At 63.8% G+C, this 56797-nt stretch carries 50 protein-coding genes and 1 pseudogene (2 of these 51 only partly in view); 18 read left to right on the top strand and 33 right to left on the bottom strand.

The features are described from left to right. From ACFMBG_RS11575 to ACFMBG_RS11545, 7 genes are all read left to right on the top strand, one after another. Nucleotides 1-360 carry the 3' portion of a 2-hydroxyacid dehydrogenase gene (locus tag ACFMBG_RS11575; protein ID WP_421054850.1) on the top strand. Its footprint begins 627 nt before the window's first position, so only the last 360 of its 987 coding nucleotides appear in the window; the start codon falls outside the window, past its left edge; the stop codon is at nucleotides 358-360. 40 nt (nucleotides 361-400) lie between these two features. After that, nucleotides 401-2179 carry a gamma-glutamyltransferase gene (gene ggt, locus ACFMBG_RS11570; RefSeq protein WP_421054849.1) on the top strand — a complete coding sequence of 593 codons (1779 nt, stop codon included), beginning with the start codon at nucleotides 401-403 and terminating at the stop codon, nucleotides 2177-2179. Between the two features lie 135 nt (nucleotides 2180-2314). Next, a complete protein-coding gene (locus ACFMBG_RS11565; protein ID WP_421054848.1) occupies nucleotides 2315-3718 on the top strand; it encodes an FAD-binding oxidoreductase in 1404 nt (467 codons plus the stop codon). 137 nt (nucleotides 3719-3855) lie between these two features. Then, nucleotides 3856-4866 carry a VOC family protein gene (locus ACFMBG_RS11560; protein WP_421054847.1) on the top strand — a complete coding sequence of 337 codons (1011 nt, stop codon included), beginning with the start codon at nucleotides 3856-3858 and terminating at the stop codon, nucleotides 4864-4866. Nucleotides 4867-5385: 519 nt separating this feature from the next. Then, nucleotides 5386-5715, top strand: a complete 330-nt coding sequence (locus ACFMBG_RS11555; RefSeq protein WP_421054846.1) for a hypothetical protein — start codon at nucleotides 5386-5388, stop codon at nucleotides 5713-5715. 219 nt (nucleotides 5716-5934) lie between these two features. Continuing rightward, nucleotides 5935-8442: a GcvT family protein gene (locus tag ACFMBG_RS11550; RefSeq protein WP_421054845.1), complete on the top strand. Its 2508-nt coding sequence runs from the start codon at nucleotides 5935-5937 to the stop codon at nucleotides 8440-8442. A gap of 833 nt (nucleotides 8443-9275) precedes the next feature. Then, nucleotides 9276-9878 (top strand): class I SAM-dependent DNA methyltransferase, encoded by a 603-nt coding sequence (locus tag ACFMBG_RS11545; protein WP_421054844.1) that lies wholly within the window; start codon nucleotides 9276-9278, stop codon nucleotides 9876-9878. Nucleotides 9879-10287: 409 nt separating this feature from the next. Here ACFMBG_RS11545 and ACFMBG_RS11540 read toward each other — a convergent pair whose 3' ends face one another. The 6 genes and pseudogenes from ACFMBG_RS11540 to ACFMBG_RS11515 all read right to left on the bottom strand — a co-directional run bounded on the left by ACFMBG_RS11540 (nucleotide 10288) and on the right by ACFMBG_RS11515 (nucleotide 14601). Next, the gene (locus ACFMBG_RS11540) at nucleotides 10288-10878 is read right to left on the bottom strand and encodes an HD domain-containing protein (protein ID WP_421054843.1); all 591 of its coding nucleotides are present in this window, start codon (nucleotides 10876-10878) and stop codon (nucleotides 10288-10290) included. 238 nt (nucleotides 10879-11116) lie between these two features. Next, the gene (locus ACFMBG_RS11535) at nucleotides 11117-11416 is read right to left on the bottom strand and encodes a hypothetical protein (RefSeq protein ID WP_421054842.1); all 300 of its coding nucleotides are present in this window, start codon (nucleotides 11414-11416) and stop codon (nucleotides 11117-11119) included. A 107-nt stretch (nucleotides 11417-11523) separates the two neighbouring features. Beyond that, nucleotides 11524-11857: pseudogene (locus tag ACFMBG_RS11530) on the bottom strand (carboxymuconolactone decarboxylase family protein). Between the two features lie 74 nt (nucleotides 11858-11931). Continuing rightward, nucleotides 11932-12588 (bottom strand): DUF938 domain-containing protein, encoded by a 657-nt coding sequence (locus ACFMBG_RS11525; RefSeq protein WP_421054841.1) that lies wholly within the window; start codon nucleotides 12586-12588, stop codon nucleotides 11932-11934. Continuing rightward, entirely contained in the window at nucleotides 12588-13658 is a 1071-nt protein-coding gene (locus ACFMBG_RS11520) for an NAD(P)/FAD-dependent oxidoreductase (RefSeq protein WP_421054840.1), read from the bottom strand. The genes ACFMBG_RS11525 and ACFMBG_RS11520 overlap by 1 nt, the downstream gene beginning before the upstream one ends. Nucleotides 13659-13662: 4 nt before the next feature. Continuing rightward, nucleotides 13663-14601: an aldo/keto reductase gene (locus tag ACFMBG_RS11515; protein ID WP_421054839.1), complete on the bottom strand. Its 939-nt coding sequence runs from the start codon at nucleotides 14599-14601 to the stop codon at nucleotides 13663-13665. A gap of 138 nt (nucleotides 14602-14739) precedes the next feature. On the opposite strand from ACFMBG_RS11515, the gene ACFMBG_RS11510 reads away from it, so the two are divergent. The 3 genes from ACFMBG_RS11510 to ACFMBG_RS11500 all read left to right on the top strand — a co-directional run bounded on the left by ACFMBG_RS11510 (nucleotide 14740) and on the right by ACFMBG_RS11500 (nucleotide 17014). Continuing rightward, nucleotides 14740-15099 (top strand): hypothetical protein, encoded by a 360-nt coding sequence (locus ACFMBG_RS11510; protein WP_421054838.1) that lies wholly within the window; start codon nucleotides 14740-14742, stop codon nucleotides 15097-15099. A 3-nt stretch (nucleotides 15100-15102) separates the two neighbouring features. After that, entirely contained in the window at nucleotides 15103-16341 is a 1239-nt protein-coding gene (locus ACFMBG_RS11505; RefSeq protein WP_421054837.1) for an HlyD family secretion protein, read from the top strand. Nucleotides 16342-16432: 91 nt separating this feature from the next. Then, nucleotides 16433-17014: a hypothetical protein gene (locus ACFMBG_RS11500; RefSeq protein ID WP_421054836.1), complete on the top strand. Its 582-nt coding sequence runs from the start codon at nucleotides 16433-16435 to the stop codon at nucleotides 17012-17014. 2 nt (nucleotides 17015-17016) lie between these two features. Here ACFMBG_RS11500 and ACFMBG_RS11495 read toward each other — a convergent pair whose 3' ends face one another. From ACFMBG_RS11495 to xdhA, 9 genes are all read right to left on the bottom strand, one after another. Beyond that, nucleotides 17017-17367, bottom strand: coding sequence for a VOC family protein (locus ACFMBG_RS11495; protein WP_421054835.1), 351 nt, complete (start codon nucleotides 17365-17367; stop codon nucleotides 17017-17019). A gap of 232 nt (nucleotides 17368-17599) precedes the next feature. Continuing rightward, the gene (locus ACFMBG_RS11490; RefSeq protein WP_421054834.1) at nucleotides 17600-18676 is read right to left on the bottom strand and encodes a BMP family ABC transporter substrate-binding protein; all 1077 of its coding nucleotides are present in this window, start codon (nucleotides 18674-18676) and stop codon (nucleotides 17600-17602) included. Nucleotides 18677-18741: 65 nt separating this feature from the next. Continuing rightward, the gene (locus ACFMBG_RS11485; RefSeq protein WP_421054833.1) at nucleotides 18742-19662 is read right to left on the bottom strand and encodes an ABC transporter permease; all 921 of its coding nucleotides are present in this window, start codon (nucleotides 19660-19662) and stop codon (nucleotides 18742-18744) included. After that, complete coding sequence (locus tag ACFMBG_RS11480) at nucleotides 19663-19983, bottom strand: hypothetical protein (RefSeq protein ID WP_421054832.1); 321 nt, start codon at nucleotides 19981-19983, stop codon at nucleotides 19663-19665. Further along, nucleotides 19983-21065 (bottom strand): ABC transporter permease, encoded by a 1083-nt coding sequence (locus tag ACFMBG_RS11475; protein WP_421054831.1) that lies wholly within the window; start codon nucleotides 21063-21065, stop codon nucleotides 19983-19985. The genes ACFMBG_RS11480 and ACFMBG_RS11475 overlap by 1 nt, the downstream gene beginning before the upstream one ends. A gap of 67 nt (nucleotides 21066-21132) precedes the next feature. Continuing rightward, nucleotides 21133-22650: an ABC transporter ATP-binding protein gene (locus ACFMBG_RS11470; protein WP_421054830.1), complete on the bottom strand. Its 1518-nt coding sequence runs from the start codon at nucleotides 22648-22650 to the stop codon at nucleotides 21133-21135. Then, nucleotides 22647-23582 (bottom strand): xanthine dehydrogenase accessory protein XdhC, encoded by a 936-nt coding sequence (gene xdhC, locus ACFMBG_RS11465; RefSeq protein WP_421054829.1) that lies wholly within the window; start codon nucleotides 23580-23582, stop codon nucleotides 22647-22649. The genes ACFMBG_RS11470 and xdhC overlap by 4 nt, the downstream gene beginning before the upstream one ends. Next, nucleotides 23572-25866 (bottom strand): xanthine dehydrogenase molybdopterin binding subunit, encoded by a 2295-nt coding sequence (xdhB, locus tag ACFMBG_RS11460; protein ID WP_421054828.1) that lies wholly within the window; start codon nucleotides 25864-25866, stop codon nucleotides 23572-23574. Before xdhB ends, xdhC begins: the two co-directional genes overlap by 11 nt. Further along, a complete protein-coding gene (xdhA, locus tag ACFMBG_RS11455) occupies nucleotides 25863-27287 on the bottom strand; it encodes a xanthine dehydrogenase small subunit (RefSeq protein WP_421054827.1) in 1425 nt (474 codons plus the stop codon). Before xdhA ends, xdhB begins: the two co-directional genes overlap by 4 nt. Before the next feature lie 356 nt (nucleotides 27288-27643). On the opposite strand from xdhA, the gene dnaE reads away from it, so the two are divergent. Continuing rightward, on the top strand, nucleotides 27644-31156 hold the full coding sequence (gene dnaE, locus ACFMBG_RS11450; RefSeq protein ID WP_421054826.1) for a DNA polymerase III subunit alpha: 3513 nt from the start codon (nucleotides 27644-27646) through the stop codon (nucleotides 31154-31156). A gap of 150 nt (nucleotides 31157-31306) precedes the next feature. Further along, nucleotides 31307-32494, top strand: a complete 1188-nt coding sequence (locus tag ACFMBG_RS11445; protein WP_421054825.1) for a sensor histidine kinase — start codon at nucleotides 31307-31309, stop codon at nucleotides 32492-32494. 100 nt (nucleotides 32495-32594) lie between these two features. Here ACFMBG_RS11445 and ACFMBG_RS11440 read toward each other — a convergent pair whose 3' ends face one another. Then, the gene (locus ACFMBG_RS11440; RefSeq protein WP_421054824.1) at nucleotides 32595-32789 is read right to left on the bottom strand and encodes a SlyX family protein; all 195 of its coding nucleotides are present in this window, start codon (nucleotides 32787-32789) and stop codon (nucleotides 32595-32597) included. 239 nt (nucleotides 32790-33028) lie between these two features. Between ACFMBG_RS11440 and hisS the strand changes: the two genes are divergently transcribed. From hisS to hisG, 3 genes are read left to right on the top strand one after another with little or no spacing between them, the layout of a single operon-like run. After that, nucleotides 33029-34516, top strand: a complete 1488-nt coding sequence (gene hisS / locus ACFMBG_RS11435; RefSeq protein WP_421054823.1) for a histidine--tRNA ligase — start codon at nucleotides 33029-33031, stop codon at nucleotides 34514-34516. 2 nt (nucleotides 34517-34518) lie between these two features. Beyond that, complete coding sequence (locus ACFMBG_RS11430) at nucleotides 34519-35607, top strand: ATP phosphoribosyltransferase regulatory subunit (RefSeq protein ID WP_421054822.1); 1089 nt, start codon at nucleotides 34519-34521, stop codon at nucleotides 35605-35607. Next, a complete protein-coding gene (hisG, locus tag ACFMBG_RS11425; protein ID WP_421054821.1) occupies nucleotides 35604-36302 on the top strand; it encodes an ATP phosphoribosyltransferase in 699 nt (232 codons plus the stop codon). The genes ACFMBG_RS11430 and hisG overlap by 4 nt, the downstream gene beginning before the upstream one ends. Nucleotides 36303-36528: 226 nt before the next feature. Here hisG and ACFMBG_RS11420 read toward each other — a convergent pair whose 3' ends face one another. Further along, the gene (locus ACFMBG_RS11420) at nucleotides 36529-36960 is read right to left on the bottom strand and encodes a DUF1489 family protein (RefSeq protein ID WP_421054820.1); all 432 of its coding nucleotides are present in this window, start codon (nucleotides 36958-36960) and stop codon (nucleotides 36529-36531) included. Nucleotides 36961-37156: 196 nt separating this feature from the next. On the opposite strand from ACFMBG_RS11420, the gene ACFMBG_RS11415 reads away from it, so the two are divergent. Next, on the top strand, nucleotides 37157-39454 hold the full coding sequence (locus tag ACFMBG_RS11415) for an adenosylcobalamin-dependent ribonucleoside-diphosphate reductase (protein WP_421054819.1): 2298 nt from the start codon (nucleotides 37157-37159) through the stop codon (nucleotides 39452-39454). A 264-nt stretch (nucleotides 39455-39718) separates the two neighbouring features. Here ACFMBG_RS11415 and ACFMBG_RS11410 read toward each other — a convergent pair whose 3' ends face one another. The 4 genes from ACFMBG_RS11410 to ACFMBG_RS11395 are packed head-to-tail and all read right to left on the bottom strand — an operon-like array spanning nucleotide 39719 to nucleotide 43935. Continuing rightward, a complete protein-coding gene (locus tag ACFMBG_RS11410; protein WP_421054818.1) occupies nucleotides 39719-40987 on the bottom strand; it encodes an epoxide hydrolase family protein in 1269 nt (422 codons plus the stop codon). A gap of 19 nt (nucleotides 40988-41006) precedes the next feature. Next, nucleotides 41007-41894, bottom strand: coding sequence for an SDR family oxidoreductase (locus ACFMBG_RS11405; RefSeq protein ID WP_421054817.1), 888 nt, complete (start codon nucleotides 41892-41894; stop codon nucleotides 41007-41009). 23 nt (nucleotides 41895-41917) lie between these two features. Next, entirely contained in the window at nucleotides 41918-43282 is a 1365-nt protein-coding gene (locus ACFMBG_RS11400) for an MFS transporter (protein ID WP_421054816.1), read from the bottom strand. After that, complete coding sequence (locus ACFMBG_RS11395) at nucleotides 43279-43935, bottom strand: NADPH-dependent F420 reductase (RefSeq protein ID WP_421054815.1); 657 nt, start codon at nucleotides 43933-43935, stop codon at nucleotides 43279-43281. The genes ACFMBG_RS11400 and ACFMBG_RS11395 overlap by 4 nt, the downstream gene beginning before the upstream one ends. Before the next feature lie 103 nt (nucleotides 43936-44038). Between ACFMBG_RS11395 and ACFMBG_RS11390 the strand changes: the two genes are divergently transcribed. After that, entirely contained in the window at nucleotides 44039-44941 is a 903-nt protein-coding gene (locus ACFMBG_RS11390) for a LysR family transcriptional regulator (protein ID WP_421054814.1), read from the top strand. Between the two features lie 297 nt (nucleotides 44942-45238). Here ACFMBG_RS11390 and ACFMBG_RS11385 read toward each other — a convergent pair whose 3' ends face one another. The 4 genes from ACFMBG_RS11385 to ACFMBG_RS11370 all read right to left on the bottom strand — a co-directional run bounded on the left by ACFMBG_RS11385 (nucleotide 45239) and on the right by ACFMBG_RS11370 (nucleotide 49388). Next, a complete protein-coding gene (locus ACFMBG_RS11385) occupies nucleotides 45239-46405 on the bottom strand; it encodes an HlyD family secretion protein (protein WP_421054813.1) in 1167 nt (388 codons plus the stop codon). A 13-nt stretch (nucleotides 46406-46418) separates the two neighbouring features. After that, nucleotides 46419-47960 (bottom strand): MFS transporter, encoded by a 1542-nt coding sequence (locus ACFMBG_RS11380; RefSeq protein WP_421054812.1) that lies wholly within the window; start codon nucleotides 47958-47960, stop codon nucleotides 46419-46421. Nucleotides 47961-48256: 296 nt separating this feature from the next. Next, nucleotides 48257-48898, bottom strand: a complete 642-nt coding sequence (locus ACFMBG_RS11375) for a hydrolase (RefSeq protein ID WP_421054811.1) — start codon at nucleotides 48896-48898, stop codon at nucleotides 48257-48259. A 10-nt stretch (nucleotides 48899-48908) separates the two neighbouring features. Beyond that, nucleotides 48909-49388 carry a luciferase domain-containing protein gene (locus ACFMBG_RS11370; RefSeq protein WP_421054810.1) on the bottom strand — a complete coding sequence of 160 codons (480 nt, stop codon included), beginning with the start codon at nucleotides 49386-49388 and terminating at the stop codon, nucleotides 48909-48911. An 84-nt stretch (nucleotides 49389-49472) separates the two neighbouring features. Here ACFMBG_RS11370 and ACFMBG_RS11365 point away from each other — a divergent pair, with 84 nt between their 5' ends. After that, complete coding sequence (locus ACFMBG_RS11365) at nucleotides 49473-50357, top strand: LysR family transcriptional regulator (protein ID WP_421054809.1); 885 nt, start codon at nucleotides 49473-49475, stop codon at nucleotides 50355-50357. 119 nt (nucleotides 50358-50476) lie between these two features. Here ACFMBG_RS11365 and wrbA read toward each other — a convergent pair whose 3' ends face one another. From wrbA to ACFMBG_RS11325, 8 genes are all read right to left on the bottom strand, one after another. Next, entirely contained in the window at nucleotides 50477-51076 is a 600-nt protein-coding gene (wrbA, locus tag ACFMBG_RS11360) for an NAD(P)H:quinone oxidoreductase (RefSeq protein WP_421054808.1), read from the bottom strand. Further along, complete coding sequence (locus ACFMBG_RS11355) at nucleotides 51076-51540, bottom strand: globin domain-containing protein (RefSeq protein WP_421054807.1); 465 nt, start codon at nucleotides 51538-51540, stop codon at nucleotides 51076-51078. Before ACFMBG_RS11355 ends, wrbA begins: the two co-directional genes overlap by 1 nt. A 42-nt stretch (nucleotides 51541-51582) precedes the next feature. After that, nucleotides 51583-52179 (bottom strand): isochorismatase family protein, encoded by a 597-nt coding sequence (locus ACFMBG_RS11350; RefSeq protein ID WP_421054806.1) that lies wholly within the window; start codon nucleotides 52177-52179, stop codon nucleotides 51583-51585. Nucleotides 52180-52367: 188 nt separating this feature from the next. Then, on the bottom strand, nucleotides 52368-53264 hold the full coding sequence (locus ACFMBG_RS11345; protein WP_421054805.1) for an AraC family transcriptional regulator: 897 nt from the start codon (nucleotides 53262-53264) through the stop codon (nucleotides 52368-52370). Nucleotides 53265-53377: 113 nt separating this feature from the next. Then, nucleotides 53378-54259, bottom strand: coding sequence for an NAD-dependent epimerase/dehydratase family protein (locus tag ACFMBG_RS11340; protein ID WP_421054804.1), 882 nt, complete (start codon nucleotides 54257-54259; stop codon nucleotides 53378-53380). 112 nt (nucleotides 54260-54371) lie between these two features. Continuing rightward, on the bottom strand, nucleotides 54372-55319 hold the full coding sequence (locus tag ACFMBG_RS11335; protein ID WP_421054803.1) for a flavodoxin family protein: 948 nt from the start codon (nucleotides 55317-55319) through the stop codon (nucleotides 54372-54374). A 107-nt stretch (nucleotides 55320-55426) separates the two neighbouring features. Then, nucleotides 55427-55744 (bottom strand): antibiotic biosynthesis monooxygenase family protein, encoded by a 318-nt coding sequence (locus ACFMBG_RS11330; RefSeq protein ID WP_421054802.1) that lies wholly within the window; start codon nucleotides 55742-55744, stop codon nucleotides 55427-55429. Nucleotides 55745-55932: 188 nt separating this feature from the next. Next, nucleotides 55933-56797 carry the 3' portion of an FAD-dependent oxidoreductase gene (locus ACFMBG_RS11325; protein ID WP_421054801.1) on the bottom strand. Its footprint extends 746 nt past the window's final position, so only the last 865 of its 1611 coding nucleotides appear in the window; the start codon falls outside the window, past its right edge; it ends in the stop codon at nucleotides 55933-55935.

Here is a 56797-nt window from a genome sequence, read left to right as displayed (position 1 = left end):
ATCTCCGTGAACTGTCCCTCGACGCCCTCCACCTTCCACCTGATGAACGCGCGGCGGCTGAAGCTGATGAAACCCTCGGCGGTGATCATCAACACCTCGCGCGGCGAGGTGATTGACGAAATGGCGCTGACCCGGATGCTGCGCGCCGGGGAGATCGCGGGCGCGGGCCTCGACGTTTATGAGCACGGCACCGACATCAACCCGCGCCTGCGCGAGCTGCCGAATGTTGTGCTCTTGCCGCATATGGGCTCGGCCACCATCGAGGGCCGGATCGAGATGGGCGAGAAGGTGCTTTTGAACATCAAGACATTCGCGGACGGCCACCGCCCGCCGGATCAGGTGGTGCCGTCGATGCTGTAAGCGCACCGCAGCGTGGCTGGACATTTTAGGGAGGACTTTCATGAAGTATCTGATTCTGGCCACTGCCGCGTTTGCCGCGGGCTCCGCCGCCGCACAGGAGGCCTCGGACGCCGTTGCGCCCGAAGGGGCAACCGCTGGCACCTTTGAGGCGATTTCCCCTGAAGTGGCCGCGGCGCTGGAGGCCAAGGCCGCCGGGCAGCCTGTGGAAGCGGAAAACTGGATGGTTGCCGCCGCCAACCCGCATGCGGTGGAGGCCGGGGCCAAGGTCCTGCGCGCAGGCGGCACCGCGGCGGATGCGATGGTGGCGGTGCAGACCGTGCTGGGGCTGGTGGAGCCGCAATCCTCGGGCCTTGGCGGCGGCGCGTTTCTGGTCTGGTACGATGCTGCCACCGGCGAGGTGACAACGCTGGACGGGCGGGAGACCGCACCGCTGGCCGCGATGCCGACGCTGTTCCAGGATGAAAGCGGCGAGCCGTTGCAGTTCTTTGACGCGGTGGTCGGCGGCCGCTCTGTCGGCACCCCGGGCACACCGGCGCTGCTGGAGGCGGCGCACCGCCGCTGGGGGCAGGCCAACTGGCCGTCGCTGTTTGAACCGGCGATCCGGCTGGCAGAGGACGGCTTTGCCGTCTCGCCGCGCCTGGCCGGTCTGGTGGCAAGCGATGCCGAGCGGCTGGCACGGTTCCAGGCCACCGCCGCCTACTTCCTGCCGCAGGGAGAACCGGTCCAGGAAGGCGCGGTGCTGCTGAACCCGGACTATGCCGAAACCCTGCGGGCATTGGCCAAGGACGGGGCCGGGGCGTTTTACTCAGGGTCCATCGCCGCAGAGATCGTTCACGCCGTCAGCACTGCCGAGGGCAATCCCGGCGTGCTCTCGGCCACCGACCTTGCGCTGTATCAGGTCAAGGAACGCCCGGCGGTCTGTGTCGCCTACCGCGATTTCGAGGCCTGCGGCATGGGCCCGCCGTCCTCCGGTGCGCTCACAGTGGGGCAGATCCTGGGCATGCTGAATTCTTATGATCTGGCTGAGCTCGGGGCGGAAAGCGCCGAGGCCTGGCGGCTGATCGGCGATGCCTCGCGCCTCGCCTTTGCCGACCGCAGCCGCTACATGGCGGACAGCGACTATGTGCCGGTGCCCACCCATGGGCTGGTGGCGGCGGATTACCTGGCCAGCCGGGCGGAGCTGTTGCAGGGCGATGATGCGCTGCCCGAGGTGGCGCCGGGGTCGCCGGAGTTCGACCATGCGCTGCTGGCGGATGACGAGTCGATCGAGCTGCCCTCGACCTCGCATATCTCGATCGTGGACCGGTACGGCAATGTGCTGTCAATGACCACGACGATTGAAAACGCCTTTGGCTCGCGGCTGATGGCGGGAGGCTTCCTGTTGAACAACGAGCTGACGGACTTCTCTTTCCGTACCCACGCCAATGGCGTGCCGATTGCCAACCGGCTGGAGCCGGGCAAGCGGCCGCGCTCCTCGATGGCGCCGGCGATCGTGCTGCGCGAGGGCAAGCCGGTGCTGGCCATCGGCTCCCCCGGCGGCAGCCGCATCATCGGCTATGTGGCGAAATCCATCATCGCCTGGGCCGACTGGGGGCTGAACATCCAGGAGGCACTGGCGCTGCCGCATCTGGTCAACCGGTTCGGCACCTATGACCTGGAGGCAGGCACCAGCGCCGAAGGGCTGGGGGATGCACTGACCGGGATGGGATTTGAGGTGGAGGTCCGCGACCTGAACTCCGGCCTGCACGCGATCGAGATCGGCGAGGGGCTGAAGGGCGCCGCTGATCCGCGCCGCGAGGGGATCGCGCTGGGCGGGTAACACTCTCTTGCCTGGCGGCCACGCCGGGCTGCGGCGCCTCTACCCGCTACTGGGTATTGCCGCCCCGTAACTGCGGGGCGTAGGTTAACAGGTGAATGTTCCGGGCGTCATGCCCATCTTCCGGGGAGACCGATCATGGTGCAAGCCACCTCACTGCCGCGCAACGAGGCCGGGATCGCGGCCGCCATCGAGACCCTGAAACAGCGTTTCGGCGACCAGCTGCAAACCGGCCAGGCGATCTGCGAACAGCACGGCCACACCACCACCTGGATTACCAACCAGGCGCCCGATGCGGTGGTCTTCCCGACGTCCACCCAAGAGGTCTCGGAGATCGTCAAGGTCTGCGCGGAATACGGCGTTCCGGTCATTGCCTTCGGCACCGGCACCTCGCTGGAGGGCCATGTGAACGCCCCCGCAGGCGGCATCTGCATCGACATGATGCGGATGGACAAGATCATTGCGGTGCATGCCGAGGATCTGGACGTGGTGGTCCAGCCCGGCGTCACCCGGGAGCAGCTCAACACCTACCTGCGCGACCAGGGCCTGTTCTTCCCGATCGATCCCGGCGCCAATGCCTCGCTGGGCGGCATGGCGGCCACCCGCGCCTCCGGCACAAATGCGGTGCGCTATGGCACCATGAAGGACAATGTGTTCAGCTTAGAGGCGGTGATGGCCGACGGCGGTGTGATCCGCACCGCGCAGCGGGCCAAGAAATCCTCGGCCGGCTATGACCTGACCCGCCTTCTGGTGGGGTCCGAAGGCACCCTTGGCCTGATCACCGAGCTGACCCTGAAGCTGCAGGGCATCCCCGAGGCGATCCGCTCCGCCCGCTGCTCCTTCCGCTCCGTCGATGACGCCTGCCGCGCGGTGATGATGACCATCCAGTACGGCATTCCCGTCGCCCGGATCGAGCTGCTGGATGCGCTCAGCGTACGCGCCGCCAACGCCTATTCCGGCCTCGACCTGCCGGAGACGCCCTTGCTGCTGCTGGAATTCCATGGCTCGGACGCGGGCGTGGTGGAGCAGTCGGACATGTTCGCCTCCATCGCCGAGGAATTCGGCGGCTTCGATACCGCCGCGACCTCGACGCCGGAGGAACGCAGCAAGCTGTGGCAGGCGCGCCATGACATGTACTGGGCCTGCTTGCAGCTGCGCCCCTCTGCCAAGGGGATTTCCACCGACGTCTGCGTGCCGATCTCCAAGCTGGCGGAATGCGTTTCTGCTGCACGGGAAAAGGCCGAAAACATGGGGCTGCTGGCGCCGATGGTCGGCCATGTGGGCGACGGCAACTTCCACGCGCTGCTGCTCATCGACATGGACAGCGACGCGGAGCGGCAGAAGGCGGACGAATACATCGGCTGGCTCAACGAGATGGCGATCGCGATGGACGGCACCTGCACCGGCGAGCACGGCATCGGCCAGGGCAAGCGCCCCTATCTGCAGCAGGAGCTGGGCGCGGCGACCCGCTACATGGCCGCGGTCAAGGCCGCGCTGGACCCGGAGAACATCATGAACCCGGGCAAGATCCTGGAAATGTGACCCCGGCCCGGCACAAGCCGCAGGCGCTGGCCCGGCGCGGCTGGCCGCACGCTAATGGAAAACAGCAAGAATTGTGCATTCCGCTTCCGCTCCGCGATGCCTAGATCACTGGCAGGCAACACGAAGGGACGGCTTTCATGACCATCGGGCACTTTATCTGGACGGACCTCTCCACTTTCGACATGGCACTGGCGCGCAAGACTTATGCGGGCCTGTTCGGCTGGTCTTTCGGCGGGGATGCGGCGTATGACTTTGCCCGGGACGGTGCGGACACCGCCGCCGCGGTGTTTCCGATGCCGGAGTTTCTGGCGAAGATAAATATGCCCTCTTTCTGGATGTCCTATGTCCATGTCGAGGATCTGGACGCCAGGGTCGAAGCCGCCCGCCGCCACGAGGGCGCCATCATCGAGATCGAGCCGCAACCCTTTGATGAACACAGCCGCATCGCCCTGGTGCGCGATCCCTCCGGCGCCGGTTTCACCCTGGTGGAGGGCAGCAGCCTCACCCCGCCCGCCGGGCCGCCGCATCCCGGCCATGTGCTGCGCCGCTATCACCATGTGCCGGACATTTCCCTGATTGAAGGGTTCTACAAGGACCTGTTCGGCTGGACCTTTCACAAGGCCGCGGAGGCCCCCTGGCCGGTCTTTGATATCCGCCACCCGGACGGCAGCCTGGTGGCGGTTGCCGAGGAGGTGCCGGAAGAGATCCGCGGCAAGTTCCGCTACTGGATGCCTTGCTTTGCGGTGCGCTCCCTGGCGCAGGCCAGGGACGAACTGGCGGCGCTGGGCGGCGAGGTGACGGTGGACCTGCAGGATGGCCGCCTGATGGCCGCCGACCCGCAAGGCGCCGCCTTCATGATGCAGGCGCTGGGGCCGGAAGAGGCGGCACAGGCGGCAAACGGCGGCAGCGGCCTGCCGTGGAAAGCCGCGCTGGGCCTGATCTGCATCTGGCTGGCGGTGGTGCTGGACCTTGCGCTGTTCTGGGGCGTGCTGTTCCTGCTGTGGAGCTGGCCCGCGCTGCGCACGGGGCGCGCCGATTTCATCGAACCGGTCCGCCGCAGCACCCATCCGCTGCTGTTCTGGGGGCTGACCGGCACCTGGATCGGGCTGAGCCTCTGGGTGATCGCCGGGGCGCTGGCGGCGTTGTAGCCCATGCCCGTAGCAGGCTGCCGCAGAGGGCAGGATATTGAGTATTTGGGCAAAGAAGAAGCGCAGCCCTCTCTTCTTCTTTGTAAAAATACTCATTGTGCAACCAGCGCGCCAAGGCTCTGCAGGGGTGTTGCACACCTCGCGCACGCCTGTCTCACTGCATCTTAAGCCCGGTCTGCCATGATGGCTCCTGATCGCGGTCACCGCTGGGCCTGACACCCCCGGCATCCAGGAACAGGGCCCTGTGGCAAGGGTACGCAGAGACAACGTTCAGCGTGCGGGAGGAACCTCCCGTCCCGCCTCCGCCTCTTGGCGGCGCCGCCAATCCTTACCGCTGGCAATCAGCTCTCAAGGAACAGCACAGGCAGAACGCAACAGCAGCCGGCCGGGCAGGAGCCCGGGCCGGATAGGCGCAATTGCACGGAACTCTTCCCCGAAAAACCGGAAAGCTGCCGCAATTCTGCGCCAGGTCCTGATTTGGGATGAACACGGAGCATTCCCGCGGAACCGGAGGGCAGCATGGGACTGAGAAAAGCGATGGGCATCCTGGTGTTCAGCACTCAGGCGGTGATCGGATATGACTACTTTATCCAGACACGCGACGCGAACCTCAGCTGGGGCGATCTCAGCGCCACCGACTATGGCACCATCGTCCAGGAACGGTTTGCCCGCGCCCGGGCCCGGGAGGCAACCCGCCTGGCTGACGGCGGCGGAACGTCGGTCTGGGGTGAGGCTGCCAGCTATGGCAAGCGCCTGTTCTCGGGCGGCGAGCAGGTCGCGGAAGCGCCGGGCGCAGAAGAGGCGCCGCCGCCGGTCTGCATCCGCCGCGGCAATGTGGCGGACTGCTGACAGGGGGCAGGACAGCCTGAAATGGGACCATCAGGGGGCGCGAGCCCCCTTTTTGCTGCGCAGAAAAACGCCATTGCCGTCAAATCCGCTGCCAGAATCCGGTATGCTGTGGCGCGCAAGGTCGGTTTTGGCTGTTTTTGCGTCGGCCTGATTTTGCGCGGATTTCAATGCGCGGGCATAACCACTGCCAAGAATCTCACAAAGCTGGAGAGCGGGAGAATGAAAACCCAAGTCAAAGCACTTGTTGTTGGCGGCGGCGCCGTCGGCACCTCGATTGCCTATCACCTGGCCAAGGCCGGCTGGGAGGACGTCATGCTGATCGAGCGTGACGAGCTGACCTCCGGCTCGACCTGGCACGCAGCCGGCCTGCTGCCGCTGTTCAACATGTCCTATGCGACCACCCACATCCACAAGTACTCGGTCGATTTCTACAAGACCCTGGAAGAGGAAACCGGCCTGAACGCAGGTTTCGCCGTGGTCGGCAACCTGCGCATGGCGCAGACCCAGGAGCGCATGGACGAGTACATGCTCTATGCCTCCACCGCAGAAACCTGCGACGTGAAATACGAGTGGCTGACCCCGGAGCAGATCAAGGAGCGCTGGCCGCTGATCGAGACCTCCGATCTGAAGGGCGCGATCTACCACACCGAGGACGGCTACATTAACCCGGCCGACGTGACCCAGGCGATGGCCAAGGGCGCCCGTCAGCGCGGCGTCGAGATCGTCCGCAAGCTGCAGGCCGATGCCTTCCACTGGACCGGCACCCACTGGGAAGTCACCTGCACCAAGATGGTCGAAAAAGGCGGCAACCTGGTTCCCTCCGACGAGCAGGTGGTGATCACCGCCGAGCACGTCGTGACCGCGTCGGGCAACCACGCGCAGCGCACCGCCAAGATGCTGGGCATCAAGATGCCGGCAATCCCGGTCGAGCACACCTTCATCGTCATGGACAAGGACCCCGAGCTGGTCAAATGGCGCGAAGCAGGCAACCCCGAGCACCCCGTTGTGCGCGACGCCGACAACGAATCCTATGCCCGCGAAGAGCGCGGCGGCTGGATCCTGGGCATCTACGAGCGCGGCGCGCCCGCACAGTTCGAGCACGGCGTGCCGGACAGCTTCCGCGCCGACCTGTTCCCGCTGGATCTGGACCGGATCGCCGAGCAGTACATGGCGATGGCAGAGCGCGTTCCGTCCTGCGCCGAGAGCGGCCTCAAGGACGACTTCAACGGCCCGATCTGCTACACCCCCGACGGCAACCCGCTGGTCGGCCCGGCCCCGGGCCTGCGCAACATGTGGCTGGCAGAAGGTTTCTCCTTCGGCATCACCGCCGCAGGCGGCACCGGCTACTACCTGGCGCAGATGATGGTGGACGGCGAGGCCGAGATCGACATGGCGTCGCTCGACCCCAAGCGTTACTCCTCCAACTGGATGACCACCGAGTTCGCGGCCCGCAAGAACGAAGAGTGCTATGAGCACGTCTACATCCTGCACCACCCGGACGAAGAGCGCGAAGCCTGCCGTCCGCTGCGCACCGCACCGGCCTACGACCGCCAGAAGGCCCGCGGCGCACAGTTCGGCTGGGTCAACGGCTGGGAACGCCCGAACTACTACGGTCCGCTGGACGCGCCGGCAAACTTCGACCACGACGCCCGCTCCTTCCGCCGCGGCGGCTGGTGGCAGTATGCCGTGGAAGAGGCGAAGGCCGTTCGTGAAGGCGTTGGCCTGATCGACGCAACCGCCTTCACCAAGCATGTCGTCAAAGGCCCCGGTGCCACCCAGTTCCTGGACTGGTTCACCTGCAACAAACTGCCCAAGGTCGGCCGCATCAACCTGACCTACGCGCTGACCGTTGCCGGCACCACCCGCACCGAATACACCATCGTCCGCAACGGCGAGAACAACTACTATCTGGTCTCCGCCGGCGCTTGGTCCGAATATGACGCGGACTTCCTGCGCAAAGCGGCCGAAGACAAGATGGAAGAGTTCGGCTACATCGAGATCCAGGACGTGACCAGCCAGTGGGGCGTTTTCGCCATCGCAGGCCCCAAGTCCCGCGATGTGCTGAAAGAGGTGATCGTCGACGCCGATCCGGAAACCGCGCTGTCCAACAAGCGCTTCCCCTGGCTGTCGGCCAAGCAGATCGAACTGGGCATGTGCCCGGTCAATGCGATCCGCGTTGCCTACACCGGTGAACTGGGCTGGGAACTGCATCACCCGATCGAGATGCAGAACTACCTGTTCGACCTGCTGGAGAAAGCCGGCGAGAAGCACGGCATGAAGCTGGTCGGCGCCCGCGCCCAGAACTGGCTGCGCCAGGAGAAGTCCTACCGCGCCTTCGGCAACGAGCTGGGCCGCGACGCGACCCCGCTGGAAGCCGACCTGCCGCGCTTTGTCGACCTGTCGAAAGACTTCCACGGCAAGGCCAAGCTGGAAGAGACCGGCGTGCGCGTGAAGTGCTGCACCCTGCTGATCGACGGACCGAGCGACGCCGATCCCTGGGGCCGCGAGGCGCTCTATGCCGCAGACGGCACCCGTGTGGGCCGCCTGACCTCCGGCGGTTACTCGGTGGCCTTCGAGAAATCCATCGGCATGGGCTATGTAAAGCCTGAGTACGCGGTGGAAGGCACCAAGCTGCAGGTCAAGATCCAGGACAAGCTGTGGGATGCGGTCGTGACCTGCGACAGCCCCTACGATCCGAAGAACGAAGTCATCCGGAAAGACGGCTAAGGTCTGACGGAAGAAACAAGGAAGCCCCGGCCAAAGTGCCGGGGCTTTTTTTATTGGGGCAAGTCGTCGTTGGAGCGTGGACGCGCCGTTCCTTTCGCCGCGCGTTGCTTAAAAAGATGTTGCCTGTATTTATTTGGGGGATGGATCAAACGGCCTCATGGTATCAATCGTAAAAGCTTCTGCTTGCGCAATACGTGCCTATTGATCGTGACATACTGCACGTTGTTATCGGGCTCGTGCTGACCTTCGCGGCGATCCTTTTGTCGGGGAGACCGGTTCGCGTGAAGCCCTTTCTGGGAGCATTTGCAGTCGCCTGTCTACTGGGAGCGGCTATGGAAATACTCGACAGAATGGATGATTTGCAGACGCTAGGTGCTTAGCGTTGGAAGGCAAGCGTAGCGGATTTTGCACGCACAGCCGCTGTTCCGTTTGCGGGCTTGGTTGCAGTCCTCATACTGGTCGGATTGCGGGGCCGCAAAAGCTAAAGCCAAGACCGGCAGTGCGCCGCAATACAACGATTGCCCGAGCCGGGCGCACGCCTGACCGCGGGGTGGCGCTGCAACCGTGGTGCAGGCCGCTTTATCCCTGCCAGTGCCACTCCAGGCTCAAGCGGGGCCACTGCCCTCGCGGAAGCGCCAGCCCGTGCGGGCGGTCAGGCGCTCGCCCGGCGGCTTCGCCTTGATTCCGGGCTTTTTGGCGCTCATGTACCATCGCTCCCCCAGGCTTTCTCGCGTCTCATTGCAGCCTGACCGTTTGACTCGTCCTGTTGACGCCCGCCGCCCGCCGCTTCACTGTCCCGGGCCTGAGACACCAAAGCAGGAAAGGCAGGCAAGATGAGCGACGGCTGGAACGATTACGCCGACGGCTGGGACGGCAACAGCGATGTCCGGGATTATGCCGCCCGGGCCTTTACCGCGCTGGACGACTATGCCGGCATCACCGGCGGCGGCTGGCAGGACAAGCGGGTGCTTGATTTCGGCTGCGGCACCGGGCTGTTGAGCGAAAAGCTCGCGCCGCATGTGCAGGAGGTGGTGGCCGTTGACACCTCGGACCGGATGATCGCGGTGCTGCAGGACAAGGCGCTGCCCAATGTCAGGGCCCTCCACGCAGACATTCTGGACGGCAGCGCGGCGAAGGCCGGGGACGGTCTCACCGGCTTTGATCTGATATGCGCCTCCTCCGTGTGCGGTTTCCTGCCAGACTACCCGGGCGCGGTGGCGGCGCTGGCGGGCCTGCTGAACAGCGGCGGGATGTTTGTGCAGTGGGACTGGCTGGCCGCGGACGAAGGCGGCTCCGGGCTGACGCTCTCGCAAGTGAGAGAGGCTTTGCGGACTGCAGGCCTTGGGTCAATACGTGCTGAACCGGCGTTTGAGATGGACGCCGGCGGCCAGGCGATGCCGGTTCTGATGGGCGCTGGCATCCGCGCTGCGGGCTGAGATTGTAACCAGCGCGTTTGACGGCGCCAGGCAAGGCGGCCCGAACCCCTCCCGCCCGTCCCCGTTCGGATGTGAAATCCGAAGGGTCCCGTTGGGCCAGGCAGGCCGCGCCTCAGGCGCGGCCTGCCTGGCTCCGGTAGCGGCGCGCATCGCGCGGCGCAACTGCTCCTTTGAGGCTTGCCGGCTTCCTCCCCGGCACCCGGTGCGGCGGCTTCCCGGACGCAGGCGGCAGGCATGTGATGATCCCTGTGGACAGCAAGCGCTACGTGATCGCCACCCGCTTTGCCGGGGAGCAGTTGGACCAGATCCCCTCGGTCGATGAAGGCTGGCGGGACTGGCAAAAGCAGTTCTCATGAGAGGGGCCGTCCGGCCCCTCTCATATTTTGGCAGAAGCTGCCTGGCGGGCAGCTCAGTCCTCGGCTGTTTCCGCCAGCTCCATATGGCCCCAGCCGCGCGACAGAACCTTGCGCAGGATCGGCTCGAAGAACTCCAGCGGCTTGGTCGGATACTCCGGGTCAAAGGCGCATTGGTCGTAATTCTCGCAGAAATACCGGCAGTCCTCCCAATAGGGGCTGTCGCGGTACTTGTCCCGCGCGTTGCGGTCGCCGCCGAAGTGGTGGTTGTAGTAGAAGCCCTGGAACACGCAGTGGTGCTTGAGGATCCAGTAGGTCTTCTCGCTGACGTAGGGCTTCATCATCGCCGCCGACAGCTCGCCGTGGTTGTAGGGCGACAGGATGTCGCCGACGTCATGCACCAGGGCCGCCACGATGATCTCGTCATCGGCGCCGTCCTCCCAGGCGCGGGTCGCCGCCTGCAGGCAATGCTGGTAGCGGTTCACCGGGTAGGGGGTCCAGTCCTCGTCCAGCGAGCGGATGGCGTCGAGGATCCGCTCCGGCAGGGCGGCGTTGTATTCTTCCTCGTATTTCTCCACCGCGGCCCAGTCCTCGGGGGTGGCTTCGGTGAAACTGGTCCAGGTTGGCTTGTGGCTTTTGTCCAGCATCGGCGCGAGTCCTTTGGTTGATCTGCGGACAGCGTAGCGCCTCCGGGCCAGCTAGGGATAACGAATTGATTTGCTCGGACTGATCGGAAAAATAGATCGCTCTGCAGATCAGTGCCGATGAGAACTTTCTGACGGTTGAGGCCGCCGGCAGTTTTCACGGCGGGGCGCTGATTTTCCCCCAGGCCGCCGTCAGCGACCGGATCGGGGCGCGGCAGAGCTGCGCGCCGCAGCCGGTGATTCAGGCTGTCAGTTCATCAAACCGGTCCATCGCCCGGGCGGCCCCCATCATGGCAAGCGGCCCGGCGGCATCGATGGATTTCTGCAGCGCCTCGCAAAATGCGGCGCGGGGTATTCCTCCCTTCACCAGAACGTCTGTCTGGGTGCTGATGCAACCGGGGCAGCCCAGGGCGACGGCCAGCTCCAGCACCGCCAGCTCCGCCTTTCTGGACGCCGCGCTGCCATCCGGGATCAGGTCCGGCGCGGCGCCGGCCGGGAGGGGCGGGCTGGCAAGAGGCGCCTCGGATTCACCATGCATCATTACTTTCAGGTCCTGCTTTACGTTAGGTCAGCAAGAGCTGTAGCGGAGCCGGGCGCAGCTGCCTTGATCCAGGTCAGGCAGCCGGATTTTCTGCAACCGTAGGCTGATCAGCGGGTCAGCTGGTCGTAGCACTCCATCGCCTTGGCGGCATACATCATCGCCGGGCCGCCGCCCATCTGGATCGACATCGCCAGCACGTCGCCGACCTCGGCGCGGGTGGCGCCAGTCTTGACCAGCGCCTCCACATGCAGGCCGATGCAATCCTCACAGCGCAGTGCCACCGCGATGCCCAAGGCGACGAATTCCTTCTGCTTGAATTCCAGCACGCCGCCCTGCTTCACCGCCTTGCCAAGCGCCAAAGGCCTGGGCGGTTTCCGGGATCGCCCCGTTCAGATTGCGCAGGCCCTTGCGGGTTCCGTCCAGTTTCTCGTGCCAGTCCATCTGCTGTTCCCTCGATAATACATTCGGATTATTGAAGGTGTATGGGCGGCGCTCCTGCGCGGCTTTGATACAGGTCAGATGGCCGGTTTTTCCGCAACGAGGGTCAGGTTGTTGGCGGGCATCTCCACCGCCTGCAGCAGCTCCAGCCCGGCGCCGTGCAGCCAATCGATCACGTCGAAGTCATCCTTGTAGCCGATCTCGGGGTCGTGGGTGGAGAGCGCTGCGTGGAAGGCCCGATCGCCGTCGCTGGTCAGCTCGCCGCCGCGCATGAAGGGGCCGTAGATCACGAAGCATCCGCCGGGGGCGAGGGCGGCGGCGGCCTCGCGGATCAGGGTGCGGGCCTCGCCCTCGCTGATCAGGTGCAGGAGGTTTACCAGCACGATCAGGTCCTGGCCGGGATGCGCGGCGCCCCAGCCGGGGGCGGTGGCGTCGAGCTGAACCGGCGGAGAGATGTTGGCAAGGTCTGCCTCCTCCGCATAGGCCTGGATGCTGGCAAGCCGGTCGGCCTCCACCTCGCTGGGCTGCCACATCAGGCCGGGCAGGCGGGCGGCATAGGCCGCCACGTGCTGGCCGGTGCCGCTGGCCAGCTCCAGCGCGCGGCCCTTGGCGGGGGCCACCTCTGCCAGCAGGTCGCACAGCACCCCGCAGTTGCGGGCGGCGGCGGGGGCAAACAGCTTGCCGTCCTCAGGTGCCGCCACCGAGGCCGAGCCGGGAACGGAGCGCACCGGCATCAGCGCAGCCGGGCGGGGGACAGCGCCGCCACCGTTTCCGAGTCCAATACGGGCGTGCGGCCCGCCACCAGGTCGGCGATCAGCTGCGAGGCCGCGGGCGCGGTCATGATGCCATAGCCGCCCTGGCCCGCGCACCAGATGAAATCCGGCTGGTCCGGATCCGGGCCCAGCACCAGGGTGCCGTCGCGGACAAAGCTGCGCAGGCCGGCAAAGTTGCTTTCGACCCGGGTGACCGGCTCCGTCACCATTTCCTCGTAACGCGCCAGCCCCTCGGCCAGCACCATGTCGTCGGCATAGGCGTCATGCGGCTCCACCGGGTCGGTATCGGCCGGGGAGACCAGCAGCTTGCCGGCATCGGGCTTGGCGTACCAGGTCTCGCCAACACCCAGCAGCATCGGCCAGCCGCTGACATCATGGCCGCCCGGCGCAGGCAGCCGCGCCATCGAACGGCGTTTGGGCTGAAGGCCGATCGCCGCCACCCCGGCCAGCGCCGCGACTTGGTCCGCCCAGGCGCCCGCGGCATTGACCAGCTGGCGCGCCTGATAGGTCTGGCCGCCCGCGGTGACCTCCCAGCCGGAGGCGGTGCGGGTGATCGCGGTGACCGGCGCCTTGGTCACAATCTGCCCGCCCGCGGCACGCAAGGTTTTCGCGAAGTCCTGCAGCATCCGGTCGGTGTCGATATCCTCCGCCGCGCCGCTGATGGCGGTATAGCCCACTGTCTCCGGGTTCAGGATCGGCACCATGGCGCGGGCCTCGTCCAGCTCCAGCGTGGCCATGCCCAGCTCATCCACGTCGCGGGCAAAGCCATCGGCGTCCCCCTTGGCCCCCACCAGCATCAGCCCGCGCGGCGACAGGTAGCCGTTCCCGCGCAAATAGGCGGCACTGGCGCGGTTCAGGGTGACGGTGGGGCCGTGGCCGTAGTTCTCCTCGAACAGCGCGGCGGAGCGGCCCGAGGAATGGTAGCCAAGCGCGTCCTCCATCTCCAGCAGGGTGACGCTGCCCAGGTCCGCAAGCCGGGCGGCGGCGCTGATGCCGGCCATGCCGCCGCCGATGACGATGAAATCCTGCATAGGCCTAGTCCTGTTCTTCCAGCCGGTCAGTCGCGGGTGCAGGCCGCGGGCTGAAGGCTTCGATTGTGCTGTAAAGCTCTGCGTCCATTTCAAAATCCAGCGCCGCCAGCGAGGGCTGCAGCTGCTCTGCGTTGCGGGCGGAGATGATCGGCACCGGCGCGGTTGGGTGGGCGGCAGCCCAGGCCACGGCGAGGGTGGCGGGATGGGTGCCGCGCTGGGCGGCAAGCTCTGTCAGCGCCGCGGCTGTCTGGTGCATGGCGGCCGGGCTGTAGCGGATGCTGTAGCCCTTGTCCTCGGTGATGCGGCCGCTGCCGCCAGTGGCGTATTTGCCGGTGAGCAGGCCGCCGCCCAGAGGCGAGTAGGGCACTGCGGTGATGCCCTGGTCGGCGCACATCGGCAGGATCTCCACCTCTGCCTGGCGTTTCACCAGCGAATACATCGGCTGCAGCACGTCCACGGAAATGCCGGAGGCAAGGCCGGCCATCTGCGCCTTCATCACCTGCCAGGCGGCAAAGTTCGACAGCGCCGCATAGCGGATGACGCCTTCCGCCTTCAGTGCCGCGAAACAGTCCATGGTTTCGCGCAGGTCGGTGTCCGGATCGAAGCGGTGCAGGTAGAAGACATCGACCATGTCCAGATCCAGCCGGCGGCGGCTTTCGTCAAGCTGGGCGCGCAGGTTGGCAGCGCCGGCGCCGCCCTCGTAGCCCGCCTTTGTGGCGATCAGCAGCTGGCCGCGCTCATCCTTGATGAGGCGGCCCAGGATCTGTTCCGAGTTGCCGCCGGTATAGAGCCAGGCGGTGTCGAAGTGGTTGATCCCGGCGGCGCGGCAGGCGGCGTACATCTGGGCCGATTGCGTCTCATCGGCGCGGCCGCCGAACTGCATGGTGCCAAAAGCAAAGCGGCTGGCGGGGCTTCCATCGGGGGAGGTCAGTGTCCTGGTCATGGCCGGAGAGTGGCACGCAGGTGGCCGAAGGCAAAGGGAAATCCACGCTGCGCGGGGTTAAAAAACCCTTGGTCGCAGCGGCGGCGGGTGCAACTATGGGCCGCAGTTAAATAGTTTATTGATGACGGGGGACGACCGATGACAACGCCAGATGCACACCCCATGGCGGCAGGGCACGTGCCGGCCTATCTGCCGGGGCCCGACGGCAGCGACCCGCTGTTCACCTTCATGGCAGTTACCACAATTCTGCTGATCCTTGGGATCGGTGCACTGTACCTGACGCTGCACGCCATTCCCGAGAAGATGGCGCATACCGACAACCACACGCAGTTCCAGGTGATCGGCATCCTGGCCCTGCTGGCGCTGTTCACCCACAACAACCTGTTCTGGGTCGCGGCGCTGTTGCTGGCGGCCTTCCGGATGCCGGATTTCCTGACGCCGATACAGTCGATCGCGGCATCGCTGGAAGAGCTGAAGCAGCGCAGCCGGGAGGAGTGATCCATGCTGGAACTGATGATCTGCTCTTTGCTGACGGTGCTGCCGGATTTCCTGTTCCGCCGGTATGTCCAGGGCAAGCGCCTTGGCAGGGAAATCAATTTCTTCTCGGTCTGGTATGAATTGCGCTGGGGCATCACCGCCTGCGCGGTGCTGACCATCTCGCTGATCACGGCAATTTTCTATTACCATCCCGCCACCACCAGCGTGGCCTCTTACTTCCGCACCGTGACGATCCTGCCCGAGACCGGCGGGCGGGTGGCGGAGGTGCTCGTCGAGAACAATCAGAAAGTGGAGGCCGGCGACCTTCTGTTCCGGCTGGATGACGCCAGCCAGCAGGCTGCGGTGGAGACCGCGAGGAAGCGCATTGCCGAAATCGAAGCGTCTCTGGCGGTTGCCGGAGCGGAGCTGGCGGCAGCCGAAGCCGGCATCGAACAGGCGACCGCAGCCCTGGCCCAGGCGCAGGATGATCTGGAGCGCAATCTGGAACTGCGCGAGCGCGGGTCGGCCGCCGTGCGCGAGGCGGAGATCGAGCGGCTGCAGAACCTGGTCGCCCGCCGCGAAGGAGAGCTGGATGCAGCTGAGGCGGGCAAGGCGTCGGTGGAGGAGAACATCGGCGTTCTGATCCCGGCCCAGCGGGCCAGCGCGCAGGCGGCGCAGCAGCAGGCGGAGGTCGAATTGGCCAAGACCAGCGTGGTTGCGGGCGTCACGGGCCGGGTTGAGCAATTCGCCTTGCAAGCAGGGGACTACGTGAATCCGATCCTGCGCCCGGCCGGCATTCTGGTGCCGTCGGAGTTTGTCGAGCGCGACCGCTTTGTTGCCGGGTTCGGGCAATTGACTGCCGGGGTGATAAAGCCCGGGATGTTTGCTGAAATGGGCTGCCTGTCGAAACCCTTTACCGTCATACCAATGGTTGTCGTGGAGGTGCAGGACGTGATCCCCTCGGGGCAGGTGCGGCCCAGCGACAACCTGCGCGACCCGCAGGACAACCGGCGCCCCGGCACCCTGACAGTGTTCATGGAGCCCCTCTACAAAGGCCAGACGGATGATATCCCGCCAGGCAGCAATTGCATCGCCAACGCCTATACCAGCAATCACGGCATTCTGGATGACCCCGAGCTTGGCTTTGGCCGGTGGCTGTTCCTGCATGCGGTGGATACGGTCGGCCTGGTGCATGCCCTGCTGCTGCGCATCCAGATGCTGCTGCTGCCGGTGCAGACGCTGGTGTTCTCCGGCGGCCACTAAGGGTCTTGATACCGCATTCAGCGGGGCGGCAGGTGCCACATTGCCGCCCCGTTTCCTCGCTATGATGGCTCAAACGGATTGGAGGGGCATGGTGAAACAATTCCTGATGTTCGGGGCAGCAGCCCTGCTGGCGGCCTGTGCGGCGCCGGAGAAGCTGGATTACTGGTCGGCGACCCGCACCGGCTATGGCGCGCAGCCTGTGGCCGGGGCGGAGACCGGCGGGCCGGATTACCGGGCAGCGGCGCTGGCAGAGGCCGGATATTACACCAGCCCCATGCGCCCGGGGCTGCACAAGACCCGAACCGGCGCGCCCTGGCTGGTCTATCATTCCGCCCGGTACCAGGGCGGCGGCCAGCCATACGAGGGCCGGACTGCGGCGGAGTCGGCCATGGCGTATTCGAGCTCGAAATGGAAATCCCCCTATGCGGCACAGACCGGTCTGGGGGATGCCAGGACCCGCTTCCGGATCGTGACAGTGGACGGCAGCAGTTTCGCCGTGCTGAACAAGATCCGGCTGCCGCTGAAGCATCTCACTGTCTCCGACAGCGAGCAGCTGGAGAAGCTGACTGAATATGCAGCGCAGCTGGCCGGCTGCAGAGTGACCGGTCCGGCGCTGGTGCGGCGGGTCGACGGCGCAGCCCAGAAGCTGGCCGCGCCGGTTGTCTGCTCCTGACCCTAGTCAGCGAAACAGATTTTGTTTCTGTCCAGGTCCCGCACATATGCGGAGAACCGCGGCCCCCGCTGCCGCGGTTCGCCCTCGCATGTGCCGCCCAGCTCAATCGCCTGGCGGTGCAGCCTGGTGACTTCGTCTGCGGACCCAACGCTGAACCCCACCATGGTTCCGTTGCCATTGCTGGCCGGTTCGCCGTCGAAGGGCAGGGCGGCAGCAAAGGCAAAATCGTCCTGCAGCCAGTAGGTCATTCTTTCGTTGGGCCGGACCTGGGTCAGTCCTGAGTGCTCAAACAGGGCGTCATAGAATTTGACGGACGCTTCCATGTTGTTGGTTCCAACAACGAAGTAATTCATTTTCAAAAGCAGTCTCCACTATGCTTTGGGGTTCCCGGACGGTCTTCCGCCGGTGCAATCAGCCGGGCCAAAAGTGCTGGCGCCCGGCGCGTGGAGCCGGGTGTACATCAGGGCAGTGACAGGGCGTGTCAGCAGGCTTGCAAAAAATCCGGGTCCTGCCCGCAAAAGAAAAGGCCCGCCGGATGGCGGGCCTTTGTTTGTTCCGGGACTGTTGTTTCCGGGACTGTGCCGCTTACTGCGGGATGTCGCCTTCGAGACCTTCGACATAGAAGTTCATGCCTGCCAGGGTGCCGTCATCGGCGGTTTCACCTTCTGCCAGCCAGTCGCTGCCGTCCTGCTTTTTCAGCGGGCCGGTGAACGGGTGGTAGGAGCCGTCCGCGATCTTGGCGATCAGCGCCTCGGCTTCCGCCTTCACCTCGGCCGGAACCGCATCGGTGATTTCACCGATGCCAACCATGCCGGCGCCGATGCCGTCCCAGGTGTCAACCGACTCCCAGGTGCCGTCCATCACCGCCTGGGTGCGGGCAACGTAGTAAGGCGCCCAGTTGTCGATGATCGAGGAGATCCGCGGCTTGGGCGCATATTCCGCCATGTCGGACGCCTGGCCGAAGGTGTAGACGTTGCCGGCCGCCTGGGCCGCGGCCTGCGGCGCGGTGGAGTCGGTGTGCTGCAGGATCACGTCGGCGCCTTGTTCGATCAGCACCTTGGCGGCGTCCGCTTCCTTGGCCGGGTCGAACCAGGTGAAGGCCCAGACGATCTTGAACTGGACGTCGGGGTTCACCTTCTTGGCGTGGATATAGGCGGAGTTGATGCCGCGGATCACTTCCGGGATCGGGTAGGAGCCGATGTAGCCGATCACGTTGCTCTCGGTCATGTGGCCGGCGATGGTGCCCTGCACCGCGCGGCCCTCATAGAAGCGGGCGGAGTAGGTCGAGACGTTGTCCGCGCGCTTGTAGCCGGTGGCGTGCTCGAACTTCACGTTCGGGAACTTCTTGGCGACGTTGATGGTCGGGTCCATGTAGCCAAAGGAGGTGGTGAAGATCAGGTCGGCGCCTTCCAGCGCCATCTGGGTCATCACCCGCTCGGCATCCGGGCCTTCGGCGACGTTTTCAACATAGACGGTTTCGACCTTGTCGCCGAACTCCGCCACGACCGCCTTGCGGCCCTGGTCGTGCTCATAGGTCCAGCCGCCATCGCCGACGGGGCCGACATAGACAAAGCCCACTTTGGTCTTGTCTTCGGCCAGCGCCGCGCCCGCGGCCAGGCCAAGCGCCACGGTGGCGCTGGTCAGGAGGTTGGTCAGTTTCATCAAAGGGACTCCCCAGTTGGTTTTGGTTGGCCCCGGCAGCCGGGGCGGGCAATGGGCCCCCCGCGTCAGCGGGAGGCGTGGAAATTGCGGCCAAGCGCGGCGGGTGCGCTGCTCTTGTCCGCGGAAAGGATAACAAGAACCAGGATGGTAATCAGGTAGGGCGACATTGCCAGATACTCGACCGGAATGGCAACGCCTGCCGCCTGCAGATTGAGCTGCACCACGGTGACCCCGCCAAACAGATAGGCCCCCAGCAGCGCGCGCCAGGGTTTCCAGCTGGCAAACACCACCAGCGCCAGGGCAATCCAGCCAATGCCGGCGGTCATGCCCTCGGTCCACTGCGGCACCCGGATCAGGCTGATGTAGGCGCCGCCGACACCCGCGCAGGCGCCGCCGAACAGGATCGCCGCCAGGCGGATCTTCAGCACCTTGTATCCCAGCGCATGGGCAGCGTCGTGGTTCTCGCCTACAGCGCGCAGCACCAGGCCCATGCGGGAATACTTCAGCATCCACCAGACCGCGGCGGTCAGCACGATGCCGAAATAGAGGATGATGTCATGGCCGAACAGGATCGGGCCAACGACGGGCAGGTCGCTCAGCACCGGGATGTGGATGTCGCCCATCTGCGGCGGCTTGATCCCGACATAGGACTGCCCCATCAGCGCCGACAGGCCCAGGCCGAACAGCGTCAGCGACAGGCCGGAGGCGACCTGGTTTGCCTGGGCAAACTGGGTGAGGATGGCGAACAGGACCGACAGCGCCGAGCCGGCAAAGGCGGCAGCGACGAAGCCCAGCAGCGGCGAGCCGCTTTCCACCGCGGTGGCAAAGCCCGCGATGGCGCCGGTGATCATCATCCCCTCGACCCCGAGGTTCAGAACGCCGGCCTTTTCGACCACCAGTTCGCCGATGGCCGCCAGCAAGAGCGGGGTTGCCGCCACCATCAGCGAGGCGATGAGCAGGACCGGGTTGATTGCAGAAAGATCCATTTACTTGCCCTGCTCTTTGAAAATTCGATTTTCGAGTTCCTGCCGAATTTGACTACCCATCGTTCCTGGCCACATAGGGTTGTGTGTCTTTAGCAACTGCCAGAACAAACCCATGCTGGTAGGTGGTTCTGGCGAGGAAATCGCTCCCCGGGTCAGCGATGCCTCACTGAGTTCCAAGTATTCCCGCAAGGCCGACATAACTGCGGCGTCCTTGCGCACGTCACGTTCCAAACCGTCCATTTCTTCATGGCTGACTTCGAGAACGACTTCACTCTTTGCTTCAGGGTCCCATATCTTCATTGATCTGATCGCCACTCCCATCACGCCACCTCCGGCTTGCCGATTGCGATGCGGAAATTGGTGAGCAGGTCGAAGGCCAGCAGGAAGAACAGAAGCATCCCCTGGAAGACCTGGATCGCCGCCGCGGGCAGCTGCAGGTTCGACTGGGCGATGTCGCCGCCGATGTAAGTCAGCGCCATCAGCCCGCCGGCCAGCAGGATGCCAACCGGATGCAAACGGCCCAGGAAGGCGACGATGATCGCGGTAAAGCCATAGCCGACGTTGAAGTCGATGGAGATCTGGCCCGAAGGCCCCGACACCTCGAACATGCCGGCCAGCCCGGCCAGCGCACCGGAGGTGCCAAGGCAGAACAGCACCAGCCGGGTGGGGTTCACGCCCGCGAACTTGGCCGCGCGCGGCGCCTCGCCGGTCAGGCGGATTTGGTAGCCGGTCATGTGGCGGTTCAAGAGAACATAGGCAAAGATCACCGCGACCAGCGCCGCCACCACGCCCCAGTGCATGCCGGTTCCGGCAATCAGCTCGGCGTTATGGGCGCTGTCCCAGGCCTGCAGGTTGCGGGAGCCGGGGAAGCCGAAGCCTTCGGGGTTCTTCAACAGGCCCAGCGAGACCGAGGCCAGGAACTGCTCGGCCACATAGACCAGCATCAGGGAGACCAGGATCTCATTGGTGCCGAAGCGGGTTTTCAGGACCGCCGGGATCATCGCCCAGGCCCAGCCGCCAAGCGCACCCGCGATAACCATCAGCGGGAAGATGAAGAAGGACTCTGCCGGGTAGAAGGCAAGGCCTGCACCCGCGCCGCAGATGGCGCCCATGATGTACTGGCCTTCGGCGCCAATGTTCCAGATGCCGGCGCGGAAGCCCAGGGACAGGCCGATGGCGATCAGCACCAGTGGCGCGCCTTTGACCAAGAGCTGCGGGCGGTAGTAGAAGGCAAACTCGCCTAACAGCGGTTCCCAGAAAATGGTGCGGATCGCCTCAACCGGCGGTTTGCCGAGCGCGGCAAACAAGAGCCCGCCAAAAAACATCGTCGCCAGCACCGCCACCAGCGGCGTCGCCATCGACCAGGCCCGCGACGGCTGCGGCCTTTTCTCAAGCCGGATCATTCAAGCGGCTCCCTGTTTCTTCTTTGTAAAAATACTCTCGCCGAAGGCGAAAATTTTGCGGGCGGTGTCAGACATGCGCCACCTCCATGCCGTGGGCGCCGCCCATCATCAGGCCGATCTCGTCCACCGTCAGGCCCGCAGCCTCGCGCGGGGCGCTGAGGCGGCCTTCGTTCAGGGCGGCAAAGCTGTCGGAGATCTCCATCAGCTCGTCCAGGTCCTGGCTGATGCAGATAACCGCGGCACCCTTGGCGGCCAGATCCAGCAGCGACTGGCGGATGGCGGCGGCAGCGGCGGCGTCCACGCCCCAGGTCGGCTGGTTCACCACCAGCACATCCGGGTTTTGAAGCACCTCGCGGCCGATCACGAATTTCTGCAGGTTGCCGCCCGACAGCGAGCGTGCCGCGTTGCCGGGACCCGGCGTGCGGACGTCAAAGGCCTTGATGACGCGCTCAGCAAACTCCTTGGTCTTGCCCCAGTCGAGGAAGCCGTTCTTCTCCAGCCCCTCGCGCACCGACCCGGTGAGCATGGCGTTCTCGGTCAGGCTCATATCCGGGGCGGCGGCGTGGCCGAGGCGTTCCTCGGGGGCGGCCAGCACGCCGAGCTTGCGCCGCGCGGTGGGGCCGAGCTTGCCGATCGGCTCGCCATGCAGCTTCACCGCGTCGGCCTCGGTCAGGGTTTCGCCCGACAGCACGCCCAGCAGTTCGTCCTGGCCATTGCCGGCAACACCGCCAATACCGAGGATTTCGCCCTTTCGCACGGTCAGATGCACGTTCTTGAGCGCAGTGCCGAATGCGGAAGGCGCGGGCACCGAAAGGCCCGAGATGTCCATCGCCACCGCGCCGAATTCGCGGCTGCCGCGTTCGGGCGTCTGCAGGGTGCTGCCGACCATCATTTCCGCCATGTCGCGGGCCGAGGTGTCTTTCGGGGTGCATTCGCCCACGTTCTTGCCCAGCCGCAGGATTGTCGCGTGATCGCAAAGCGTGCGGATTTCCTCCAGCTTGTGCGAGATATAAAGGATCGAGGTCCCCTCGGAGCGCAGTTTCTGCAAGGTTTCGAACAGGATATCGACTTCCTGCGGGGTGAGAACCGAGGTCGGCTCATCCATGATCAGCAGCTTCGGATCCTGCAGCAGGCAGCGGATGATCTCCACCCGCTGGCGCTCGCCCGCGGACAGGTCGCCGACGGTGCGGAAGGGGTCGAGCGGCAGGCCGTAGGTTTCCGACACCTCGCGGATGCGGGCGGCGAGGTCGCGCATCTCCGGCGGGTTTTCCATGCCGAGGGCGATGTTCTCGGCCACGTTGAGCGCGTCGAACAGCGAGAAGTGCTGGAACACCATGGCGATGCCGTCGGCGCGCGCCTGGCGCGGCTCGGCGGGCTCATAGGGCTGGCCGCGCAGCAGCATCTTGCCGCTGTCGGGCTTCACCAGGCCATAGATCATCTTGACCAGCGTCGATTTCCCGGCGCCGTTTTCGCCGAGCAGGGCGTGAACCTCGCCCTCGCCGATGTCAAAGGAAACGGTGTCATTGGCCACGACCCCGGGGTAGGCCTTGGTCAGGCCTTGCAGGCTCAACAGTGGTACACTCACGCGCGCCGGTCCTCTCTCTGTTCGTCTTCTTTTCCGTGCCGCAGCAGCTGCGCCGCCACGCCGACCGCAATCATCTGCGGATGTTTTCCAAGTTCCGGATCGCCGATCGGGCAGGTGATCCTTGCAATTGCTCCGGGGGGGTGCCCCAGGGCGGCAAGACGCGAGCGGAACCGCGCCCATTTGGTTTTGGAGCCGATCAGCCCGGCGAAGGCAAAGCCATGGCCCAACAGCGCGTGGCATAGCGCCAGATCCAGCGCATGGGAATAGGTCAGCACCAAATGCGCAGCGTTTTCAGGGGCATGAGGCACAAGGAGCGCAACGTCAGTTGCCGGAACCGCGGTCACGCCGGCCGGGATTTCCGCCGGGAACCGCTCGGCGGCGGTGTCCACCCAGGTGATCTGCAGATCCGGCAGCGGCGCCAGCACATCCGCCAGCGCCCGGCCGACATGGCCCGCGCCCCAGATCCAGACCGGCATCTGCGGCTGATGCACCGGTTCGATCATCCAGCCTTCCACCAGCTGCGGCGCGGGCGTCAGGCCCTGGCCGCGGGCGCCGGCGAGGATGCGTTTCACCGCCATCGGCATTATCGCCGGGCTGGCGGGGCGGGCGATGACGCCGCTGTCCAGCGTGTCCAGGTCTTCGGCCTCATAAACCTCGCTGAAGAGCGTCACCGCGCCGCCGCAGCACTGGCCCAGGTCCGGCCCCAGCGCATGGGTGCTGACCTGCTTGGGGACCACTTGCTGCCGGGCGGCCTCTGCCGCCTCGTACTCCAGGGTGCCGCCGCCGATGGTGCCGCTCTGGCCGGTCTCCCAGACCAGCATCGCGGTGCCCGCTTCGCGCGGGGAGGAGCCGCGGATGGCGGCGATCACCACCCGCACCACGCGGCCATGCTCGGCCACCGCCCGGCGCAGTTCCTCGACGTCAAACCCCATCGCGCACTCTCCGGATTGCGCGCCAGACCTCTTCCGCGGTGGCCGGTGCGTTCAGCGCCGGGTAGGCGTCGCCAAAGGCAGAGACCGCATCGCTGAGCGCCAGCCAGGCGGAGATGCCCAGCATGAAGGGCGGCTCGCCCACCGCCTTGGAGCGGTAGATGGTGTCCTCGCGGTTCTGGCCGTCAAACAGCGCCACGTTGAAAACATCGGGCCGGTCGGAACAGGCGGGGATCTTGTAGGTGGAGGGCGCATGGGTGCGCAGCCGCCCGGCGTCGTCCCAGACCAGTTCCTCGGTCGTCAGCCAGCCCGCGCCCTGGACATAGCCGCCCTCGATCTGGCCGATGTCGATGCCCGGGTTCAGCGAGGCGCCGGCGTCATGCAGGATGTCGCAGCGCAGGATGCGGTTCTCGCCGGTCAGGGCATCCACCGCCACCTCGGTCACCGCGGCGCCATAGGCGAAGTAGTAGAACGGGCGGCCCTGGCCCTTGATCCGGTCCCATTCGACCTTGGGGGTCTTGTAAAACCCGGTGGCGGACAGGCTGACGCGGCCCTGGTAGCAGGCCATCGCGGCCTGATCGAAGGTCATCTCATCCTGGCCGATGCGCACCTGGCCGTTCTCGAACACCACGTCACCGGGGCTGGCCTGATGCTGCAGCGCCAGATGCTCGGCCATGCGCTGGCGTATGGTGTCGCAGGCGGCCTTGACCGCCATGCCGTTGAGGTCCGAGCCGGAGGAGGCGGCGGTGGCCGAGGTATTGGGCACCTTGCCGGTGTCGCTGGCGGTGATCTTCACCTTGTCCAGCGGGATGCCAAAGCGGCTGGCGGCGACCTGCGCCACTTTCTGGAACAGCCCCTGGCCCATCTCGGTGCCGCCATGGTTCAGATGCACCGAACCGTCCTGGTAGACATGCACCAAAGCGCCGGCCTGGTTGAGGTGGGTGAGAGTGAAGGAAATGCCGAATTTCACCGGCGAGAAGGCAATGCCGCGCTTCAGATGCGTCTGGCTCTTGTTCCACTCTGCGATCGCAGACTTGCGTGCCGCATAATCCGACGATGCCAGCAGGTCTGCCGTCATCCCGTGCAGCTCGAAGTCCGTGACCTCCATGCCGTAGGGGGTGGTGTTGCCGGGCTTTGCCTCTGCCGGTGCCGCATAGTAGTTCCGCTGCCGCAGTTCCGCCGGGTCCATCCCGAGGTCATGGGCGATGTGGTCCATCACCCGCTCGATCCCGACCATGCCCTGCGGGCCGCCAAAGCCGCGGTAGGCGGTGGCGCTTTGCCGGTTGGTGCGCAGGCGGTGGCTTTCGATGCGGATATTCGGGATCAGGTAGGCGTTGTCGGCGTGCAGCATCGCGCGGTCGGCGACCGGCAGCGACAGGTCCTGTGCCCAGCCGCAATCCGCCAGATGCAGGAACTCGACCCCCAGCAATTGGCCATCGTCATCGAAGCCCGCACGGTAAGAGATGCGGAACGCGTGCCGCTTGCCGGTGATGACCATGTCGTCGTCGCGGTCATAGCGCATCTTGCAGGGCTTGCCGGTGAGCCGGGCCGCGACGGCGCAGGCGACGGCCAATGCGTTGCCCTGGCTTTCCTTGCCGCCAAAGCCGCCGCCCATGCGGCGGGTCTCGACCCTCACGCTGTGCATCGGCAGGCCGATGGCGTCGGCAACCTTGTGCTGGATCTCCGTCGGGTGCTGGGTGGAGGAAAAGACGTGCATGCCGCCATCCTCCTGCGGCCAGGCCATTGCCGCCTGGCCTTCGAGATAGAAGTGTTCCTGCCCGCCGAGCTCGAAGGTGCCCTCGACGGTGCGGGGGGCGGCGTCGATGGCGGCGTTGGCGTCGCCTTTCTGATAGATGCGCGGGCCTTCCTCGAACCGGCTGTCGGCGGCGAGTGCCGCGTCCAGGGTCAGCAGGGCGGGTTCCTCCTGATAGTCCACCTGGCCCTTGCGGGCGGCGATGCGGGCATTGAGGTGGCTGTCGGCCACCACCAGGAACACCGGCTGGCCGATATAGTTGACCGTGCCCGCCGCCAGCAGCGGCTCGTCGTGGATCGAGGGGGAGACGTCATTGGCAAACGGCAGCCCCTTGGCGGTCAGCACCGCCACCACGCCGGGGCTGTTCTGCACCTCGCTAAGGTGCATGCCGGTGATATGGCCGCGGGCAATGGGGGAGAGGCCGAAGGCAAGATGCAGTGTGCCCGCGGGCGAGGGGATGTCATCCACATAGCGGGCGGCGCCGGTCACATGCAGCCGGGCGGAGTCATGGGGAAGGGGTTTGGTAACGCTCATGGCCGCACCTCCAGCACCGAGACCGGCTGGCCGTTCATGCCGGCGAAATAGCGGGCCAGCATGTTGCGCGCGGTCTCCAGCCGGTATTCAGCGGAGGCACGCATGTCGGTCATCGGGGTGAAATCCTGATCGAAAGCGGCCGAAGCGGCCTGGATCGTGGCCTCGGTCCACGGCTGGCCAGTGAGGGCCGCCTCGACGTTCGCGGCGCGTTTCGGGATGCCGGCCATGCCGCCAAAGGCGATGCGGGCGGCGGTGATGGTGGCATTCTCCACGGTGACATTAAAGGCGCCCAGAACCGCGGAGATGTCCTGGTCGAAGCGTTTGGAGAGCTTGTAGACCTTCAGCGCGTCGGGCTGGCGCGGGAAGCTGACGGCCTCGACGAATTCACCCGGCTGGCGGTCCTGCTTGCCGTAGTCGAGGAAGAAGTCCTCCAGCGGCAGTTCGCGGCGGTCATCGCCCTTGCGCAGGTGCAGGGTGGCACCGAGGGCAATCAGCGCGGGCGGGGTGTCGCCGATGGGGGAGCCGTTGGCGATATTGCCGCCGACGGTGGCGGCGGCGCGGATCTGCTGGGAGGCAAAGCGGCGCAGCATTTCGGCAAAAGACGGGTGCAGCGGCTCCATCGCGGCGCGCAGATCGTTCATGTCTGCCATGGCGCCGATGCGGACGGTGCTGTCCGTGACCTCGATACCCTTGAGGTCATCGCAGCCGCCAAGGAAGATCATCTGCGGCAGGTGGCGGAGCTGCTTGGTGACCCAGAGGCCGACGTCGGTGGCGCCTGCGACCAGGGTGGCGTTGGGGTGGCCGCTGTAGAGTTCGGCGAGTTCGCCGGATGAGGCTGGCATGAGCGGGGGCGCTGCCGCTTGTTTGCTGGAAGGGGGCGCTGCCCCCCGGCCTGCGGCCTCCCCCCGGGATATTTCCGGCCAGATGAAGGATCCTTCCTGTGCGATCCAGTCCGGGACGGGGGCATCCTTGGCGGTCTCGGCGGCGCGGATGATCGGAGCATAGCCGGTGCAGCGGCAGAGGTTGCCTGCCAGCTGGTCGTCGAAATCGGTGGCGCCGTTTGCGTGGGCGGTGACCATCGACATGATGAAGCCGGGAGTGCAGAAGCCGCATTGGCTGCCGTGGCTGTCCACCATCGCCTGCTGGACCGGGTGCAGGCTGCCGTCCGGGCCGGAGGCGCCCTCGACGGTGCGCACGGATTTGCCCTGCAGCTGCGGCAGGAACAGGATGCAGGCGTTCAAGGCCTTCGATCCACGTGAATCCGTGACCATGACGGTGCAGGCGCCGCAATCGCCTTCGTTGCAGCCTTCCTTGGTGCCGGTGAGGCCCTTTTCTTCGCGCAGCCAGTCCAGCAGCGTTACTGATGGGCTTGCGTCCGTGATGCGGACCGTTTCACCGTTCAGACGAAAGGTGAGTGCCATCTTCCCGAGACCCGCCGCGTTACCCCGTTGACCCGATGTGCCACCCTTCGATGCGGCGTAGAAGGCGCGGCGGGCTGTTTTTGCTTGCTGAGACCAGCCTAGGGAGCATCCCCTTGTCAAAGCAAGGAAAACCGCCGCCGCACTGCAGTATTTTGCGGCGCAATAAAGTTGCGGCATTTGGGGCTATGTGGTTATTTTTTATGCTTTTTAGCTGTATCTTTATGGTGGGCTGGCCTGGGGCGCGAAACAGCTTCAAAAAAATCCTGAAAATGTCTGTGGACCATTCTGCTATTCCGGGAGGCGGGCTGTGCAGTTCGCCCGTTCACCCCGCTGCGGCAATACGGTAGCGTGGCGGCATGACAAGCTCTCCCCGATTCATTCATCTGCGCACCCATACGGAATACTCTTTGCTGGAGGGGGCCCTGCGGCTGAAGAAGCTGCCGGACCTGTGCAAGAAGCACGGCATGCCCGCGATTGCGGTCACCGATACCAACAACCTGTTCTCGGCGCTGGAATTTTCGGTGTCGGCGAGCGGCGCGGGGCTGCAGCCAATCATCGGCTGCCAGGTGGATCTGCGGTTCACGGAGCCGGCGCCGGGCGAGCGGCCCAAACCGCCCGCGCCGCTGGTGCTGCTGGCCCAGAGCGAGGCGGGGTATGAGCATCTGATGAAGCTGAACTCCTGCCTCTACCTGCGGCAGGGGGGCGAGCTGCCGCATGTGACGCTGGAGGAGCTGGAAACCTATTCCGGCGGGGTGATCTGCCTGAGCGGCGGGCCGGACGGGCCGGTGGGGCGGCTGTTGCAGATGGGTCAGCGTCCGGCGGCGGAAGCCCTGATGCAGCGGCTGAAGGCGATTTTCCCGGACCGGCTGTACGTCGAGCTGCAGCGCCATCCGGGCGAGCACGGCCAGCCGGAGGCAGAAAAGCAGACCGAGCGCGGCCATGTGGAGATGGCCTATGCGATGGATCTGCCGCTGGTCGCCACCAATGACGTTTACTTCCCGAACACAGAGATGTTCGAGGCGCATGACGCGATGATCTGTATCGCCGAGGGTGCCTATGTCGATCAGGTGGAGCCGCGTCGGCGGCTGACCGCGCAGCATTACTTCAAGAGCCAGGAGGAAATGGTTGCGCTGTTTGCCGACCTGCCGGAGGCGATCGAGAACACGGTGGAGATCGCCAAGCGCTGCGCCTTCATGGCGTACCGGCGCGACCCGATCCTGCCGAAGTTCGCCGACGACGAGGTGGCAGAGCTGCGCCGCATCGCCAATGAGGGCCTGCAGCAACGTCTGGCGGTGATCCCGCATGCGGTGAGCGTTGAGGAATACCAGGAACGGCTGGATTTCGAGCTGGGCATCATCGAGGGCATGGGGTTCCCTGGCTACTTCCTGATCGTTGCCGACTTTATCCAATGGGCCAAGGACCATGACATTCCGGTGGGGCCGGGGCGGGGGTCCGGTGCGGGCTCTTTGGTGGCTTATGCGCTGACGATTACCGACCTTGATCCGCTGCGGTATTCACTGCTGTTCGAACGCTTCCTGAACCCGGAACGGGTGTCGATGCCCGACTTCGACATCGACTTCTGCATGGACCGCCGCGAAGAGGTGATCAAATACGTGCAGGAGAAATACGGCCGCGACAAGGTGGGGCAGATCATCACCTTTGGCGCGCTTCTGTCCAAGGCGGCGGTGCGCGACATGGGGCGGGTCTTGCAGATGCCCTATGGCCAGGTGGACCGGCTGTCCAAGCTGATCCCGGTCGAGGGCGTGAAGCCGATGTCGATTGCAGACGCGCTGAAGGAAGAGCCGCGCCTGAGCGAGGAGGCCCGCAACGAGCCGGTGGTGGACCGGCTGCTGAAATACGGCCAGCAGGTGGAGGGGCTGTTGCGCTCTGCCGGCACCCACGCGGCGGGCGTGGTGATCGGCGACCGGCCGCTGGATGCGCTGGTGCCGCTCTACCGCGATCCGCGTTCCGACATGCCCGCGACCCAGTTCAACATGAAATGGGTGGAGCAGGCGGGGCTGGTGAAGTTCGACTTCCTCGGCCTCAAGACACTGACCGTCATTCAGAATGCGATGGACCTGATCTTCCAGTCGGGCCGCGACCTGCATATCGCCGCCGACGGCACCAAGCTTTATGATCCGCCGGAAGGGGCGGAGAACCAGATCAACGCCATTCCGCTGGATGACAAGGTTACCTATGACCTCTACTCCCGCGCCAAGACGGTGGCGGTGTTCCAGGTGGAATCCACCGGCATGATGGATGCGCTGAAGCGCATGAAGCCCACATGCATCGAGGACATCGTGGCGCTGGTGGCGCTGTACCGTCCGGGTCCGATGGAGAACATCCCGGTCTATTGCGAGGTGAAGAACGGCCAGCGCGAGATCACATCGGTTCACCCGCTGATCGACCATATCCTGGAAGAGACCCAGGGCATCATCGTTTATCAGGAACAGGTGATGCAGATCGCCCAGGTTATGGCGAACTATACTCTCGGTGGCGCTGACTTGCTGCGCCGGGCGATGGGTAAGAAAATCAAGGAGGCGATGGACGCCGAACGCCCGAAGTTCGAGAAGGGCGCGGCGGAGAACGGGGTCGACAAGAAGAAGGCCAGCGAGGTTTTCGACCTTCTGGAGAAATTCGCCAACTACGGCTTCAACAAATCGCACGCGGCGGCTTATGCGGTTGTGTCGTACCAGACCGGCTGGCTCAAGGCGAACCATCCGGTGGAGTTCATGGCCGGCGTCATGAACTGCGATATCCATCTGACCGATAAGCTGGCGATCTACTTCGAGGAAGTGAAGAAGGGGCTGGGGCTGAAATACGTTCCGCCCTGCGTCAACCGCTCGCTGGCGACGTTCAATGTGGTGAACGGAGAGCTGGTCTATGCGCTGGGCGCGCTGAAAAACGTCGGTCTGGACGTGATGCGGCTGGTGACCGAGGCGCGCAGCGAGGACGGCCGCGAGCGCCCCTTTGTCAACGTCTTCGACTTTGCCCGCCGGGTGAACCTCAAGAAAGTCGGCAAGCGGCCCTTGGAGATGATGGCGCGGGCAGGTGCCTTCGATCAGCTCGACTCCAACCGCCGCCGGGTGTTCGAGAGCCTTGGCGCGCTGGTCGATTACTCGGCTGCGGTGCATGAGCAGAAGAATTCGAACCAGGTATCGCTGTTCGGCGAGGCGGGCGAGGATTTGCCGGAGCCGCGGCTGCCGTCGGTGCCGGACTGGCTGCCGGCCGAGCGGCTGAGCGAGGAATTCAAGGCGATCGGTTTCTACCTGTCGGGTCACCCGCTGGACGACTACATGCCCGCGCTGAAGCGCAAGGAGGTGATGACGCTGGACGAGGTGACTGCGAAAGCCGAGCGCGGGCCGTGCATTGCCAAGATGGCCGGTGTGGTGGCCGGGCGGCAGGAACGCAAGTCGGCACGCGGCAACCGCTTTGCCTTTGCCCAGCTGTCGGATCCTTCGGGGGCGTTTGAGGTCACGCTGTTCTCCGAGGTGCTGGAGAAGAGCCGCGAGTATCTGGAAACCGGGTCCAAGGTGGTGATCACCGCCGAGGCCACAATGGAGAGCGACCAGCTGAAACTGCTGGTGCGCTCTGTCGGGCCGGTGGATTCCGCGATTGCCGATGCCGGGCGCAGCTCCCTGCGGGTCTATCTGAGTGATGCGGCTGCCGTCGGCACCGTGGCGCAGGTGCTGGAAGATGCCAAGGCGGCGGCCCGCAATGCCGCGCGCGGCGAGGTTTACATGTATCTGCAGGACCCGGGCCTGCCCGGCGATGTGGAGATGGATCTGGGTCAGGCGTTTCCGATCAACCCTCAGATCAAGGGCGCGCTGAAGTCGCTGGAAGGCGTGCTGGACGTGGAGGAGATTTAGGGGCTCTGGAGAGCCGTCGGCCCCGCTCCGCTCCTCCGCGCGATTCCACTTGTGGAATTATTGATGCAACGTAAGACTGTCTGACAACGTCGCTTGCATGAATTGGTTGCGGCCGGCATCGGCTCCGCCACAGGACTGGAGGTTGCCGCAGTGCAGACACTGTTGGAGTTCGAGCAATACATGCCCCATGGCATGTGCCTGCTTTGGGAGCCTTGGCTGCTGGTCCTCTGGGCCGGGTCGGATCTGCTGATTTTCCTCGCCTATTTCGCGATTCCGCTGGCGCTTCTCAGAGTTCTGAGGCAGCGCAAGGACATCAAGCACCGCGGTCTGGTCCTGCTGTTTGCCTCTTTCATCCTGCTTTGCGGCCTCACGCATGCGGTGTCCATCGTCACACTCTGGTGGCCGGTCTATCCGGCGCAGGGTCTTGTGAAGCTTGCCACCGCCCTGGTCTCGGCAACCACCGCGGTGGTCCTGTTCCGGCTGGTTCCGGTCCTTGTCGCGATACCGAGCCGCCGCGATCTGGAACACGCCAACAGCAGGCTTCTGGACGAAGTGGCGGCGCATGAAGCAACCCTGGATGTGCTGCGCCAGGCCCGGCATGACCTTGAAATGCAGGTCGAGGAGCGCACGGCGGAGCTGAAGGACGTCAACGCCAAGCTCGCCGTGACGGCGCGGGAAGCAGTGCACCGGAGCCACAACATGATTGCGGTGGTGTCGTCGATGGCGCGGCAAAGCGCGCGCGGCGTCTCGGACGTGGACGATTTCGTCGGCATCTTCACCGGGCGGCTCAATGCGCTGGCCTCTGCCACGCAGACCGTCATGCAGGAGCCGTCGGGCGCATCGGCGGATCTGGGCAGCGTGATCCGGGCACAGCTTGAGCCGGTCCTGCTGAGCTTTGGCGACAGGATGACGGTCGAAGGTCCCGACGTGACGACCGGATCGGAGGCGGCGCAGCAGATCAGCCTGGCGCTGCACGAGCTGGCGACCAATGCGCAGAAGTACGGTTCAGCCGATGGCGAGGAGGCGCGGATCAGCGTTTCCTGGTCGGTCCGGGGAGAAAACAGCAGCCAGAAACGGCTGCGGCTGCGGTGGGAAGAGGATATTTCCCGGCAATCGGACATGCCGGTGAATGGCACCGGAAGGACGGGCTTCGGCACCCGCCTGCTGACGCAGATCGTGCCATCCATGCTGCAAGGAGAGGCCAGCCGGACGGTCGAGGGCGGCAAGCTCGTCTACGAACTGGACATTCCGCTGTCGGCCCTTGCCGAGGGGGAGAGCCAGGCCGAGAATGCGCAGCTTGCCTCGCGTATCGTCGGGCAGGGCTTTGGTATCGCATAGGCCCGTCCGGAGCGGGCGCTCTGGAGAGGGGGCGGCGGAGTTTTGAAAAAACTCCGGCCAAGAATTTTAGTTAAAATTCTTCCGCCGCCTGCGGCACGCGTCAGTAATGCGGCGGGCGTTCGTCGCCGAGGACCACGCCGCCGGAACCTTCCTGTTCGCGGGCGGCCTCGCGCTGCATCAGCATGGCGACGCGGCGGGTCAGCACGTCGATCTCCTGCTGCTGTCGGGCGATCACGTCGCTCATCTCCTCCACGCTGCGGGTCAGATGGGCGATTTGCTCTTCCAGATGCTGCATGGTTCGGGCCTTTGGTTGCGGATGCGTTTAGATAGGCGCTTTCTTGCGGGACGTCTACGGCAGCGATCTAAAGTAGAGGGGCGCGGCTGCCTGGGCGGGCGCATCGCGCCTGCCGGCCAGGCGGAACGTCAGAAACTGCTTCCTGCGTCACCGCGCGCCGCTGCCTTCTTCTTGCCGTTGCGCCCGGCATCCGTTAGACCGCCGGGCGAGTGAAACCGCTACCCGTGAGGAGGCCTCATATGGCCAAAGTGAAGAAACAGCCCCGCCCCAAGGCGCAGACGCCGAAGGGGTTCCGTGACTATTTCGGTGCGGAGGTGACCCAGCGCAGCGAGATGCTGCGGGCCATCGCGGGTGTGTATCATCATTACGGGTTCGAGGCGCTGGAATCGTCGGCGGTGGAAACCGTTGAAGCGCTGGGCAAATTCCTGCCCGATGTGGACCGCCCGAACGAGGGCGTCTTTGCCTGGCAGGAGACCGAGGAAGACGGCAACGGCGACTGGATGGCGCTGCGCTATGACCTGACGGCGCCGCTGGCGCGGGTCTATGCCCAGCACCGCAACGACCTGCCGACCCCCTACCGCCGCTATGCGATGGGTCCGGTCTGGCGCAACGAGAAGCCGGGGCCGGGCCGCTTCCGCCAGTTCTATCAGTGCGATGCGGATACTGTGGGCAGCGCCTCGATGGCCGCCGATGCCGAGATCTGCGCGATGCTCAGCGACACGCTGGAAACCGTCGGCATTCCGCGCGGCGACTACTTGGTGCGGGTCAATAACCGCAAGGTTCTGAACGGCGTGCTGGAGGCGATGGGCCTCGGCGCAGAGGATACCAAGCGCGACGACGTGCTGCGCACCATCGACAAGTTCGACAAGGTGGGCGAGGCCGGCGTGCGGGAGCTGCTGACCAAGGGCCGGCTGGATGCCTCCGGTGCCTTCATCGACGGGGTTGGCCTCAGCGATGATCAGGCGGCGCCGGTGCTGGCCTTCCTCACCTCCAAGGCGGCGGAGGCTGCGGGCACCATCGCCAACCTGCGCGCCGCCGTGGGCGACAGCAAGATCGGCCAGGAGGGCATTGCCGAGCTGGAGCAGATCGGCGAGCTGCTGGCTGCGGGCGGTTACGGCAAGGACCGGATCGAGATCGACCCCTCGGTGGTGCGCGGCCTGGGCTATTACACCGGGCCGGTGTTCGAGGCGGAGCTGACCTTCGAGATCCTGGACGAGAAGGGCCGCAAGCGGCAGTTTGGCTCGGTCTCCGGCGGCGGGCGTTATGACGGGCTGGTCAAGCGGTTCACCGGGCAGGAAGTGCCTGCAGTGGGTGTCTCGGTTGGTGTCGACCGGCTGCTCGCAGCGCTGCATGCCAAGGGGCGGCTGACGGCGGAGGCCACCGGCCCCGTTGTGGTCACCGTGATGGACCGCGACCGGATGGCGGATTACCAGGCGATGGTGGCGGAGCTGCGCAATGCGGGCATCCGGGCCGAGGTCTATCTGGGCAACCCCAAGAACTTCGGCAACCAGCTGAAATATGCGGACAAGCGGAACTCTCCGGTGGCCGTGATCGAAGGCGGCGACGAGAAGGCCAACGGCGTGGTGCAGATCAAGGACCTGATCCTGGGTGCCAAGATTGCCGAGAGCGCGACACTGGAAGAGTGGAAGGAACGCCCGAGCCAGTTTGAGGTGCCGCGCACGGAGCTGGTCGCCAAGGTGCGTGAAATCCTGGACGGGCAGGGCTGATCATGGCGGTTCAATCCCAGATACAGGCCCGCGCCGCGATGCTGCGGCTCCGGTTTGAGGCCGCAGGCGCGCAGGTGGTGGACACACCGCTGCTGCAGCCTGCCGACACCCTGCTGGACCTTTACGGCGAGGACATCCGCGCCCGCGCCTATGTGACCACGGACGCGCTGCGCGGTGAGCAGATGCTGCGCCCGGACTTCACCGTGCCAGTGGTGGAGGCGCATATGCGCCACGGCGCCGAGCCTGCGCGCTATACCTATTCCGGCGAGGTGTTCCGCCGTCAGGAGCACTTCCTGGACCGGCCCAACGAGTATCTGCAGGTCGGCTACGAGGTGTTCGAGCGCAACGATGCGGCGGCGGCGGATGCCGAGGTGTTTTCGCTGTTTGCGCTGCAGGTGCGCGGGCTGCCCCTGCGGGCGGCAACCGGGGATATCGGCATTCTGATGGCCGCCGTGCTGGGGCTGAACACCACCGAGAAGCGCAAGGCGGCGCTGATGCGCCACATCTGGCGGCCGCGCCGGTTCCGCTCCTTGCTGGACCGGTTTGCGGGGCGCACCCCGGTGCCGGAGAGCCGCAAGAAGCTGCTGTCGACAGAGGGCGATCTGACCGGTTCGGCTGTGGAGCTGGGCAAGCGCCGCGCGGCAGAGGTGCAGGCGCGGGTGGAGGCGCTGCGCGAAGATGCCAAGGCGCCGCCGATTGCCGACAACGAACTGCTGGCGCTGGAGGCGCTGATGGCGGTGCGGGAAACCGTGCCCTATGCGCTGGAGCAGATGCGCGATATCGCGGTGGACCTGCCGCAGATCAATGCCGCGCTGGACAGGCTGGACGCGCGCACCGCAGCGATGAAGGCGCGCGGCGTGGATGTGGAGAACCTGGATTTCGAAGCCTCCTACGGGCGCACCTCGATGGAGTATTACGACGGGTTTGTCTTTGGCTTCTATGCCGAGGCGCGGCCGGATCTGCCGCCGGTGGCCAGCGGCGGGCGTTATGATGCGCTGACCCGGCGGCTGGGCGACGGCGAGGAGATCCCGGCGGTGGGCGGCGTGCTGCGCCCGGACCTGATGCTGCAGCTGGAGGAGGCGCGCGCATGACCTTGAAGCTGGGTGTGCCGTCCAAGGGGCGGCTGATGGAAAAAACCTTCGACTGGTTTGCCAAGCGCGGCGTGACGCTGACGCGCACGGGGTCCGACCGGGAATATGCCGGCGCTGTCGAGGGTGTCTCCAACATGGAGCTGGTGCTGCTGTCGGCGGGCGAGATCCCGCGCGAGCTGGCAGCGGGGCGGATTCACCTGGGTGTGACCGGCACCGACCTGGTGCAGGAGAAGCTGCCGCGGTTCGAGCAGCAGGTCGAGGAACTGGCGGAGCTGGGCTTCGGCCATGCCGACCTGGTGCTGGCGGTGCCGCAGTTCTGGATCGACGTGGACACGCTGGATGACCTGGATGCGGCGGCCTCGGCGTTCCGCGCTGTGCACGGCCACCGGCTGCGGATTGCCACCAAATACCACCGGCTGGTGCGGGAATTCCTGACCGATGCCGGGGTGGCGGATTACCAGCTGGTGGACAGCCAGGGCGCGACGGAAGGCACGGTGAAGAACGAGACCGCCGAGATGGTGGCCGATATCACCTCCACCGGGGAGACGCTGCGGGCGAACCACCTGAAGCTCTTGAGCGACGGTCTGGTGCTGAAGTCGCAGGCCACCCTGTGGCGCAGCCGGGTGGCGAAATACGGCACCGACGACAAGGCGGCGCTGAACACGCTGCTGGACCTGTTGGAACACTGCAAGTAAGCACTGCTGCCCGCGCGCCGGCGCGGGTCATGCCCAACCCCTTTGCGGGCATCTGCAATGCCTGCAACGGGGCGGGAGAGTTCCCCATAGTTCTTGAAGCATGCCGCTGCCGGTGTGCTCCCGTCCGGAGCCGGAGGCATCGCAGATGCCTCCGCCCCGGTTGGGCCGGGCGCCGGGCTGAAGCCCGGCGCTGGCGAGGCTTGCCGCGGGGGGAGTGCGGACAGCCTCAGATCACGCCGATCTCGGCCAGAGCCTGTGACAGCTCCGGCGGCAGCGGCTCTTCCTGGTTTTTGCCTTGGGGCAGGTCGGCGGGCGATTCTTCGGGCTTGAGGTAGCGCCAGCCCTGGAACGGGCGTTTCTGCGCCGTATGGGTGCGGTGCAGCTCCGGATCCAGCACGATGGCGCAGCGGCGGATGCCGTCCTCGCCCGTCACCTCGTCCAGCCGCAGGATGCGCTGGCGGCATTGGATCAGCCCCTTGATCACCCAATAGATCGAGCCGCCGTTGAGGATTTCGGCCTCGCGCTTGGGCCACATGCGGGTGACGTGGCGGGGCAGTCCCTCCGGCAGCTCCCGGCGGCGCATCTCCTGCCAGGCCATCAGGCTTTCGACGCTTTCGGTGCCCACCGAAAGCTTCACAAGATTAACGCGTTTATCCACAGGTTCCCCACAGAGTCGTCCATAGTTCTGACAGTATATAGTAGTTTACTGATCGCTGCCTTCAAGGTATTGTGTTCTTCCACGCTTTTGCTGCAAGAAAGCATTAACAATTCGCGGATTCGCTGCCGGGGGTCACTTCCGGTGCCGGAGCCGCTTTTCCGACGCTAAGACGCCACACGACTCAAAGGACCGACACATGAGCCGCTTTGCCGCCCCCATTGCCGAGCAGATCTGGGATATGAAGTACCGTTTCAAGCAGGCCGATGGCGCGCCGATCGACGTGACCGTCGAGGATACCTGGCGGCGGATCGCGCGGGATCTGGCGCGGGCGGAAAAGAAGCCGGAAGCGTGGGAAGAGAAATTCTATGCCGCGCTGGAGGACTTCAAGTACCTGCCCGCGGGCCGGATCACCGCAGGCGCAGGCACCGCGCGCCAGGTGACGCTGTTCAACTGCTTTGTGATGGGCACGATCCCGGACAGCATGTCGGGTATCTTCGACATGCTGAAAGAGGCAGCGCTGACGATGCAGCAGGGCGGCGGCATCGGCTATGACTTCTCCACCATCCGGCCGCGCGGCGCCGATGTGAAGGGCGTGGCGGCGGATGCCTCTGGCCCCTTGTCGTTCATGGATGTCTGGGACGCGATGTGCCGCACCATCATGTCGGCCGGTTCGCGCCGCGGCGCGATGATGGCGACCATGCGCTGCGACCACCCGGATATCGAGCAGTTCATCACCGCCAAATCCGACCCGGCGCGCCTGCGCATGTTCAACATGTCGGTGCTGGTCACGGATGCGTTCATGGAGGCGGTGAAAGCCGACGGCTCCTGGGAGCTGCAGTTCGACGGCAAGGTCTATCACACCGTCGAGGCGCGCGACCTGTGGAACAAGATCATGCAGGCGACCTACGACTATGCCGAGCCGGGTGTGATCTTCATCGACCGCATCAACAAGGCCAACAACCTCAACTACATCGAGAACATCTGCGCCACCAACCCCTGCGGCGAGCAGCCGCTGCCGCCCTATGGCGCCTGCCTGCTGGGCTCGATCAACATGGCGCGGCTGGTGGCCAACCCGTTCGAAAAGGATGCGCATCTGGACCAGGAGGCGATGCAGGAACTGGTCGCCACCGCCGTCCGCATGATGGACAATGTGGTCGACGTGTCGAAGTTCCCGCTGGACGCGCAGGCGGAAGAAGCCAGGAACAAGCGCCGGATCGGCCTGGGTGTCACCGGCCTGGCCGATGCTCTGCTGATGCTGGGGCTGGAGTATGGCTCCGACGAGGCGGCGCGTCAGACCGACCGCTGGCTGCACGCAATCGCCCGCGCCGCCTATCTAGCGTCGGTGGACCTGGCCAAGGAAAAGGGCGCCTTCCCGCTGTTCGATGCTGAGAAGTATCTGAACTCCGGCAACATGCTGAACATGGACGAGGACGTGCGCGACGCGATCCGCGAGCACGGCATCCGCAACGCGCTGCTGACCTCCATCGCGCCGACCGGCACCATTTCGCTTTATGCGGGCAACGTGTCCTCGGGCATCGAGCCGGTGTTTGCCTATGCCTACACCCGCAAGGTGCTGCAGAAGGACGGCAGCCGCACCGAGGAAGAAGTGGTCGACTACGCGGTGCAGATGTACCGCGAGAAGTTCGGCGCCGATGCCAAGCTGCCCGATTACTTCGTCAACGCCCAGACGCTGAGCCCCGCGGCCCACGTCAAGATGCAGGCGGCGGCGCAGAAATGGATCGACTCCTCGATCTCCAAGACCATCAACTGCCCGGAAGACATCTCGTTCGATGACTTCAAGGACGTCTACATGCAGGCCTGGGACCAGGGCTGCAAGGGCTGCACCACCTACCGCCCGAACGACGTGACCGGCTCGGTGCTGTCGGTGAGCGAAAGCGCCGACACCGCCCCGGGCGAGACCGCCAAGGCGCCGCATGAGAGCGACGTGGACGAGCACGGCGCGGAAGTCGTCTACATGTCCGAGCCGCTGGACCGCCCGCAGTCGCTGGAGGGCCATACCTACAAGCTGAAGTGGCCGGATTCCGAGCACGCGATCTATCTGACCATCAACGACATCATCATCAACGGCCACCGCCGCCCGTTCGAGGTGTTCATCAACTCCAAAAACATGGAGCATTACGCCTGGACGCTGGCGCTCACGCGGATGATCTCGGCCGTGTTCCGGCGCGGCGGCGATGTGTCCTTTGTAGTGGAAGAGCTGAAAGCGGTGTTCGATCCGCGCGGCGGCGCCTGGGTGCAGGGCAAGTATATCCCCTCTATCCTGGCGGCGATCGGTGGTGTGATCGAGACACACATGGTCAAGACCGGCTTCCTGGAAGGCGAGGGCATGGGGCTGAAGTCCGACCCGCAGGCGCAGGTGGTGAACCTGAACGCGCCGCGCGGCAAGGCCTGCCCGAGCTGCGGCCAGTTCGACATGCAGATGGTCGAAGGCTGCATGACCTGCCGCAGCTGCGGCCACTCGAAGTGCGGGTGAGGGGGCTGAAGTCCTTTGTGTGTGTGACGTCCGACAGCGGAATTGCGTCTTTGCGAAAAAAGACGGGTTTTTGATCTAGACCCCTACGGTGCTCTAGAACTGTCCGTTAGGACGGCAAAGTAACTAACCAATCAGAGAAGGCGGAGCTTGTGCTCCGCCTTCATCGCTTTCTGGGCGGGAATGGCCAATCGAGGCGATGCGTGCCCTGCTTCACGCGCGAAGTTGTTCTCCCTGACCGCACATGGCAGCCAGCCCCAAGTGCTGTTATTGCTCCAAGGCCCTGCGGAAGGCCCGAAGATCTTCGACGTACGCTTCAGGTGCTTCAACCATGGGAAAATGACCGCCACGCTCAGGCCGCGAGTAGTAGATGAGGTTGGACCGCGAGCGTTCCACGTATTCACGCGGGGGCAGCGGGAAGACCGGATCGGGCCAGGCGGTGATGCCCGCCGGGTTGCCGATGACCTCCCCCTCGGGCAGGGTCGCAATGTTTTCCTCGGCTAACGAGAGATAGGGCCACATCGATGTCCGGAAGCTGCCGGTTACGATGTAGTACATCACTTCGTCGATCAGACGGTCCTTTGAATAGACCTCATTGAAGGGCGCCGTGCTCTTGTCGGTCCAATAGTACCACTTGTCCCAGAGCCAGGCTGCCTGCCCGACCGGGTTGTCGGAGAGCGCGGCGGACAGTGTCTCGCCCCTTGCCACATGAGTCAGGATGTATGAGAGCTGGCCAAACGGCGACACGGCCTCCGCTTCGATCCATGCTTTTTCCGCCTCAGTGGCGTCCGATCCAGCTTGGCCCGACAGCCACGGCGATCCGGCGTGGCGCGGATAATGCATGTGAGTGTGGTGGCCGATCACGGCATCCGGGAAGTCATAGGCCATCCAGGCCGCACTGATCGCACCTTGATCACCGCCATGAGTGATATAGCGGTCGTATCCCAGCACCTCTGTCATCAGCTTGTGGTAGCGGTGACCCGAGCTGCGCAAGCTCTCGATCCCGTCCGGGGCTTCGGAGAAGCCAAGGCCGGGCAGGGAGGCAACGATGACATCGAAGGAATCTTCGGCATCTCCGCCGAAGCGTTCGGGATGGGCCAGCTGCTCGATTACATCGACGAAACTGTAGGGCGAATAGGGCCATCCGTGCAGCAGCAGGATCGGCGTGGGATTGTCGCCCGAGCCGCGTTCATGAATGAAATGCAGTTTCTTGCCATCGACCTCAGCTAGGAAGTTGCCGAAAGCGTTCAGCCGGGCCTCCGCCTTGCGCCAATCATAGTCTTTTGCCCAATGTGCTCCCATCTCGGCAAGCCAGGATTGCGGGATGCCGTATTTCCAAGGCTCCAGCCCCAGGTCCGGCAGGTAGACATGTCCCCCCACCTGCGCCTTGATCCGGTCAAGCCGCTCTTGCGGGATGTCGATGGTAAAGGGGCTTGCTGTACCGCCCGCCGGCTTGTGCTCTTCGGCGGAGGCAAGCGGGGAGACTGCAAGCGTTGCAGCTGCGGCCAACGCCGCCATTGTGTTTTTGGGTTGCATTGTTTTGGTCCTTTCCGGGTTAGGAATTGGCAGCCGATCCGTCGGGCGACCAATGGTTTGCGTGGTCTTGTGCGAATGCTCGGAAGCTGCGCGGCGGACGGCCCAAGAGACGCTCCGCATCCGGCAGCACCCCGGCGTAGGCACCGGTTGAGAACAGATCCATGATTTCGGCCAGAACCGACGCCGGCCAGCTGGCGAAGCCCGCCTGCTTCAGCGCGTCTTTCATCGCTGTGCGCGAGATCGGCACATAGGAAACCGGCGCCCCACGAACCTCGCCCAGGATTTCGGCGACATCGTGAAAGTTCAGGCTTTCGGGTCCGGTCAAGTCGTAGGCGTGCCCCTCATGGCCGTCCTCCATCAGGATTTTCGCTGTAATTTCAGCGATGTCGCGCACGTCGATTGTGCTTTGACGAGCGTTGCCAAGCGGCAGATAGAACTGACCGGTACCGGCAATCGACGCAGCCTGCCCCAGCATGTTCTGGTGGAACGAATTCGGCCGCAGGATGGTATAGCGCAATCCGCTGCCGCGTAGCAGGTCGTCAGACGCGCCATGCTGGCGGATCACCTTGGAAGGGCTGTCCACCGATGATCCGAGGCCTGAGAATTTCACCACATGCTTTACGTCTGCGGCCTTTGCCGCGTCGAAGAAGTTCCGGAACAGGCTTAATGTACCGGGCTGGATCGCAGTCACGATGTACGCTTTGTCAATGCCGTCGAAAGCGCGGGCAAGGCTTGCAGGGTCGGCAAGATCGCCTTGCACGACCTCGACGTCATCACCGAGGCGCGCTTTTGCCGGATCGCGAACCAGGGCGCGGACCGCGGCACCGCCAGTCTTGCGTAAAGCGTCAATCAGGGCACGCCCGTTCATGCCTGTGGCACCGGCAATGAGAATAGGGGCTTGTGTCATTGGTATTCTCCTTCCTAGGGGGCTTATTGGCGCAGCAAAACCGCGGCACCGAGAAGTGCGATGAGCATTGAGGCCCAAAGGCCGAATTCGAGCGTGCCTGCGGTGACCCCGGCCATGACGGTGATTGCGGTTCCCAGGACTCCGCCCACTTGCAGCGCGGTCTGTTGCAGCCCGGCGGCGACGCCTTGGCGGTCTTTGGGCACACCGCGCATTGCGCCTGCCGCCAGCGGTGCATAGGACAGGCCCATTCCAATTCCGCCGGCTAGGATCGAAGATCCGATCAGCAGCCAAAGAGGAGCGGACGCGCCGCCAGTGAAAAGCCACAGTGCGGCAAGTGCGAGGGCGGTCAGGCCGGCTGCGCCAACACGGTCCGTACCGAAGCGGTCCATCAGGCGCGGAGTGGCAACCTGTGCGACCAGCACGCAGAGCAGCCCCATTGGCAGCAGTGCGAGGCCTGCCAGGTCGGCGCTGAGCCCCAATCCGGACTGCAGTGCCACGCTGACCAGCAGATTGTAGCCGAAGAAGGAACCCAGCAGCGTCAGCGAGGCAATACCGTACCGGCGCGGGCCCGGAGACTTGAACATCTGCAGCGGCACCAGCGGAGCGGGATGACGCCGTTCGATCCCCACGAATACAAGAGCGCAGAGGGCCGATCCAAGGATCAGAAGGCCCTCGGCTGCACCAAGGCCATGTTCAGCTGCAAGTGTCAGCGCCAAGGTCAGGGCTGCAACGGACAGCGCGATGCTGGCTGCACCGCCGGCATCCAGCCGGTCACGCCGCACTTCGGTGGCGGAAGCCGGGATTGCAGCCAGCCCAGCGGCGGCGATAATGACGGCCGCGGGAAAGTTCAGACCGAAAGCCCACCGCCAGCCAAGGCTGGAGATCAATACCCCCCCGATCACGAGGCCAACCGAAAACCCGGCGGCGCCTGCCGCATTGAATGACCCCAGCGCGCGATTGCGTGCGGGCCCTTCCGGATAGGCTTCGGTCAGGATCGAGATCGACGCCGGGATCATGAAGGCCGCCGCAGCGCCCTGAACACCCCTGGCAGCGAACATAAGACCGAGCGAGGGAGCCAGCGCCACAACCAGGGATGCCAGGCCGAACAGCGCGGTTGCAATCAGGAAGACGCGCCTGCGCCCGTACAGGTCCGCCGCTCTGCCGCCCAGAAGCAGCAGACCGGCAAATCCGATGATGAAGGCGCCGTGGGTCCATTGCAGGACGGCCAGGGAGGCCCCCAGATCAGCCTGCATGCTGGGGATGGCGATGGCCGTGATCGAGACCGTCATAGCCTCGAGAAACAGGGCTGCCGACACGACAGGCGTCAGCGCGCGCGGGGCGCGCGCTAACGGATGAGCAAAACCGGTGGAGGTATCCAGGGCGGTCATTTTTCAGCCTCCGCCTCAGTAGAAGCCTGCTGGTCTTCAATGAGCCGGGCGGCCAGTTCCTCTGCCGTCAGGACCACGTTCCAGATCGGGCTCGGAGGATCGAGCGGGCGGGATTGTGCCAGCGTGCCAAGGTCAACCGGGACAAGGCCCGCATCACGCACGAGCGCCGCAAGAACGGCACGATCGGCCTGGTCATCGGCCGCCAGCGTCATGGCAACCTTTGGATTTGCTGGATCGGCATGCTTTTCGACGTGCCCGGTCCAGAGCGTCGTGAACCCCTTTGCAATCCGGGCTGCCGGGAGCTTCCGGGCCATGACAAGGCCCGCGATTTCGTCCTCTGCGATGACCCGTTCAACCCCGCCGCCTTCGGCATACTGAAGCGGGTTGGTGGCATCGATGACCAGTTTGCCGGTCACGAATTGTGCGATCCGGGCAATCGCATCTTCCAGGGTCCAGTAGTTGACCGCCAGCAGGACCACGTCGCCAAAGGCGGCGGCCTCTTCCGGAGTGCCGGACTGCACGCCGATGGACCGGGCTGCACTTTCACGGGTGTCTGCTGTGCGGGACGAGAGCATGACCTGGTGCCCGGCGACACGCCAAAGCTTGCCATATGTCTTGGCGATACCGCCCGCACCGATAATTCCGATCTTCATGGCTTTTCACCTTTCAAGCCTGGTTGCGTCTTGCTGTTCAATATTGCGCAGGGGTAAGCTCGGAAAAATCGGCTCTCAGGACCGTCAGAGTGGACTAAATGTCATGAATGGACTTCCGCCCCTGTCCGGCACCGTGATATTTGTCGAGATCGCGGATACCGGCGCATTCAACGAGGCAGCGCGGAGGCTGGACATGACCGCCTCGGCCGCATCGAAGGCCATCACGCGGCTGGAAGAGGATCTTGGCGTAAAGCTGCTGCACCGGACAACGCGCAGCGTCAGCCTGACGCCGGAAGGCGAGCGCTTTCTCGAAGGGGTGCGCCCATTGCTGCGGGATTTCACTGCGCTTCGCGAAGAGATGACGAATGCCATCGCGACCCCGTCGGGACGGTTGGTGGTCAGCGCCCCGGCGGCTTTTGGAAGGCTGGCGCTGATCCCTCTTCTGCCGCAGTTTCGGGACACCTATCCCGAGGTCGACCTGGAGTTACGGCTGGAGGACCGGTTGGCCGACCTGATCGGTGACACAATCGACGTTGCAATCCGGGCCGGAGCGCTTGCTGACAGCGCCACTTTGATCGCGCGTAAGCTCTTCGATGATCAGCTTGTCACCTGCGCATCACCTGCCTACCTCGACAAGCACGGCGCACCGCTGGAAATTGAGGATCTCGACAGACACGAGTGCCTGAGTTTCAGGAATGATGCGACCAAGCGGCCGGCTCCCTGGCTGTTCCTACGGGACGGCGCCACATTTCGCCATAGTCCGAAGGGCCAATTCAGCTGCTCCGACGGACAAGGGGTCGCGCTGGCCGCACAGGCAGGAATGGGGATATCGCAGATGCCTGCGTACATGGCAAAATCAGCGTTGAACTCGGGTGAACTGATTGAGGTTCTGAGCGCATTCCGGCCGCCGTCGACCCCGTTTCACGCGGTATTTTTAGACCGGCGCCTTATGCCGTCGCGCGTGCGCGTTTTCGTTGACTTTCTGGCGAACGCCCTGACCACATAGGCAGGGGCAGGACCATACTTCGCTCGGATACCTCTCTCGCAAGTCAAGGCAGCCCTCTAGCGTTCAAGATCTGCTTCTGGCTGATCAGCCTTTTGCAGCAAAAACTTCTGGAAATATCATCAGCTAGGCAGGAGGCCGGCAGAGGCTTGAGCTGCCGGAAGATCCGGAGTCGCGGTATGACCAAGCAAACTCTTCGCCGCCAGCGCATAAATGCGCAGCTACAAGGGCAAGAAAGGACAGGGAAGAGGTTTCCAGCTGGGGAACTAGCGGCAGGTTCTCTGGCAATATGCAGACGAGTTAATCTGCTTCCAATCCCGGATGGGGCGGGAGTACCCGCAGCAAGGGAGCAGGCGGTTCGACGGGGCCATCAGCACTGCATTTAAATGGCTTTTGCAGCACGTGGAGAAGCCCCCTTTGCGGTGAACCGGTTGAATGTGAGCCAATTGCGATACGCGGTTCGACGGACATTCCTGGTTTGATACGGTCAAGCAATGGCGCGTCCTGGTCGAACCGGAGGCGTACGGCAAACCTCCGCACAATCTTCGTAAAGTTGCCCGTGGCATTGTCAGGGGGTATCAGGGCGAACTCGCTGCCGGCAGCAGGTGCAATGCTCTCAACTGTGGCGCAGAGAACAGCATCATTGAGCAAGTCGACATACACTTCTGCGCGATCGCCCGGAGCGAGCCGGGAAAGACGGGTTTCGCGGATGTTTGCTTCAACCCATAGAGCATGGTCGGGGACCAGTGCCATTGTCCGGACCCCGGCTGGAACGAACTCACCGATCCTTGTCCGGCGGCTGGAAATCGTTCCATCGGCCGGCGCCCATACTTGCGTGTCTTCCAGTGCAATTCTGGCTTTGTCGCGCGCTGCGTTGGCGGCGGTGAGTTCGGCCTGCAGAGAGACCTCTTCGGCGTCCAGAACCGCCATCTGGGCTGTCTCGAGGCCAAGTGCGGCCTCAGATACCTCGAACTCGGCCTGCGCCACGATTTCCGCAGCCTGCGCATCCTCCAGCCGCCGTTCGGTGCCTGAGCCAGTGTCAAAGAGCCGTTCGGCGCGTTGATACTCTGCGCTGGCGAAGTCGGCCTGGGCTTTGCTTGCGGCCAGACTGGAGCGCGCGGCCAGGACCCGTGCGTTCTGCAGAACCCGGCGGGCATCGAGATTGACCAGAGCGGCCTGGCGTATGGCAATCGCGGCCTCAGCTTCTGCAAGGGCGGCCCGGAAATCTCTGGGATCCACCCGGAAAAGCGGCTGCTTCGCCGTGACCTTCTGATTGTCGTCCACGAAAATCTCGACGACATATCCGGGCACCCGTGCAGCAATCGACGTAATCTCGCCTTTGACGTAAGCATTCTCCGTGGTGACGAACGCGCTTTTGCTGTTCCAGTACCGCAGGGCGCCAAATGCGGATCCGCCAATGACAACGAAGATCCCGATTGCCGAAAAAACACGCCCTATTGCACTCATTGCTAACTCCTATTCACCTTGGCGATACGGTTTCAGAGCGGGGGAGCGGTTCCGCCTTCCGCACACGAATGTCTGGCAGCATCCAAACCAGGAATGCCGAAACCGCAAGGAATGCTGTCAGGACAAAGAAAGCATCGCTGTATCCTAGAACATAGGCTTGGTCAGCGACTTGCCGGCTCAGTGTACTGCTGGCACGCAGGCCGTTTGCCACCGGATCCGGGTTTGCCGAAGCGAACTGCTGGGTCAGCAGGGACAGCCTGGCTTCGACATTGCCGGAAAATGCGGTGATGTGGTCAATGATCTGGTTGGAATGGAATTTCTCGCGTTCTGTCACGAACGTAGACAGCAGCGCCACTCCCAATGCCTGCCCCACGATGCGGGTCAGATTGAACAATGTGCCGGCGGTCGGCCCTTCTGCCGGGCCCAGCCCATTGGTTGCGAACACAAGAAGGGAATAGACGAAAAAGGCCTGGCCGATGCCCAGGAAAGCCATCGAGAGGCGAAACTGCTCTGCGGCCCAGAGCGGATCCAGCTCAATATTCACAAAGGCCGCGGAAGCAAAGAAAGAGAGGCCCAGGAACAAAACCAGGCGCGGGTCCAGCATGCGGGCCATGAAATAGGCAAGCGGGAACCCAACGAGGTGAAAGGGCAGGATCCAGATTGTGATGTCGGCAAGGTTTTCGGGCCGGTAGCCTTGCAGCCTGAACAAGTACTGGGGGACCACGAAGGCCACAACCAGCAGAGCAAAGCGCAAGGCAACTGCCATAAAGATCGACCATCCGAACGTAGGGATAGCCAGAAGCCTGATCTGCACAAACGGAGTTTCTGAGGTCAGCAGCCAGACCGCACCTGCTGAAAGCAAAACGGAACCGGAAACCACGAGCGACGTGATCACTCTGCTTTCGAACCAGAAAAGCCTTTCCCCTTGCAAAAGCCCGGCAACCAGCAACGCGGTGCCGAAGCTCAGAAGCAAATAACCCCGCCAATCCGCATTGCGCAAAACGGCGATGTTTGCAGGTTGCGCCGGGAACAGAGACCATACAGCCAGGAAGGCCAAGCCCGCCCATATCAGTTGAAAAGCCACCGGCGCCTGCCACGAGAATTCAGTTAGCATCCAGCCTGCTGCGCTTGCCGCCACTCCCAGGGCGATGCTTGTGGAGGCCGCGAACACCAGGAGGCCTTCCCGCTGACCCTTTCCTGGCGGAAAGGATCTCATGACAAGCAGCATTGTCATGATGGGGAATACCCCGGCTGCGGCCCCTTGAATGACGCGCGCAACAACGACCAGGAGTATGTCTTGGCCCGCGAGCTCAGCCAGCGATCCGAAAATCATGGCAAGAGCGGCAGTCAAAAGAACGGCGCGCGGCCCGAAGGCAATCACCGAGATGGGTACAAGCGGCACCGAAACAGCCTGCACGGACAGGTAAAGCGTTGGGAGCCAGGATGCTGAGTTTGCGGGCATCCCCATTGCTCCGGCGACGTCTCCGATGGACAAGGCACCGATTTGAGAGGAGAGCGTGGATGCTATGCAGCCGAACGCTGCAATAGCAACCATGCGGACACGCAGGCCAAGAGGCGGGAGAGCTGGGCTAGCTGGTGATTGCATCGTGCCGATCCTGCCTCTCGCTTGGTAACAATGCGGACCATCTGCTGGCAGCTGGAAACCGTGCGCAACCCGGCTGAAGAAGGCTCCGCGTGGCGGCAGCAGCACCTGTTGAAACAACGTGCATTGCCTCAGCATAACTACTGTAACAGGGACACGGTACTTTCGACACCTTCCTCGCCTTTCTCCGGGACTTGAGAGCGGTCGTGGCAGTGCAGCCAAACGCCTTCAACGGAGGCCGCTCTCCCTCATTCACCTTCCAGATGGCTTTGTTTGTAGTTGAAGTTGTCGATCAGCATTCCGTAGTTCAGCAAGTGTTCATGGAACACTGCGCCGGTGCGTTCAGCCGTGGGGTTGCGCCAGTCGCGCTGCAGCTCTGCGGCAACCATGAGCCAGGTGACCGCTGTGACACCGTGCGCGGCAAGCCGCTGAACAGCCATCTGCTGGGTCGCATAATCATGTGCGCCGGACGCATCGACGACGGCGTAGACCTGGAACCCCTCAGCCGCCGCCTGCATTGCCGGAAAGGCAAGGCACACATCGGTCGTCACCCCGGCCATTATCAGCTTCTTCCTGCCGGTGGCCTTCACCGCAGCGACAAAGTCCTCGTTATCCCAAGCGCTGATCTGGCCGGGGCGGCGGATCACAGGCGCGTCGGGGTACATCTCGAGAAGTTCGGGGATGATCGGGCCGTTCGGGCCTGCCTCGTAACTTGAAGACAGCACCACGGGCAGGTCGAAAACACGCCCCAGCTTTGCCAGTGCAAGCACGTTGGACCGGAACTCCGCGGGCGTGTAATCATGCACGAGCTGCATAATGCCGGACTGATGGTCTATCAGCAGCAAGGCAGCATTTTCACTGGTAATTCGCTCGTCATTGTAGCCGGCCATATCAGCCTCCCTATTTGATCCCCCGGGCGTACGCCCAGGAAGCGGTTGCAAGGCGCGTCACCGTGTCGAGTTCGCTCTCGTCACGGGGTGCAAATACGAGGACGATGTCCTTGGAAACGGTCGGTTGACCGGCCAGCGGGTGCGGTTCGGCCCATCCTTTGGCGATTGCCTCGGCGCGCACGGATTCAGGCAAAGTCATATGCAGACTGTGATCCGGACCGGGGTGGATGTGGGCGAATTCCGGGCCAAGCATAAACGCCCGGGACGGTCCCTTGCCCTCCGGCAGGAAGAAGCCCAGGGTTCCAAGCGGCGCACGGTTGCTGTGCCCGGTGGTCACGCCGTCCAGCGCAGAAATCCGTTCGGCAAGTTTCCGGCTCATCGGCTGCGGGGGCTGCTGGTCAAGCTGGCTGTGCGGGTTGGTTTTGGTGGTGAGCGGGCGCGGTCCATTACGTTTTGCCAGACCATGTTCCAAGAGGGTGCCGTCGATCATTTCATTTCCCTTCCTTTGCGATGCTATTGATTTGGGTGTATCGCTGGCGGAATAAAGATCGTCATTTTGAGAGGGCATTGTTCCATGAATGAGACAATGGTTGCGCAGAGTCTGGCAAACATGGCGCTGTTCACGGCTGTCGTGGAAGAAGGATCCTTCAGTGCTGCCGGGCGGAAGCTTGGTATTCCTAAAGCCACCGTGAGCCGCAGGATCGCTCAGCTCGAGGCGGAAATGGGAACACGCCTCCTGAACCGCTCGACGCGGTCCATGGTGCCGACGGAAACCGGGCGGCGCTACTTCGAACGCATACGCCCGCTGATCACGGAGGCGGCGGCGGCACACCGGGAGTTCTCTGCCGATCACGCGCAGCCCGCGGGACTGATCCGCATCTCTGCTCCGACTGCCTGGGGGCAGGCTGTGCTTGCCCCCCGCCTTCACGCGTTTCTGAGGCGCTTTCAGGATGTGCGGATCGACCTGGTCCTGACCGACGACAGGCTGAACGTTGTTTCCGCCGGGCTGGACGTTGCGGTTCGAATTGGCGACCTTGAAGACAGCGATCTCATACAGCGCCGTATCGGGGCCGTCGGAATCGGGTTTTACTGTGCGCCTGAGTACCTGAAGACGCGCGGCACCCCGCGCGGCGCCGGCGACTTGAGTGGCCATGATGCCATCCTGACGCGGCCTCAGTTCGATCGCTGGATCATCGGAGAAACTGTTGTCAGGCCCCGTTGGCGCATCGCAACCGGAACGATGCCCGCTACCCTCGATGCCTGCGTCGCCGGATTTGGCATCGCGCGAATGCCCAAATTCCTGGCCCAGCCTGAGCTCGAGGCCGGCCGCCTTGTACCGGTTCTCAAAGATGTGCCTGAAACCGAATTGCCGGTATCGGCACTTTGGAGCGGGCAACTGTTTGAGAGTTCCGCCGTGGCACTGTTGCTGGCCGATCTTGTCCAAAGTGACGCAGTCTGATTGCGGGACTTCAGTTTGCAGGGGTGTCTCCTCCTTTACGGATGCCGGACGCAAGATCCCTTACCGCAGTGGTTTCACATCCAATTGCACAGGTGTCGGAAATGGTGTGCCTCTGCCCGTTACGTGGCCAGCTTCTCAGCGATGCGCGCGACCTTCGCGCCAAGATACCGCGCACCGTCCAGGTCAGTGCCGGTAGGCTGACGGCTGCCGTCCCCGCCCGCGATCGTCGAAGCGCCATAGGGTGATCCGCCGGAAATCTCGTCGTTGTTCATCTGGGCGCCAAAGCCATAGTCCAGGCCGACGATGGTCATCCCCATGTGCAGCAGGTTGGTCAGGATCGAGAATTGCGTCGTCTCCTGGCCGCCGTGCTGCGTCGCGCTGGATGTGAAGGCTGCGCCAACCTTGCCGACGAGTTTACCCTGGGCCCACAGGCCGCCGGTGCGATCCCAGAATGCGGCCATCTGGCTTGCCATCCGCCCGTATCGCGTGCCGACGCCCACAACTATTGCGTCGTAGCCGGCGAGCTCTTCGACATCTGCGAACGGGGCGTCCTGGTCGAGCTTGAAATGCGCCGCTTCCGCTACCTCTTTAGGGGCAGTTTCCGGGACCCGTTTCACCACCACTTCCACGCCTTCGCTGGCCGCGCCTTCCGCAACGGCCTTGGCCATGGTTTCGATATGCCCGTAGCTTGAATAATATAGCACCAGCACTTTAGTCATTACGGCTTCCTCCTTTGGCGATGGGTTTGATTACGATGGGTTCTTGGGCCGCCCCTGGGCAGATGCCGCCCTTGAGCCCTTGGGTTCATTTCCTGGCCCGCGGAGAGCCCGATTATTCTTCTTAATTCATCCGGCTCGAGGCTTGAGACCTCCTGCACGCTATGTGTGACGGAGTGGACAAACCGCGAATATTTGCGAAGGAAAGCCTCGTCAGAAAACACCTCTCCAGCGGCTTCCATCATCAGGCGGGCCCATCTAGCGCGTTGAGCCTCAGAAATTTTCAATCCCATGTGCTTGTACATGACAAAGCTGAGATCGCCGCGTTCCTGCAGGTAATCCTGCGTCCCGCAGAAGATGACCGAAAGCCAGGAAGCCAGATGCTCTGCGTGATCGGAGGCTGCTTTGGAAAACATCTCGCCGATCAGATCGTCTGACACCGCAGTTTCGTAAAATGCGGTTGTCATGGTGAGCATCTGATCCGGGGTGGGGTGCGCGGGCATTGATACTCACCCCTCGACGAGAGGCTTCAGGATTTCCTCGTACATGATGGTCTGGATTTTCTGGCCGGTATCAGAAGCCCAGTCGGTAGCAAGCTCGGCCATCACCTGGTTGGTAGAGGTAATCCCTACGCCTGCCCGCCGCATTCGTTCGACGGCTATGTCGTCGGCCTCTTGTGTTGGCGAACCGCCTGCATCGACCACGACTTGGACTTCGTAGCCATCCTCGACCGCGCTGATCGCCGGAAAGACGGTGCAGACGTCGTTTGTCAGACCGGCAATCACGAGTTTCTTCCGGCCGGTGGCCTCAACTGCATCCTTGAAGGGCTGATAAGTCCAGGAATCGACCACACCGGGCCGCTTGACACGATTGGCATAGGCTTCGGGAGCGATCTCTTCGAGATCCTTGAAAAGCGGCCCCTGAAAATTGTCTTCCTGGCTGCTGGTCAGAACCAAAGGCATGCCATTCTCGGCGGCGGTGCGGGCGAGGGCGCGGGTGTTCGCAAGGAGATGATTGTAGCCGATATTGCGGGCCAGTTTGACTGTGCCATCCTGGTGGTCAATCAGAAGCATCGCGGCGTTGGCCACGGTGAACAGGTTCTTCATTTGTCGGAGGCCTTCTATCAATTGTGCTCTGCTGAGGCCGGCCGGTGCCAGGATTGCCAAACGAGGTAAACCGGGAACTCTGGAGGGCAGCACCGGCTGCTAGCCTCTGGGAAAGAAAAGCACCTTTGGCGCGGTAAATATTCCGGCCAGCGGAAGACGTTCTGAATTCTTGCGGCTGACGCGTTAATTCAGTTCTGCAACTCGCGCCGCAGCTGACCGGGTGTTGTTCCGACCTTTTTGCGGAAAACGTCTGTCATATGGCTTTGTGAGGAGAAGCCAACTGAGACGGCGACTTGCGCCAAGGGCAGGCGGCTGTTTTCGAGCAAATCCTTGGCACGCGTGATCCGGCGGCTCAAAACAAACTGGTGCGGGCTTTGACCAGTGGCCGCTTTGAAGGCGCGGGCAAAGTGAAAGTCAGAAAGGGACGTTATGCTGGCGAGACTTGCAATGGTGAGGTTCTCCTCAAGCCGGTCATCCACAAGCTGCGCGACTTTCTGGACTTCAATGCTGGTCAACGGGTTGACCGGGCTTTCAGATGAATTGATCGCGCCTCTCCGGTGGAAAAGGCTGGTCAAAATCATGTTCGTCGCATCGTCAAGGAAGAGATCGCTGACAGGATGCTCCATCTGCGCGTGCTCAAGCATGCGCAAGATAAGGGTTTCCACGATTGGGTCGAAAAACGATTGGCTGTGCAACTGGCCGAAATCGGCCGGCAGTTCCTGGTCGCATTGATCCTTGAAACGGTGCAGCAGATCCTTGTGAACCGTTAGAGTTGCCAGCCCGTGTGAAGCGTCGATTTCATACTCGGCGTCAACATTCGGGGGCGCCACAACGAGCACGCCCGGTGTAGCCCTCAGGTGAAACGCCTCTCCCCCGAAAGCAACTTTGCAGTTTGGTGTGCCGTGGGTGACGAGTTGTATGCAAAACTCGTCGAAGCCGGGGTCAGGAAACGAACCAGCAGGCTGCTGCTGCGTAACAAGTGTGTGTACCTTGTCGTGCCCGGGATAAAGACGGGTCACGTATTTGGACCAGGCGCCCCTCGTGAAATAGTCGGCAAAATTCTCGAAGCTCACCTCTTTGTTCATTGATTCCTCCCCGCTACCGCTAGCGTGCCGGTAATCAGCAGATTGTCCGCTACAGCGACTGATCCAGAGAGGCCGTCTTTCTGGGCCGCCGATTGAGATTTGGGTGCCCATCGCTAAAGCGCGAAGTGGGCCGCATGGAAGGCCAGCTCACGTATCAGCAGTTCCGCGTCATCTGAATAATCAGGCCTCCAGCCGAAGCGCGCGCGTTCACTTTCAGAGCAGAAGTGCTGGTTGATTTGTAGCAGTTCAGAGAAGGTTCCGAAAGCATCGGCTTCCTGGCTATTGGCAACCGGCCGCGAAGGAACGCCGAGTACACAGGACAGGATGGCCGACACTTGCCTGATCAGGATCGCATGCCCGGCTGCAAACAACTTGCAGCTCCTGTGGGTGTCGCATTCAAGCGCATCGACAAGAAGCCTGCCGAAGTCGTCCACATGCGCCGTTGACCAGACTTGATCACCGTCGCCGAAATAAACCGCAGCGCCCGTGTTCAAGGCGGCACGGATCATAGCTTCGGGGATTGCCGCGCGCGCACCGCCGTAGATCAAAGATCCATAAACGATGTGTGAGCGGACGTCGTGCCGTTTCGCTTGCAATACTTGCTGCTCGAGCCAAGCGCGGCTTGCCAGGGCTGGCGGCGGGCGGAATTCAGGCTCTTTGACAGGCTCAGGTCCGGTGTCGCCGAACACCGCGCTTCCACCCTGCATGACAAAGCGCCCGCCCGGGGGCAGGCCGTTGAGCAGGGCATGCAAAGCGTCCTTAGAGAGGTTTCTGGCAGCCGGATCTTCGCTTGCCGCACAATGCAGTACTGCGTCGACACTCGATGCGATTTCGAACAGCGAGGCTGTATCGGCGAGATCGGCGTGCCTGTCCGCTGGCGTGATCTTGCGGGCTCCGGGGCGCAGCACCCGCACCAGCTGATGCCCGCGCCGTTCCGCATGACTGATTGCTGCTGCGCCGATGAAACCAGAATGGCCTGTGACCGCAATTCTCATAAGAGGACAGGATCAGGCGCAGGGGCATCAAGCTGTCTTCCAGCGCCGCCGGAGTTCAGGGCACTGTTGGAGAGCCGGCTCTGGTCGGGCAGGAAAAGCATTGCGGATCTCCTCATTCTTGGCCCGTCTTGAACCCATCGCCTGACGGGAAGTTCGGGTCGGTTTCTGACCTGTAGGCAGGGTTTGCACCGGCAGGAGGAACGCGTTCCGCAGTTTCCATTGTACCCGCGCCAGCTTGGAAGGCTGCTGCCAGCTCTGGTGTTGGCGACACGTTGCCCGAAGCGAATAGGGGGCTTTTCGCCGAGCGCACGGCCGCCGTGACACGGGCTACGTTGGCACCATGGTGATAAGCGCAGTCCAGTGCTGATGCGGTTGGCCATACAGGTTCCATCTTTGGCCCGCCCGTGCGGACGGCCGGCCCCCAGTGCAGGCAGGCGTGATCTGCTCCGGGTGTCGATTTCGGGAGAGTGACAAGGATCATGCCATTGGCCGCCATCGCGGCAGACATACTGAGCTGGCAAAGTTCCGCTCCGGCGCCTGCGTCCCCGTGGCCGCCACCGACCGAAAAGGTGGCACCAATCATCCCCACCATTGCATCGTCCAGCCAAAGCCGCTCCAGGACTTCTTCCACGAATACTTTGAGACGGTGATGCATCGTGCGGTGCCGGACCGGCGTGCCCATGATCAGCGCGTCGCAGGCCAGCATCTGGTCCCGGGTAACTTCCCGGCCCGTAACCAGCAGATGCGGATCGGCCACTGCAACTGAATTTACCCCGGCAATGACACGCTCTGCCACGCGGCGGGTTGTGTTGGTGTCGGTAGTATAGACAACCATGATCCGGGGTTTTTGCCCCGCGTCTTGCGCACGGGCGCTGCCAGTTGCGGTCAGTGTTGCAAGACCGGCAGCGCCAAGGGCTGCTGCGCCCAGGAACCGGCGGCGAGTGCGGTCCACAAGGGCCCTGGATGCATCGTTATCTCCTGAGGCTATGACTTCCTGTTCAAGAATTTCGAGCATGCGCTCGGGCGAAAAATCCCTGCCGTCCGGATGGTCATTTGACATGAAACCGCCTCGCTCTGAGTAGTATCAACAGAATAATACCCGTGGCGGCACAGGTGTTATTCTGCGCAGGCGCAGGATTCAGAAATCTTGCGGAAAGCCAGGGTGTGTCACAGCGGCGGCTGATCGCGAACGACCTCGTAAAGCGCGGGGTCGAATGTGCAAACCTTGGCATAGGCCTTGCCCAAAATCCGGATATCCGGGTTCGATAGAGCAGCCTCATAGAGCTTTGCGCTTTGCCACTCGGCGACATTGACATGGGTGAAGGGGGCGCTCTGGCCGGGCGGCTGGTTGGGAAGTGCTTTGCATAAGCGGGCGCTGACATAGCCCTCCGAGCGCCGGAAGATGGCTCCGGTTTGATCCCACAATTCCAAGAACGCGTCTTCCCGGCCGTCGAAGACTTGGAACGGATTAATGAGCAAAATCATTGGGTCATACCCTCCAAAAAATAGTGAGCAGCTTCGTCAGCGCTCAGCGAAGTTTCCCGGCACTGCCTGACGCGGAAAGCAGGCAACCTCGGGTTTGCCCGCTCTAAAGCATCAGCCCGGCTGGCCGCAGGTTCTTCGGGACTGGGCATTCTGGGGAGAATGCCCAAGCCGGGCCAAGCGGTGGCCCGTCACTCCTGCACGTGTTCCCACACTTGCGAGATTACGACGGAGCCTTCCCCAACTGCGGATGCTACGCGTTTGACCGATCCGGCACGGACATCCCCAACGGCGAACAGCCCCGGGCATGACGTTGCAAAGGTTGAGGCCGTTCCAGCCTGAGAGCCCGTCAAAACAAAGCCTTTTTCGTCCAGTTGACAGGTGTCTGCCAGCCAGCCGGTGTTGGGAGCCGCACCGACCATGATGAACGCGGCGGGGCAGTCCAGACGCCAATCCGTTCCATCGCGGTCGACAGTGACGCTGCTCATGGCATCTCCGCCATGCAGGCTCTTGAGTTGTGACCGGTAGTGGATGGTGATCGCAGGATCAGCGTCCAGTCTCGACAGCAGGTAGTCGGACATCGACGCGGCCAGACTATCGCCGCGTACCAGAACATGGACATGTTTCGCGGTTCGCGACAGGTGCATTGCAGCTTGCCCGGCTGAATTGCCTCCCCCCACGACGACAACGTCCGAGCCCTTGCAGTAACGTGCCTCCATTTCAGTCGCAGCATAGTAGATGCCAACCCCCTCAAATCCCTCCAGCCCGTCCAAGGGCAGCCGCCGGTACTGAACACCTGTCGCAACGACCACGGCTTTGGCGCACAGCTCTTGCCCATTGTCCAGCGTCACGCAGAAGATGCCGTCTTCGCGATGCTCCAGCCGGGTGGCGCGCCTGGGCCTGAGGAAGCGGGCTCCAAACTTCATGGCTTGAACCTCACCGCGCCAAACAAGATCGGCCCCGGAGATGCCTGTCGGGAACCCCATGTAATTCTCGATCCGGCTGGATGTGCCGGCCTGACCGCCAACAGCAAGATCTTCCACCAGAACAGCGGAA

The organism is Leisingera coralii (assembly GCF_049056525.1).
GTDB classification, from domain to species: domain Bacteria; phylum Pseudomonadota; class Alphaproteobacteria; order Rhodobacterales; family Rhodobacteraceae; genus Leisingera; species Leisingera coralii.
Note: the sequence above shows the minus strand (reverse complement) of the source record. Positions and strands in the feature narration are given on the sequence as shown.

Bases quoted from the DNA above. Each gene is read 5' to 3' on its own strand.
- ggt (WP_421054849.1), top strand. From the start codon at position 401: ATGAAGTATCTGATTCTGGCCACTGCCGCGTTTGCCGCGGGCTCCGCC.
- ACFMBG_RS11565 (WP_421054848.1), top strand. From the start codon at position 2,315: ATGGTGCAAGCCACCTCACTGCCGCGCAACGAGGCCGGGATCGCGGCC.
- ACFMBG_RS11560 (WP_421054847.1), top strand. From the start codon at position 3,856: ATGACCATCGGGCACTTTATCTGGACGGACCTCTCCACTTTCGACATG.
- ACFMBG_RS11555 (WP_421054846.1), top strand. From the start codon at position 5,386: ATGGGACTGAGAAAAGCGATGGGCATCCTGGTGTTCAGCACTCAGGCG.
- ACFMBG_RS11550 (WP_421054845.1), top strand. From the start codon at position 5,935: ATGAAAACCCAAGTCAAAGCACTTGTTGTTGGCGGCGGCGCCGTCGGC.
- ACFMBG_RS11545 (WP_421054844.1), top strand. From the start codon at position 9,276: ATGAGCGACGGCTGGAACGATTACGCCGACGGCTGGGACGGCAACAGC.
- ACFMBG_RS11540 (WP_421054843.1), bottom strand. From the start codon at position 10,878: ATGCTGGACAAAAGCCACAAGCCAACCTGGACCAGTTTCACCGAAGCC.
- ACFMBG_RS11535 (WP_421054842.1), bottom strand. From the start codon at position 11,416: ATGATGCATGGTGAATCCGAGGCGCCTCTTGCCAGCCCGCCCCTCCCG.
- ACFMBG_RS11525 (WP_421054841.1), bottom strand. From the start codon at position 12,588: ATGCCGGTGCGCTCCGTTCCCGGCTCGGCCTCGGTGGCGGCACCTGAG.
- ACFMBG_RS11520 (WP_421054840.1), bottom strand. From the start codon at position 13,658: ATGCAGGATTTCATCGTCATCGGCGGCGGCATGGCCGGCATCAGCGCC.
- ACFMBG_RS11515 (WP_421054839.1), bottom strand. From the start codon at position 14,601: ATGACCAGGACACTGACCTCCCCCGATGGAAGCCCCGCCAGCCGCTTT.
- ACFMBG_RS11510 (WP_421054838.1), top strand. From the start codon at position 14,740: ATGACAACGCCAGATGCACACCCCATGGCGGCAGGGCACGTGCCGGCC.
- ACFMBG_RS11505 (WP_421054837.1), top strand. From the start codon at position 15,103: ATGCTGGAACTGATGATCTGCTCTTTGCTGACGGTGCTGCCGGATTTC.
- ACFMBG_RS11495 (WP_421054835.1), bottom strand. From the start codon at position 17,367: ATGAATTACTTCGTTGTTGGAACCAACAACATGGAAGCGTCCGTCAAA.
- ACFMBG_RS11490 (WP_421054834.1), bottom strand. From the start codon at position 18,676: ATGAAACTGACCAACCTCCTGACCAGCGCCACCGTGGCGCTTGGCCTG.
- ACFMBG_RS11485 (WP_421054833.1), bottom strand. From the start codon at position 19,662: ATGGATCTTTCTGCAATCAACCCGGTCCTGCTCATCGCCTCGCTGATG.
- ACFMBG_RS11480 (WP_421054832.1), bottom strand. From the start codon at position 19,983: ATGGGAGTGGCGATCAGATCAATGAAGATATGGGACCCTGAAGCAAAG.
- ACFMBG_RS11475 (WP_421054831.1), bottom strand. From the start codon at position 21,065: ATGATCCGGCTTGAGAAAAGGCCGCAGCCGTCGCGGGCCTGGTCGATG.
- xdhC (WP_421054829.1), bottom strand. From the start codon at position 23,582: ATGGGGTTTGACGTCGAGGAACTGCGCCGGGCGGTGGCCGAGCATGGC.
- xdhB (WP_421054828.1), bottom strand. From the start codon at position 25,866: ATGAGCGTTACCAAACCCCTTCCCCATGACTCCGCCCGGCTGCATGTG.
- xdhA (WP_421054827.1), bottom strand. From the start codon at position 27,287: ATGGCACTCACCTTTCGTCTGAACGGTGAAACGGTCCGCATCACGGAC.
- dnaE (WP_421054826.1), top strand. From the start codon at position 27,644: ATGACAAGCTCTCCCCGATTCATTCATCTGCGCACCCATACGGAATAC.
- ACFMBG_RS11440 (WP_421054824.1), bottom strand. From the start codon at position 32,789: ATGCAGCATCTGGAAGAGCAAATCGCCCATCTGACCCGCAGCGTGGAG.
- hisS (WP_421054823.1), top strand. From the start codon at position 33,029: ATGGCCAAAGTGAAGAAACAGCCCCGCCCCAAGGCGCAGACGCCGAAG.
- ACFMBG_RS11430 (WP_421054822.1), top strand. From the start codon at position 34,519: ATGGCGGTTCAATCCCAGATACAGGCCCGCGCCGCGATGCTGCGGCTC.
- hisG (WP_421054821.1), top strand. From the start codon at position 35,604: ATGACCTTGAAGCTGGGTGTGCCGTCCAAGGGGCGGCTGATGGAAAAA.
- ACFMBG_RS11415 (WP_421054819.1), top strand. From the start codon at position 37,157: ATGAGCCGCTTTGCCGCCCCCATTGCCGAGCAGATCTGGGATATGAAG.
- ACFMBG_RS11410 (WP_421054818.1), bottom strand. From the start codon at position 40,987: ATGCAACCCAAAAACACAATGGCGGCGTTGGCCGCAGCTGCAACGCTT.
- ACFMBG_RS11405 (WP_421054817.1), bottom strand. From the start codon at position 41,894: ATGACACAAGCCCCTATTCTCATTGCCGGTGCCACAGGCATGAACGGG.
- ACFMBG_RS11400 (WP_421054816.1), bottom strand. From the start codon at position 43,282: ATGACCGCCCTGGATACCTCCACCGGTTTTGCTCATCCGTTAGCGCGC.
- ACFMBG_RS11395 (WP_421054815.1), bottom strand. From the start codon at position 43,935: ATGAAGATCGGAATTATCGGTGCGGGCGGTATCGCCAAGACATATGGC.
- ACFMBG_RS11390 (WP_421054814.1), top strand. From the start codon at position 44,039: ATGAATGGACTTCCGCCCCTGTCCGGCACCGTGATATTTGTCGAGATC.
- ACFMBG_RS11385 (WP_421054813.1), bottom strand. From the start codon at position 46,405: ATGAGTGCAATAGGGCGTGTTTTTTCGGCAATCGGGATCTTCGTTGTC.
- ACFMBG_RS11380 (WP_421054812.1), bottom strand. From the start codon at position 47,960: ATGGTTGCTATTGCAGCGTTCGGCTGCATAGCATCCACGCTCTCCTCT.
- ACFMBG_RS11375 (WP_421054811.1), bottom strand. From the start codon at position 48,898: ATGGCCGGCTACAATGACGAGCGAATTACCAGTGAAAATGCTGCCTTG.
- ACFMBG_RS11370 (WP_421054810.1), bottom strand. From the start codon at position 49,388: ATGATCGACGGCACCCTCTTGGAACATGGTCTGGCAAAACGTAATGGA.
- ACFMBG_RS11365 (WP_421054809.1), top strand. From the start codon at position 49,473: ATGAATGAGACAATGGTTGCGCAGAGTCTGGCAAACATGGCGCTGTTC.
- wrbA (WP_421054808.1), bottom strand. From the start codon at position 51,076: ATGACTAAAGTGCTGGTGCTATATTATTCAAGCTACGGGCATATCGAA.
- ACFMBG_RS11355 (WP_421054807.1), bottom strand. From the start codon at position 51,540: ATGACAACCGCATTTTACGAAACTGCGGTGTCAGACGATCTGATCGGC.
- ACFMBG_RS11350 (WP_421054806.1), bottom strand. From the start codon at position 52,179: ATGAAGAACCTGTTCACCGTGGCCAACGCCGCGATGCTTCTGATTGAC.
- ACFMBG_RS11345 (WP_421054805.1), bottom strand. From the start codon at position 53,264: ATGAACAAAGAGGTGAGCTTCGAGAATTTTGCCGACTATTTCACGAGG.
- ACFMBG_RS11340 (WP_421054804.1), bottom strand. From the start codon at position 54,259: ATGAGAATTGCGGTCACAGGCCATTCTGGTTTCATCGGCGCAGCAGCA.
- ACFMBG_RS11335 (WP_421054803.1), bottom strand. From the start codon at position 55,319: ATGTCAAATGACCATCCGGACGGCAGGGATTTTTCGCCCGAGCGCATG.
- ACFMBG_RS11330 (WP_421054802.1), bottom strand. From the start codon at position 55,744: ATGATTTTGCTCATTAATCCGTTCCAAGTCTTCGACGGCCGGGAAGAC.